The organism is Streptomyces sp. NPDC006326 (assembly GCF_040612915.1).
Taxonomy (GTDB): domain Bacteria; phylum Actinomycetota; class Actinomycetes; order Streptomycetales; family Streptomycetaceae; genus Streptomyces.
The window spans coordinates 1-54,954 of sequence record NZ_JBEXRC010000041.1; the positions used below are offsets into that span (position 1 = coordinate 1).

Annotated in this window: 56 protein-coding genes (1 of these 56 only partly in view); 25 read left to right on the plus strand and 31 right to left on the minus strand. The window is 73.1% G+C overall.

Annotation, left to right across the window (positions count from 1 at the left end):
• Positions 1-150: 150 nt before the first annotated feature.
• The 3 genes from ABZ128_RS26800 (at position 151) to ABZ128_RS26810 (ending at position 3,685) form a co-directional block, all read left to right on the plus strand.
• The gene (locus ABZ128_RS26800; RefSeq protein WP_356851373.1) at positions 151-363 is read left to right on the plus strand and encodes a DUF2191 domain-containing protein; all 213 of its coding nucleotides are present in this window, start codon (positions 151-153) and stop codon (positions 361-363) included.
• Between the two features lie 127 nt (positions 364-490).
• Complete coding sequence (locus ABZ128_RS26805; protein WP_356851374.1) at positions 491-2,983, plus strand: glycoside hydrolase family 3 C-terminal domain-containing protein; 2,493 nt, start codon at positions 491-493, stop codon at positions 2,981-2,983.
• 57 nt (positions 2,984-3,040) lie between these two features.
• A complete protein-coding gene (locus tag ABZ128_RS26810) occupies positions 3,041-3,685 on the plus strand; it encodes a DedA family protein (RefSeq protein WP_356851375.1) in 645 nt (214 codons plus the stop codon).
• A 139-nt stretch (positions 3,686-3,824) separates the two neighbouring features.
• On the opposite strand, the gene ABZ128_RS26815 is transcribed toward ABZ128_RS26810, so the two are convergent.
• Positions 3,825-4,376 carry a gamma carbonic anhydrase family protein gene (locus tag ABZ128_RS26815; RefSeq protein WP_356851376.1) on the minus strand — a complete coding sequence of 184 codons (552 nt, stop codon included), beginning with the start codon at positions 4,374-4,376 and terminating at the stop codon, positions 3,825-3,827.
• Between the two features lie 155 nt (positions 4,377-4,531).
• Between ABZ128_RS26815 and ABZ128_RS26820 the strand changes: the two genes are divergently transcribed.
• A complete protein-coding gene (locus tag ABZ128_RS26820; protein ID WP_356851377.1) occupies positions 4,532-5,305 on the plus strand; it encodes an acyltransferase in 774 nt (257 codons plus the stop codon).
• A gap of 11 nt (positions 5,306-5,316) precedes the next feature.
• On the opposite strand, the gene ABZ128_RS26825 is transcribed toward ABZ128_RS26820, so the two are convergent.
• A complete protein-coding gene (locus ABZ128_RS26825) occupies positions 5,317-6,183 on the minus strand; it encodes a DMT family transporter (protein WP_356851378.1) in 867 nt (288 codons plus the stop codon).
• A gap of 117 nt (positions 6,184-6,300) precedes the next feature.
• Between ABZ128_RS26825 and ABZ128_RS26830 the strand changes: the two genes are divergently transcribed.
• Positions 6,301-6,879, plus strand: a complete 579-nt coding sequence (locus tag ABZ128_RS26830; RefSeq protein WP_356851379.1) for an XRE family transcriptional regulator — start codon at positions 6,301-6,303, stop codon at positions 6,877-6,879.
• 7 nt (positions 6,880-6,886) lie between these two features.
• On the opposite strand, the gene ABZ128_RS26835 is transcribed toward ABZ128_RS26830, so the two are convergent.
• The gene (locus ABZ128_RS26835) at positions 6,887-7,291 is read right to left on the minus strand and encodes a CoA-binding protein (RefSeq protein WP_356851380.1); all 405 of its coding nucleotides are present in this window, start codon (positions 7,289-7,291) and stop codon (positions 6,887-6,889) included.
• Between the two features lie 111 nt (positions 7,292-7,402).
• On the opposite strand from ABZ128_RS26835, the gene ABZ128_RS26840 reads away from it, so the two are divergent.
• The 3 genes from ABZ128_RS26840 (at position 7,403) to ABZ128_RS26850 (ending at position 12,304) form a co-directional block, all read left to right on the plus strand.
• Positions 7,403-8,029 (plus strand): YigZ family protein, encoded by a 627-nt coding sequence (locus ABZ128_RS26840; protein ID WP_356851381.1) that lies wholly within the window; start codon positions 7,403-7,405, stop codon positions 8,027-8,029.
• Positions 8,030-8,129: 100 nt separating this feature from the next.
• The gene (locus ABZ128_RS26845; protein WP_356851382.1) at positions 8,130-9,293 is read left to right on the plus strand and encodes an exonuclease SbcCD subunit D; all 1,164 of its coding nucleotides are present in this window, start codon (positions 8,130-8,132) and stop codon (positions 9,291-9,293) included.
• On the plus strand, positions 9,293-12,304 hold the full coding sequence (locus ABZ128_RS26850; protein ID WP_356851383.1) for an SMC family ATPase: 3,012 nt from the start codon (positions 9,293-9,295) through the stop codon (positions 12,302-12,304). The genes ABZ128_RS26845 and ABZ128_RS26850 overlap by 1 nt, the downstream gene beginning before the upstream one ends.
• On the opposite strand, the gene ABZ128_RS26855 is transcribed toward ABZ128_RS26850, so the two are convergent.
• The gene (locus tag ABZ128_RS26855; protein WP_053789735.1) at positions 12,294-12,740 is read right to left on the minus strand and encodes an Lrp/AsnC family transcriptional regulator; all 447 of its coding nucleotides are present in this window, start codon (positions 12,738-12,740) and stop codon (positions 12,294-12,296) included. The genes ABZ128_RS26850 and ABZ128_RS26855 overlap by 11 nt on opposite strands.
• 94 nt (positions 12,741-12,834) lie before the next feature.
• Between ABZ128_RS26855 and ABZ128_RS26860 the strand changes: the two genes are divergently transcribed.
• A complete protein-coding gene (locus ABZ128_RS26860; RefSeq protein WP_356851384.1) occupies positions 12,835-13,350 on the plus strand; it encodes a rhodanese-like domain-containing protein in 516 nt (171 codons plus the stop codon).
• A 90-nt stretch (positions 13,351-13,440) separates the two neighbouring features.
• Here the strand turns inward: ABZ128_RS26860 and ABZ128_RS26865 are convergent, their stop codons facing one another.
• From ABZ128_RS26865 to ABZ128_RS26880, 4 genes are all read right to left on the minus strand, one after another.
• Positions 13,441-15,171 carry a DUF885 domain-containing protein gene (locus ABZ128_RS26865; protein ID WP_356851385.1) on the minus strand — a complete coding sequence of 577 codons (1,731 nt, stop codon included), beginning with the start codon at positions 15,169-15,171 and terminating at the stop codon, positions 13,441-13,443.
• 204 nt (positions 15,172-15,375) lie between these two features.
• Positions 15,376-16,899, minus strand: a complete 1,524-nt coding sequence (locus ABZ128_RS26870; RefSeq protein WP_356851386.1) for a GNAT family N-acetyltransferase — start codon at positions 16,897-16,899, stop codon at positions 15,376-15,378.
• A gap of 127 nt (positions 16,900-17,026) precedes the next feature.
• Positions 17,027-18,643 carry an alkaline phosphatase D family protein gene (locus ABZ128_RS26875; protein ID WP_356851484.1) on the minus strand — a complete coding sequence of 539 codons (1,617 nt, stop codon included), beginning with the start codon at positions 18,641-18,643 and terminating at the stop codon, positions 17,027-17,029.
• A 132-nt stretch (positions 18,644-18,775) separates the two neighbouring features.
• On the minus strand, positions 18,776-19,627 hold the full coding sequence (locus ABZ128_RS26880) for an alpha/beta fold hydrolase (RefSeq protein WP_356851387.1): 852 nt from the start codon (positions 19,625-19,627) through the stop codon (positions 18,776-18,778).
• 297 nt (positions 19,628-19,924) lie between these two features.
• Between ABZ128_RS26880 and ABZ128_RS26885 the strand changes: the two genes are divergently transcribed.
• Positions 19,925-20,683 carry a GntR family transcriptional regulator gene (locus ABZ128_RS26885; RefSeq protein ID WP_356851389.1) on the plus strand — a complete coding sequence of 253 codons (759 nt, stop codon included), beginning with the start codon at positions 19,925-19,927 and terminating at the stop codon, positions 20,681-20,683.
• A gap of 141 nt (positions 20,684-20,824) precedes the next feature.
• Here ABZ128_RS26885 and ABZ128_RS26890 read toward each other — a convergent pair whose 3' ends face one another.
• From ABZ128_RS26890 to ABZ128_RS26900, 3 genes are all read right to left on the minus strand, one after another.
• Positions 20,825-21,982: an ROK family transcriptional regulator gene (locus ABZ128_RS26890; protein ID WP_356851391.1), complete on the minus strand. Its 1,158-nt coding sequence runs from the start codon at positions 21,980-21,982 to the stop codon at positions 20,825-20,827.
• 112 nt (positions 21,983-22,094) lie between these two features.
• Complete coding sequence (locus ABZ128_RS26895; protein ID WP_356851392.1) at positions 22,095-22,745, minus strand: response regulator transcription factor; 651 nt, start codon at positions 22,743-22,745, stop codon at positions 22,095-22,097.
• A gap of 4 nt (positions 22,746-22,749) precedes the next feature.
• The gene (locus ABZ128_RS26900; protein WP_356851394.1) at positions 22,750-23,925 is read right to left on the minus strand and encodes a histidine kinase; all 1,176 of its coding nucleotides are present in this window, start codon (positions 23,923-23,925) and stop codon (positions 22,750-22,752) included.
• Positions 23,926-24,033: 108 nt separating this feature from the next.
• Between ABZ128_RS26900 and ABZ128_RS26905 the strand changes: the two genes are divergently transcribed.
• The 3 genes from ABZ128_RS26905 to ABZ128_RS26915 are packed head-to-tail and all read left to right on the plus strand — an operon-like array spanning position 24,034 to position 26,195.
• Complete coding sequence (locus tag ABZ128_RS26905) at positions 24,034-24,945, plus strand: ATP-binding cassette domain-containing protein (RefSeq protein ID WP_356851396.1); 912 nt, start codon at positions 24,034-24,036, stop codon at positions 24,943-24,945.
• Between the two features lie 28 nt (positions 24,946-24,973).
• Positions 24,974-25,723, plus strand: a complete 750-nt coding sequence (locus tag ABZ128_RS26910; protein WP_356851398.1) for an ABC transporter permease subunit — start codon at positions 24,974-24,976, stop codon at positions 25,721-25,723.
• Between the two features lie 40 nt (positions 25,724-25,763).
• Complete coding sequence (locus tag ABZ128_RS26915) at positions 25,764-26,195, plus strand: hypothetical protein (protein ID WP_356851400.1); 432 nt, start codon at positions 25,764-25,766, stop codon at positions 26,193-26,195.
• 3 nt (positions 26,196-26,198) lie between these two features.
• Here the strand turns inward: ABZ128_RS26915 and mug are convergent, their stop codons facing one another.
• The 5 genes from mug to ABZ128_RS26940 all read right to left on the minus strand — a co-directional run bounded on the left by mug (position 26,199) and on the right by ABZ128_RS26940 (position 31,472).
• The gene (gene mug / locus ABZ128_RS26920) at positions 26,199-26,747 is read right to left on the minus strand and encodes a G/U mismatch-specific DNA glycosylase (protein ID WP_356851486.1); all 549 of its coding nucleotides are present in this window, start codon (positions 26,745-26,747) and stop codon (positions 26,199-26,201) included.
• On the minus strand, positions 26,744-28,177 hold the full coding sequence (gene purB / locus ABZ128_RS26925; RefSeq protein ID WP_356851401.1) for an adenylosuccinate lyase: 1,434 nt from the start codon (positions 28,175-28,177) through the stop codon (positions 26,744-26,746). Before purB ends, mug begins: the two co-directional genes overlap by 4 nt.
• 71 nt (positions 28,178-28,248) lie before the next feature.
• Positions 28,249-29,040: an SGNH/GDSL hydrolase family protein gene (locus tag ABZ128_RS26930; RefSeq protein WP_356851402.1), complete on the minus strand. Its 792-nt coding sequence runs from the start codon at positions 29,038-29,040 to the stop codon at positions 28,249-28,251.
• A 69-nt stretch (positions 29,041-29,109) separates the two neighbouring features.
• Positions 29,110-30,135 (minus strand): hemolysin family protein, encoded by a 1,026-nt coding sequence (locus ABZ128_RS26935; RefSeq protein ID WP_356851403.1) that lies wholly within the window; start codon positions 30,133-30,135, stop codon positions 29,110-29,112.
• The gene (locus tag ABZ128_RS26940; RefSeq protein ID WP_356851405.1) at positions 30,132-31,472 is read right to left on the minus strand and encodes a hemolysin family protein; all 1,341 of its coding nucleotides are present in this window, start codon (positions 31,470-31,472) and stop codon (positions 30,132-30,134) included. The genes ABZ128_RS26935 and ABZ128_RS26940 overlap by 4 nt, the downstream gene beginning before the upstream one ends.
• Positions 31,473-31,713: 241 nt before the next feature.
• On the opposite strand from ABZ128_RS26940, the gene ABZ128_RS26945 reads away from it, so the two are divergent.
• On the plus strand, positions 31,714-32,148 hold the full coding sequence (locus tag ABZ128_RS26945) for a GNAT family N-acetyltransferase (RefSeq protein WP_356851407.1): 435 nt from the start codon (positions 31,714-31,716) through the stop codon (positions 32,146-32,148).
• Here the strand turns inward: ABZ128_RS26945 and ABZ128_RS26950 are convergent.
• The 4 genes from ABZ128_RS26950 to bioB form a co-directional block, all read right to left on the minus strand.
• Positions 32,138-32,788: a class I SAM-dependent methyltransferase gene (locus ABZ128_RS26950; RefSeq protein ID WP_356851408.1), complete on the minus strand. Its 651-nt coding sequence runs from the start codon at positions 32,786-32,788 to the stop codon at positions 32,138-32,140. The two genes, ABZ128_RS26945 and ABZ128_RS26950, sit on opposite strands and share 11 nt — an antisense overlap.
• 159 nt (positions 32,789-32,947) lie before the next feature.
• Positions 32,948-33,667 (minus strand): dethiobiotin synthase, encoded by a 720-nt coding sequence (bioD, locus tag ABZ128_RS26955; protein ID WP_356851410.1) that lies wholly within the window; start codon positions 33,665-33,667, stop codon positions 32,948-32,950.
• A 1-nt stretch (position 33,668) separates the two neighbouring features.
• Entirely contained in the window at positions 33,669-35,009 is a 1,341-nt protein-coding gene (locus ABZ128_RS26960; protein ID WP_356851411.1) for an adenosylmethionine--8-amino-7-oxononanoate transaminase, read from the minus strand.
• The gene (gene bioB / locus ABZ128_RS26965) at positions 35,002-36,213 is read right to left on the minus strand and encodes a biotin synthase BioB (protein WP_356851413.1); all 1,212 of its coding nucleotides are present in this window, start codon (positions 36,211-36,213) and stop codon (positions 35,002-35,004) included. Before bioB ends, ABZ128_RS26960 begins: the two co-directional genes overlap by 8 nt.
• A 156-nt stretch (positions 36,214-36,369) precedes the next feature.
• Here bioB and ABZ128_RS26970 point away from each other — a divergent pair, with 156 nt between their 5' ends.
• Positions 36,370-37,542 (plus strand): 8-amino-7-oxononanoate synthase, encoded by a 1,173-nt coding sequence (locus tag ABZ128_RS26970; RefSeq protein WP_356851415.1) that lies wholly within the window; start codon positions 36,370-36,372, stop codon positions 37,540-37,542.
• 4 nt (positions 37,543-37,546) lie between these two features.
• Here ABZ128_RS26970 and ABZ128_RS26975 read toward each other — a convergent pair whose 3' ends face one another.
• Together ABZ128_RS26975 and ABZ128_RS26980 are read right to left on the minus strand one after the other, a co-directional pair.
• Positions 37,547-37,768, minus strand: coding sequence for a DUF397 domain-containing protein (locus ABZ128_RS26975; RefSeq protein WP_356851416.1), 222 nt, complete (start codon positions 37,766-37,768; stop codon positions 37,547-37,549).
• 12 nt (positions 37,769-37,780) lie between these two features.
• Positions 37,781-38,665 (minus strand): helix-turn-helix transcriptional regulator, encoded by an 885-nt coding sequence (locus tag ABZ128_RS26980; protein ID WP_356851418.1) that lies wholly within the window; start codon positions 38,663-38,665, stop codon positions 37,781-37,783.
• Between the two features lie 197 nt (positions 38,666-38,862).
• Here ABZ128_RS26980 and ABZ128_RS26985 point away from each other — a divergent pair, with 197 nt between their 5' ends.
• Entirely contained in the window at positions 38,863-39,318 is a 456-nt protein-coding gene (locus ABZ128_RS26985; protein ID WP_356851419.1) for an ATP-binding protein, read from the plus strand.
• Positions 39,319-39,342: 24 nt separating this feature from the next.
• Here the strand turns inward: ABZ128_RS26985 and ABZ128_RS26990 are convergent, their stop codons facing one another.
• A complete protein-coding gene (locus tag ABZ128_RS26990) occupies positions 39,343-39,732 on the minus strand; it encodes a VOC family protein (protein ID WP_356851421.1) in 390 nt (129 codons plus the stop codon).
• Positions 39,733-40,043: 311 nt separating this feature from the next.
• Between ABZ128_RS26990 and ABZ128_RS26995 the strand changes: the two genes are divergently transcribed.
• The 7 genes from ABZ128_RS26995 (at position 40,044) to ABZ128_RS27025 (ending at position 46,482) form a co-directional block, all read left to right on the plus strand.
• Positions 40,044-40,346 (plus strand): urease subunit gamma, encoded by a 303-nt coding sequence (locus ABZ128_RS26995; protein ID WP_356851422.1) that lies wholly within the window; start codon positions 40,044-40,046, stop codon positions 40,344-40,346.
• A gap of 15 nt (positions 40,347-40,361) precedes the next feature.
• Positions 40,362-40,673 carry an urease subunit beta gene (locus tag ABZ128_RS27000; protein WP_356851424.1) on the plus strand — a complete coding sequence of 104 codons (312 nt, stop codon included), beginning with the start codon at positions 40,362-40,364 and terminating at the stop codon, positions 40,671-40,673.
• On the plus strand, positions 40,666-42,387 hold the full coding sequence (locus ABZ128_RS27005) for an urease subunit alpha (protein WP_356851426.1): 1,722 nt from the start codon (positions 40,666-40,668) through the stop codon (positions 42,385-42,387). Before ABZ128_RS27000 ends, ABZ128_RS27005 begins: the two co-directional genes overlap by 8 nt.
• Positions 42,388-42,400: 13 nt before the next feature.
• On the plus strand, positions 42,401-43,075 hold the full coding sequence (locus ABZ128_RS27010; protein ID WP_356851428.1) for an urease accessory UreF family protein: 675 nt from the start codon (positions 42,401-42,403) through the stop codon (positions 43,073-43,075).
• A gap of 18 nt (positions 43,076-43,093) precedes the next feature.
• A complete protein-coding gene (gene ureG, locus ABZ128_RS27015) occupies positions 43,094-43,789 on the plus strand; it encodes an urease accessory protein UreG (protein WP_356851430.1) in 696 nt (231 codons plus the stop codon).
• 92 nt (positions 43,790-43,881) lie between these two features.
• Complete coding sequence (locus ABZ128_RS27020) at positions 43,882-44,628, plus strand: urease accessory protein UreD (protein ID WP_356851432.1); 747 nt, start codon at positions 43,882-43,884, stop codon at positions 44,626-44,628.
• 192 nt (positions 44,629-44,820) lie between these two features.
• Positions 44,821-46,482 carry an alpha/beta hydrolase gene (locus tag ABZ128_RS27025; protein WP_356851433.1) on the plus strand — a complete coding sequence of 554 codons (1,662 nt, stop codon included), beginning with the start codon at positions 44,821-44,823 and terminating at the stop codon, positions 46,480-46,482.
• A 30-nt stretch (positions 46,483-46,512) separates the two neighbouring features.
• Here the strand turns inward: ABZ128_RS27025 and ABZ128_RS27030 are convergent, their stop codons facing one another.
• From ABZ128_RS27030 to ABZ128_RS27055, 6 genes are all read right to left on the minus strand, one after another.
• The gene (locus ABZ128_RS27030) at positions 46,513-47,223 is read right to left on the minus strand and encodes a lysophospholipid acyltransferase family protein (RefSeq protein ID WP_356851435.1); all 711 of its coding nucleotides are present in this window, start codon (positions 47,221-47,223) and stop codon (positions 46,513-46,515) included.
• Positions 47,224-47,402: 179 nt separating this feature from the next.
• Complete coding sequence (locus ABZ128_RS27035; protein WP_356851437.1) at positions 47,403-47,561, minus strand: hypothetical protein; 159 nt, start codon at positions 47,559-47,561, stop codon at positions 47,403-47,405.
• 32 nt (positions 47,562-47,593) lie between these two features.
• The gene (locus ABZ128_RS27040) at positions 47,594-48,556 is read right to left on the minus strand and encodes a cytochrome c oxidase assembly protein (protein ID WP_356851438.1); all 963 of its coding nucleotides are present in this window, start codon (positions 48,554-48,556) and stop codon (positions 47,594-47,596) included.
• A 105-nt stretch (positions 48,557-48,661) separates the two neighbouring features.
• Positions 48,662-49,687, minus strand: a complete 1,026-nt coding sequence (locus ABZ128_RS27045) for a 6-phosphofructokinase (RefSeq protein WP_356851440.1) — start codon at positions 49,685-49,687, stop codon at positions 48,662-48,664.
• Between the two features lie 192 nt (positions 49,688-49,879).
• Entirely contained in the window at positions 49,880-50,608 is a 729-nt protein-coding gene (locus tag ABZ128_RS27050; RefSeq protein ID WP_356851442.1) for a glutamine amidotransferase, read from the minus strand.
• A gap of 28 nt (positions 50,609-50,636) precedes the next feature.
• Positions 50,637-51,875 (minus strand): MurT ligase domain-containing protein, encoded by a 1,239-nt coding sequence (locus tag ABZ128_RS27055; RefSeq protein ID WP_266631479.1) that lies wholly within the window; start codon positions 51,873-51,875, stop codon positions 50,637-50,639.
• Positions 51,876-51,998: 123 nt separating this feature from the next.
• Between ABZ128_RS27055 and def the strand changes: the two genes are divergently transcribed.
• Positions 51,999-52,550, plus strand: a complete 552-nt coding sequence (gene def / locus ABZ128_RS27060; RefSeq protein ID WP_356851444.1) for a peptide deformylase — start codon at positions 51,999-52,001, stop codon at positions 52,548-52,550.
• Positions 52,551-52,581: 31 nt separating this feature from the next.
• On the opposite strand, the gene ABZ128_RS27065 is transcribed toward def, so the two are convergent.
• A complete protein-coding gene (locus tag ABZ128_RS27065; protein WP_356851445.1) occupies positions 52,582-53,226 on the minus strand; it encodes a TetR family transcriptional regulator in 645 nt (214 codons plus the stop codon).
• Between the two features lie 192 nt (positions 53,227-53,418).
• Between ABZ128_RS27065 and ABZ128_RS27070 the strand changes: the two genes are divergently transcribed.
• Positions 53,419-54,648: an acyl-CoA dehydrogenase family protein gene (locus ABZ128_RS27070; protein ID WP_356851447.1), complete on the plus strand. Its 1,230-nt coding sequence runs from the start codon at positions 53,419-53,421 to the stop codon at positions 54,646-54,648.
• 35 nt (positions 54,649-54,683) lie between these two features.
• On the opposite strand, the gene ABZ128_RS27075 is transcribed toward ABZ128_RS27070, so the two are convergent.
• On the minus strand, positions 54,684-54,954 hold the 3' end of the coding sequence (locus tag ABZ128_RS27075; RefSeq protein WP_356851449.1) for a hypothetical protein. 506 nt of this gene lie beyond the right edge of the window; the window shows 271 of its 777 coding nt (coding positions 507-777); the start codon falls outside the window, past its right edge; it ends in the stop codon at positions 54,684-54,686.

The following is a 54,954-nucleotide window of genomic DNA, read 5'->3' on the forward strand; positions in this document are numbered from 1 at the left end:
ATAGTTTATATCATACATGGCCCGGGGGGGGGGCCCCCCCCGCGGGGGCGCGGCCCCCACACGTCCGTCCGCTGCCGTGGAACGCGGCCCGCTGCGGCCCGTCCGCGACTAGAGTCCCCCGCAGTCGCAGCACCAGAGGGAGGACCGCTCATGGCCGGCAGAGCCAAGGTCGACATCAGCCTCGACGCCGAGCTCGTCGTGGAGGTGATGGTCCTCGCCGGGATCGGTTCGCCCCAGGACGCGGTGGAGGCCGTCGTACGCGACTACATCGCGCGCGGCCACCGCACCGAGGCCCGCGTGCAGGTGCAGGACGAGCCGCGGCGACGCGAGCCCGACCCCGTGCAGCAGCCGCCGCAGGGCTGAACTCGCCGCCGCGCCTGGCGCGTCTGAGCCGCACCGGGCGCGGCGGCGGAGCACAGTGGGCCCCGGGAGCGGTCCGGCGCGGGCCGCTCCCGTCGACCGCCGTCAGGGAGCGCCGATGAGCCGGGCCGTGTCCAGACGTTCCGTGATGCGGCTGCTCGGAGCAGTGGGCGCGGGGCTCGGAGCCGGCGGCTGTGTGCACCACGTACCCCCAGGCGTGGGCCCCCGCAACGGACCGCCCGCTGCCGCCGCCACCCTCCGGGGCGGCGCTCCCCGGATCGACGCCCTGCTGGACGAGCTCACCCTGGAGGAGAAGACCTCCCTGCTGCACGGCGCCCGGGACCCGGCCCCCCTCGGCCAGGCGGGCTACGTGCCCGGCGTACCGCGCCTCGGCATTCCGGCGCTGCGCCTCGCCGACGGGCCCGCCGGGGTACGGGTCGCCCGCACCGCCACCGCCCTGCCCGCGCCGGTCCTGCTGGCCTCCGCCTTCGACCCGGGGCTGGCCCGCGAGTACGGCAGGGTCCTCGGCCGCGAGGGCCGCGCCCTGGGCCAGGACGTACTGCTCGCGCCCAGGGCCAACCTCATCCGCACCCCGTACGCGGGACGGAACTTCGAGACCTTCTCCGAGGACCCGCGCCTGACGGCGGACCTCGTCGCCGAAGTCGTCCGCGGCATCCAGGACGAGGGGCTCATCGCCACCGTCAAGCACTTCGCGCTCAACAACCAGGAGCGGGGCCGCGACACCGTCGACGTCGTGGTGGCCGAGCAGGCCCTGCACGAGACGGAACTGCGCGGCTTCGAGGCGGCCGTCGCCGCCGGGGCGGGCTGCGTGCTGGCCGCGTACAACAAGGTCGACGGCACCTACGCGGGCGAGAGCAGGCCGCTGCTCACCGAACTGCTGCGGGAAGGCTGGGGATTCGAGGGCTGGGTGATGTCCGACCGGGACGCCGCGCACAGCACGGTCGCCTCCATCGGAGCCGGACTCGACATGGAGATGCCCGGCGGCACCCATTTCGGAGCCCCGCTCCAGCAGGCCGTACGCGGCGGCTCAGTCCCCGGGAGCACCGTGGACCTCGCCGTACGCCGGATCCTGGCCACCCTGGACCGTTTCGGGCTGCTCGGGGGGAGCCGCCCGGCGCCCCGTCCCGGCCGGGATCCCGCCGCCGGGGCGCGGGTCGCCCGCCGGATCGCCACCGCCGGCGCCGTGCTGCTGCGCAACGAGCACGCCACCCTGCCCCTGACCGGTGCGGCCGCCCGCTCGATCGCGGTCATCGGACCCACCGGCCAGGTCCCCTTCGTCAGCGGCGGCGGCAGCGCCCACGTGGTGCCCGACCGGGCCGCGGCCCCGCTCGCCGCCATCCGTGACCGCGCGGGCAACGGCGGCGCCGGCGTGCGCCACGCGCTCGGCGAGGACCTGTACGGTCGCCCGCTGCCCGCGGGGCTGTTGGCCCCGGCGGTGGCCCTGGCCGACCGGGCGGTCGAGGCCCGGCGGAGCTGGCGGTACGAGGGCGGGTTCACCCTCCCCGCGGCCGACGAGTGGACCCTGCTCGTCCACTACACCGGCAAGCGGCCGAGCGTACGCCTCGACGGCGAGGAGCTGTTCCCGGTCCGGCACGGGGTGGCCGAGCACTTCGCGGGCGGGCTGCTGGGCTCCGCGCCCGACGGGTTCACCGTGCGCCGCCGCACCCTGGCACTCACGGCGGGCGCCCACCGGCTCGCCGTCGCGGCGGAGGGCGGGGACAAGGGGCAGCGCTTCCGGCTGCTGCACACCTCGGGGGCGACGCGGGCGGCCGACCTCGCCGAGGCCGTGAAGACGGCCGGGGAGGCCCACGGCGTGGTGCTGTTCGCCTACCAGGACGCCACCGAGGGCGGCGACCGGACCTCGCTCGGCCTGCCCGGCGGGCAGGAGCGCCTGATCGAGGCGGTCACCGCGGCGAACCCGCGCACCGCGGTCGTGCTGAACACCTCCTCCAGTACGACCATGCCGTGGCTCTCCCGTACCGGAGCCGTCCTCCAGATGTACTACCCCGGTGAGGAAGGTGCGGCGGCCACGGCCGACGTCCTCTTCGGGGACGCGGACCCGGGGGGCCGGCTGACCCAGACCTTCCCGGCCGACGAGCGGGCCACCCCGGTCGCCGGGGACCCGCTGCGCTACCCCGGGGCGGCGGGCCGGCTGGAGTACGCCGAGGGAGTCCACGTCGGCCACCGCTGGTACGACGCGGAGCGGGTGACCCCGCTGTTCCCCTTCGGGCACGGGCTCTCGTACACGACCTGGGCGTACGAGCGGCTGGCGGTGCGGCCCGAACGCGACGGACTCCGGGTGGAGTTCACCGTCCGCAACACGGGCCGCCGCAAGGGCACCGAGGTGGCGCAGGTGTACGTCGGCCCCTCACCGGAGCTGAAGCTCGACCAGCCGGTCCGCGCCCTGGCCGGCTACCGGCGGCTCACCCTGGAGCCGGGCGGGGAACAGCGGGTCACCCTCGACCTCGACGCCCGTGCGCTGTCGTCCTGGGATCCGCAGCAGCGCGGGTGGGTGGTGGGATCCGGCCGTCGCGAGGTGTTCGTGGGCCGTTCCTCCCGTGACCTCCCGCTGAGGGCAAAGGCTGTGGTGAGGAGCAGATAGGCTGCCCGTTCGGCGTGTCACAGGGGACGCGCCGGGACGAATCGGGAGGACGTACCGGTGCACATCCAGGAATGGCTGGAGACGATTCCGGCGGTCAGCATCTATCTCCTGGTGGGTCTGGTCATCGGGCTGGAGAGCCTCGGCATCCCGCTGCCGGGAGAAATCATCCTGGTCAGCTCGGCGCTGCTGGCCTCGCAGAACGGGGAGATCGACCCCGTGGTGCTGGGTGTCTGCGCGTCCGCGGGGGCGATCGTGGGCGACTCGATCGGCTACGCGATCGGGCGCAGGGGCGGCAAGCCGCTGCTGGAACGGCTGGGGCGGCGCTTCCCCAGGCACTTCGGGCCGGACCACGTGGCCCAGGCGGAACGGTCCTTCGAGAAGTGGGGGATGTGGGCCGTCTTCTTCGGGCGTTTCGTGGCGCTCCTGCGGATCTTCGCGGGGCCGCTGGCGGGTGTGCTGCACATGCCGTACTGGCGGTTCCTGACCGCCAACATCCTCGGCGGCATCGTGTGGGCGGGCGGCACCACCGCCGTCATCTACTCGATCGGGATCGTCGCCGAGCCGTGGCTGAAGGGCTTCTCGTGGGTGGCGCTGGTGGTGGCCCTCCTGATCGGGCTCACCGTCACGCTGGTGCTGCGCACGCGGATGAAGAAGGCGGCCGCGGGCGCCACCGCCGCCAAGGAGCCGGCCGGCGCGGAATGACGCGGAACGCCCCGCGCGGCCGGGCCCGTACGCCGCTGCCGCGGACGGCCGGGCGCGGCAGCGGCGTGCGGCCCGCCGCTGGGGGCGCCTCCGCTGCCGGGCCCGCCGCCGTGGGGCTCGGCGCCGGCGGCCCCGGCGGTCAGCTGCCGGACAGGGCCGCGCGGTGCTGCTCGGCCAGGTCCGCGTACATCAGGGCGTTCACCCTGATGCCCTCGCGCTCCTCCTCCGTCAGCTCGCGCCGCACCTTGGCCGGGACGCCCGCGACCAGCGACCCCGGCGGGACCACCATCCCCTGGGGGACCAGCGCCTGCGCGGCCACCAGTGAGCCGGCGCCGATCACCGCGCCGTTGAGGACCGTCGCGCCCATGCCGATCAGGCAGTCGTCCTCCACGGTGCAGCCGTGCACCACCGCGTTGTGGCCGATGGAGACGCGCTCGCCGATGGAGACCGGGAAGCCGGGGTCCACGTGGAGCGTGCAGTTGTCCTGCACGTTGCTGTCCGCTCCGAGCATGATCGGACCGCAGTCGGCGCGCAGCACCGCCGAGTACCAGATGCTCGTTCCCGCGGCCAGGCTCACGTCGCCGACCACGACGGAGGTCGGCGCGGTGAAGGCGGTGGGGTCGATCCTCGGGGACTTGCCGCCCACTGCGGCGACGAGTGCCCGGCTGTCCTGCTCGGCCTGATGCGTCATGCTTCTCTTCCTCGGTGCTCGGTGCTCGGTGCTCGGTGCTCGGTGCTGGTCCGCCCTGTCGCGCTACCGGCACGGTAGGGCACGGACCCCACCCGGCCCGTGATGGGGTGAAGATCACGGCGCGGTCCGGGCCCCCGGCGCGCTACGGTGGCCCGGTGCCGAAGAACCAGAACACGTTCTCATCCCTGACGGACCTGCGCCGCAGGCTCAGCAGCCGCGCCGCCCACGCCGCCTGGCGCTGGATGCAGCGGGCGGGAGCCGTGACCGCGCAGACCCCGGGCCGGCTGCGCTTCGGTGCGATCGGGCACGGCACCCGGCTCGCCTTCCCCCAGGGCACGGTCTTCGGCGAGCCGTGGATCCGGCTCGGCGAGCACTGCATCATCGCCGAACAGGTCACGCTGACCGCCGGGATGATGCCGGACCTCGACCTCGGGGCCGAGCCGATGCTGGTCCTCGGCAACGGCGTGGTCCTCGGCCGCGACACCCACGTCATAGCGGACGCGCCGATCACCATCGGGAACGACACCTTCTGCGGGCCCGGGGTCTACATCACCTCCACGAACCACAGCTACGACGATCCGCACGAGCCGGTCGGCAAGCAGTGGCCGCGCAGCGCGCCCGTCGAGATCGGACCCGGCTGCTGGCTCGGCACGGGCGCGGTGATCCTGCCGGGGGCGCGGCTCGGCCGCAACGTGGTGGTGGCCGCGGGGGCCGTCGTACGGGGTGAGGTGCCCGACCATGCGGTGGTGGCGGGCGCGCCGGCGCGGATCGTACGCAGGTGGCAGCCGGACACGGGCTGGCAGCCGCCGCTGCGCACTCCGGCTCCCGTGCCGATCCCGGACGGGGTGACCCCGCAGCAGCTGCGCGCCCTGGCCGAGCTGGCGGAAGCCGATGCCGGAGATCGGCAGGAGGCGACCGAGCCGGCGTGAGGCCGAGCGGTCTAGCCGGCGGCCAGCAGCACCGTGCCCGCGAGGGCCAGGCCGGCGCCGGCCGCCTGGACCGCGCGCAGGCGTTCCTTGAGCACGGCGAAGGCCGCGAGCGCGGTGATCACTGGGTAGAGCGAGGAGAGCACGGCGGCCACGGTGACGGGACCGTGCTGGGCCGCGACGGAGTACGTGCCGTTCGCCGCGACGTCCGCGAGGCCGGTGAAGGCGAGTGCGGGCAGCAGGACCCACAGCGCGCCGAGGCCGCTGCCCTCGGGGAGCGCCGGAGTGCCGCGCCGGGCCTGGACCCACAGGGCGGTGCCGCCCGCCACCACGTTGGTGACGCGCTGGACGAACAGGGCGAGGAAGAGCCCGGTGACGGTGGTGGAGGCCTGCGCGATCAGGGCCATCACCGCGCCGAAGCCGAAGGCCGCGACCAAGGTGAGCACCACCGCCCGGCGCTGTACGGGCGCCCCGCGCAGCTCCGGACCGCCCGCGAGGACGATGCCCACGACCGCCACCGCGATGCCCGCGAACTGGCCGGGCCCGGGCCGCTCGCCCAGGGCGAGCCCCGCCGCGACGGGCACCACCACACCGAGCGAGCCGAGCGGGGAGACGACGCCCATCGGGCCGAGGGCCAGCGCCTTGTAGAAGCTGAGCATGGCGACCGGGCCCACCAGGCCCGCCGCCACCGCGAACCACAGCTGGGGCCCGGCCTCCCGCCAGGCCCCGGTGCCGAGCACGACGGCGCCGAGCGCGATCACCGCGAGGACCTGGGAGGTCACCACCACGGTGAGCGCCGGTATCCGGCGCGTCAGGAGCCCGCCTCCGAAGTCGGCGAGCCCCCACAGCACGGCGGTGGCCAGGGCGAAGAGGGCGGTCATGCGGGGCCTCGCAGTACAGTGCGGTGAACGGTGGAGTGCAGTCTGGAACACGGCGCACGATAGTTCATTCCATTGGACTGCCGCATCCAACATATTGGACGGAAGGGTGCCCGCACGGTGTCGGACCTCGAAGAGCTCACCCAGGCGCTCGCCCGCAACCTCAGGCACTGGCGCGGTGAGCGGGGCTTCACCCTGGACGCACTGGCCGCCCGCGCCGGAGTGAGCCGCGGCATGATCATCCAGATAGAGCAGGCCCGTACGAACCCCAGCGTCGGCACCACCGTCAAACTGGCCGACGCCCTCGGGGTGAGCATCACCACCCTGCTCGACCACGACCGCACCCCGCAGGTCCACGTGGTGCTGCCGGGGCAGGGCGTACGGATGTGGTCCACCGAGGCGGGCAGTGGCGCCAGCATGCTGCTCGGCGACGACCGGCGCGGGCCGGTGGAGATGTGGGCCTACCGCCTGGAGCCGGGGGAGAGCACGGTCTCCGACCCGCACCCGGCCGGAACCTTCGAGATGCTGCACGTCACAGCCGGGGAGCTGACCCTCGTCGTCGCCGACGAGCGGTACGCGGTGCCCGCGGGCGGGGCGGTGTCCTTCGAGGCCGACCGCGCGCACGCCTACCGCAACGAGGGCCCCGCCCCCATGGAGATGACCCTGGCCGTCTCCATCCCGCCCGTCGGCGCGCCGTAGGACCGCGCTACAGCGCCGGGATCTCGATCGCCGGGCAGCGGTCCATGACCATGTCCAGGCCCGCGGCACGGGTGCGGGCGAAGGCGGCCTCGTCGACCACGCCCAGCTGGAACCAGACGGCTTTCGCCCCCGCCGCCACGGCCTCGTCGGCGACCGCCCCCGCCAGGGCGCTGTTCACGAAGACGTCCACCACGTCCACCTCGAAGGGGATCTCCCCCAGCGAGGCGTAGCCCTGCTCGCCGTGCACCGTCTCCGCCTTCGGGTGGACGGGGACGATGCGCTTGCCGAACTGCTGGAGCACGCGTGCCACCGCGTACGCCGCCCGGTCCCGGTTGTTGGACAGGCCCACCACGGCCCAGGTGTCGCCGAGTTCGGTGAGGATCTTGCGAATGGTTGCCGGGTCGCCGTGCACGAGTGACGCCTCCTGTTGCCTTCCGGTCGCGGACCGCATCCGGCCCGTCTCCGGGGACAACTGGAAGAACGCGTGTCGGATTCCCCTGCCGCCCCTGATTAGGGTGGTGTGGTGAAGTCAGACCAGTACGCGACGGTGGCCCGCGAGGGCGTGCACGAGTCCGAGATCAACCGCTCGCGGTTCCTGTGCTCGCTCGCGCCCGCCGCGACCGAGCATGAGGCGCAGGAGTTCGTCGCGCGCATCCGCAAGGAGCACCCCGCCGCCACGCACAACTGCTTCGCGTACGTCATCGGCGCCGACGCCTCCGTCCAGAAGGCCAGCGACGACGGCGAGCCCGGCGGCACCGCCGGCGTGCCCATGCTGCAGATGCTGATGCGGCGCGACATCCGGTACGCGGTGGCCGTGGTCACCCGGTACTACGGCGGCGTGAAGCTGGGCGCCGGCGGCCTGATCAGGGCCTACGGCGGCGTCGTCGGCGAGGCCCTCGACGCGCTCGGCACCGTCACCCGCCACCGCTACCGGCTGGCCACCGTCACCGTCGACCACCAGCGGGCCGGCAAGACCCAGAACGACCTGCGCTCCACCGGCCGCACGGTGGTGGACCTCCGCTACGGGGCCGCGGTCGAGATCGAGGTCGCCCTCCCCGAAGCCGACCTGCCCGCCTTCGAGGCCTGGCTCGCCGACAGCACCGCGGGCACGGCCACCCTCACGCTCGGCGGCGAGACGTATGCGGCGTAGCGGACCCCGGTGACGGGTTAGCGTAGAGGGGTTCAGAGCAGGAGACGGGCAGGGGGCGGACGGGCATGTGCGCGCAGACGGCCGGCGGGGCGGCCGGCGAGTGAGGCTCCTGCACACCTCCGACTGGCACCTCGGCCGGTCCTTCCACCGCGTGAACCTGCTCCGGGCCCAGGCCGCCTTCATCGACCACCTGGTCGAGACCGTCCGCGAGCACCGGGTCGACGCCGTCCTCGTCGCCGGGGACGTTTACGACCGGGCCGTGCCCCCGCTGCCCGCCGTCGAGCTGTACGACCGGGCCCTGCACCGGCTCGCCGACCTCGGCGTCCCCACCGTGATGATCTCCGGCAACCACGACTCCGCCCGCCGGCTCGGGGTCGGGGCCGGGCTGATCGGCCGGGCCGGGATCCACCTGCGCACCGACCCCGAGGGCTGCGCCGACCCGGTGGTGCTGGCCGACGCACACGGGGACGTGGCGCTCTACGGGCTGCCGTACCTGGAGCCGGCCCTGGTCAAGGACTGCCTCGGTGCCGACAAGCCGAGCCACGAGGCGGTCCTCGGCGCGGCCATGGACCAGGTCCGCGCCGACCTCGCGGCCCGCGCCCCCGGCACCCGCTCGGTCGTCCTCGCCCACGCCTTCGTCACCGGCGGGCAGGCCAGCGACAGCGAGCGCGACATCGCCGTCGGCGGGGTCGAGGCCGTGCCCGCCTCCGTCTTCGACGGGGTGGACTACGCCGCCCTCGGGCACCTCCACGGCTGCCAGACCATCAACGAACGCGTCCGGTACTCCGGTTCCCCGCTCGCCTACTCCTTCTCCGAGGCCGACCACCGCAAGTCCATGTGGCTGATCGACCTCGGCGCCGACGGGGAGATCACTGCCGAGCGGATCGACACCCCCGTGCCGCGCCGCCTCGCGCGGCTCCGGGGTCGGCTCGACGCGCTGCTGGAGGAGCCCGCGTACGCCGCGTACGAGGACTCCTGGATCGAGGCCACCCTCACCGACCCGGTCCGCCCCGAGGACCCCATGGCCCGGCTCGCCGCCCGCTTCCCGCACACCCTGAGCCTCGCCTTCGACCCCGAGGGCCGCGAGGAGTCCGGAGCGGCCTCGTACGCCCAGCGCCTCAAGGGCCGCAGCGACCAGGAGATCGCCGAGGACTTCGTCGCCCACGTCCGCGGCGGGGGCGTCGCCGACGAGGCCGAACGGGCCGTCCTCCAAGGCGCGTTCGAGGACGTCCGCGCGAACGACAGCCGGCAGGAGACCCGCTGATGAGGCTGCACCGGCTCCGGATCACCGCCTTCGGCCCCTTCGCCCAGCCCCAGGAGATCGACTTCGACGCACTGTCCGGCGCCGGGATCTTCCTGCTCCACGGGCCCACCGGCGCCGGCAAGACCTCCGTCCTGGACGCCGTCTGCTACGCGCTGTACGGGTCGGTCCCCGGCGCCCGCCAGAGCCCCGGCACCAGCCTGCGCAGCGACCACGCCGACCCCGCCACCCCGACCGAGGTCACCCTCGAACTCACCGCGGGCGGACGGCGCCTGGAGATCACCCGCCGCCCCGAACAGGACCGGCCGAAGAAGCGCGGCACCGGCACCACCCGCGACAAGGCCCAGAGCCGGCTGCGCGAGTACGACGGGGAGCAGTGGCTCGCGCTCAGCCGTTCCCACCAGGAGATCGGTGAGGAGGTCGAGCAGCTGCTCGGCATGAGCCGCGAGCAGTTCTGCCAGGTGGTGCTCCTGCCGCAGGGCGAGTTCGCCAAGTTCCTGCGGGCCGACGAGGCGGCGCGCGGGCGACTGCTGGGCCGGCTCTTCGACACCCGCCGCTTCGCCGCCGTCGAGGCGCTGCTCGCCGAGCGCCGCCGGGCCGCCGAGGCCAAGGTGCGGGCCGGCGACGAGAAGGTGCTCGCCGCCGCCCAGCGGCTCGCCCAGGCCGCGGGCGACAGCGCCGACCTGCGCGCCTGGCCCCTGCCCGCCCACCAGCCCGGCGACCCCGGCCTCGCCGGGGCCGTCCGCGCCTGGGCCGCCGTCGCCCGGTGCTCGGCCCGGGAGCGCCTGACCGTCGCCGAGTACGCGCTGGCCGCCGTCGAGGGCCGCCACGCCGCCGCGCGCCGGGCCGCCGAGGAGGCACGCGAGCTCGACCGGCTCCAGCGCCGGCATGCCGAGACCGTCCGCCGGGCCGAGCTGCTCGCCGGGGCGGCCCCCGAGCGGGAGCGGGTGCGCGAGCTGCTCGACCGGGCCCGCCGGGGCGCCCTGGTGGCCCCCGCCCTCGAACTGCGCGGAGCCGCCTCGGCCGCCCACCTGGCCGCCGCCCACGCGGAGGCCGAGGCCCGCGCGCAGCTCCCGCCGCCGCTCGCCGAGGCGGGCGCCGACCAGCTGGCCGCCGTCGAGCAGCGGCTGCGCGAGGACCTGGGGGCGCTGGGCGCGGCCCGGCGCGACGAGCAGCGCAGCGCGGAGATCGGCCGCGAGCGGGCCACCCTGGAACGGGAGGCCCGCGACGCCGAGGAGCAGCTGCGGGAGTCCGCCGACTGGCTCGACCGCTGGGAGGCCACCCGGACCGCCCTGGCCCGGCGGGTGGACGCAGCCCAGCAGGCCGCGACCCGGGCCGAGCAGCTGGCGGGCCGGCTGGAACCCGCCCGGCTGCGCCTGCACTCCGCCCAGCGGCGCGATGCACTGGACGCCGACGCGCAGCGCACCGAGGGCGAACTGCTGCGCGTACGCGAGGAGTCCGCGGCCGCCCGGGAGCGCTGGCTGGAGCTCAAGGAGGCCCGGCTGCGCGGGATCGCCGCCGAACTCGCCGAGGCGCTGGCGCCGGGCGAGCCGTGCACGGTGTGCGGATCGGCCGAGCACCCCGCTCCGGCCCGGCCGGCACCCGGGCACGTGGACCGGGCCGCCGAGGACGCCGCCCACGCCCGCTTCGAGCAGGCCGAGGAGCGCCGGGCCGCCGTCGAGCGGAGCCTCGCCGCACTGCGGGAGGCCCGGGCCGAGGCCGCGGCCGCCGCCGGGGACGCCACCACCGCCGAGCTCCTCGCGCTGACCTCCGACCTGAGTGCCCGGCACGCCGCCGCCCACGCCCTGGCCGCCGGACTCCACGGCGCCCGCGAGCAGCTGGACCGCGCCGAGCGCGAGCACGCCGTCCGCAGCGCCGAGCGCCTCGACGCCGAACGCCGGTCCGCTGCAAGGGCCTCCCGGCGCGAGGCCCTCGACCGGGAACAGGCCGCGCTGGAGGCGGAGCTCGCGCGCGTACGGGGCGACGCGCCCACCGTCGCGGCCCGCGCCCGCATCCTGGAGGACCGGGTCCGGATGGTGACCGCCGCCGCCACCGCCCTGCGCCGGGCCGAGACCGGCGCCGCCCGGCTGAAGGAGGCCGACGACCAGCTCGCCGACGCCGCGTTCAAGGCGGGCTTCGACACCGTCGAGGCCGCCGCCGAGGCGGTCCTGCCGGACTACGAACGCACCGCCCTGCAGCACCGGCTGGACGCCTGGCAGGCCGAGGAGGCCATGCTGGCCGACCGCCGCGGCGAACGCGACACCGCCGCGGCCGCCGCCCTGCCCCCGGCGGACCCGGACACCGCCGAGCGGTACGCCGAGCAGGCCGCGGCCCGGCTGCGGACGGCCGGCTCGGCGGTCGACGCCGCCCGGGTGCGCTGCGCCGAGCTGGACCGGCTGTCCCGGCAGGCGGAGCAGGAGCTGCGCGCCCTGGGCCCGCTGCGCGAGGCGTACGAGCGGGTGGCCCGCCTCGCCGGGCTCACGGCGGGCACCTCGGCGGACAACGAGCGCAAGATGCGGCTGGAGGCGTACGTCCTGGCCGCCCGCCTGGAGCAGGTCGCCGCGGCGGCGACGCTGCGGCTCCAGCGGATGTCCGGCGGCCGCTACACGCTCGTGCACTCCGACGCCAAAGCCGGCGGACGCGGCCGGTCCGGCCTCGGGCTGCACGTGGTGGACGCGTGGACCGGCAGCGAGCGGGACACCGCCACCTTGTCGGGCGGCGAGACCTTCTTCGCCTCGCTCGCCCTCGCGCTCGGGCTGGCCGACGTGGTCACCGACGAGGCGGGCGGCATGCGGCTCGACACCCTCTTCATCGACGAGGGCTTCGGCAGCCTCGACGACCAGACGCTCGACGAGGTGCTCGACGTCCTGGACTCGCTGCGCGAACGGGACCGCAGCGTGGGCATCGTGAGCCACGTCGCCGATCTGCGCACCCGCGTCCAGGCCCAGTTGGAGGTCGTCAAGCACCGCGGCGGCTCGGTGGTCCGCCACCGCACCGCGGACCTCACGGACTGAGCGGGCGGCGGGACAGCGGCGAGGAGTAGACGATGCTGGTGGTGACCGCGCCGAGTCCGGCGATCCGCCCGGCGACCTCCTCCAGATGCCCCATCGAGCGGGCGGCGACCTTGAGGACGAAGCAGTCGTCCCCGGTGACGTGGTGCGCCTCCAGGATCTCCGGCGTGGCCTCCAACAGGTCGTGGAACGGCTTGTAGTTGCCGTGCGGATAGCGCAGCCGCACCAGCGCCAGGATGGACTTGCCCAGCTTCTCCGGGTCCACCACCGCGGTGTAGCCGGTGATCACGCCGGCCTCCTCCAGCCGGCGCACGCGCTCGGTGACCGCGCTCGCGGACATGGACACGGCGCGGGCGAGCTCCGCGAAGCTGGCGCGGCCGTCCTCCTGGAGGGCCGTCAGGATGCGCCAGTCGGTGGCGTCAGGGGAATAGTCGGTCATGGACCAGATGTAGCAGGGGAATCCCCGGCTGAACAAGGAGAAGGCCGGGGAAAGCCACTTCCACCGGTGATCATTCGCTCGTAGATTCTGAGCCATGACGACGACACAGCACACCACCGCCCCCGCTCCCGCCGACAACCCCGTACTCCGGGTGCCGCCGGCCGCCCCGGACGCGGCGGCCGCGTACTTCGCCGCGAGCCTCGCCTTCCACGCGGACGTGTCCGATGTCGCCGCCGCCTTCAAGGCCCACCGCGAGCAGGGCGCGGAGCTCGGCTTCCAGCTCGTCGACTCCCGCTCCACCCCCGCCTGGGACCAGGCCCACGTCCCCGGTGCCGTCCACCTGCCCACCGCGCTCATCCCCGAGCAGGCCGAGCAGCTCCTCGACAAGAGCATCCCCGTGGTCACGTACTGCTGGGGCCCCGGCTGCAACGGCGGCGCCCGCTCCGCCCTCGCCCTCGCCCGGCTCGGCTTCCAGGTCAAGGAGATGCTCGGCGGGATCGAGTACTGGATCCGCGAGGGCTTCGAGGTCGAGACCTGGCAGGGCCGGCAGCAGCGCACGGAGGCCGACCCGCTGACGGCGCCGACCGACTCCGAGGACTGCGGCTGCTGAAGCGCCGCACCCGGCCGGGCCCGTCCGCCCGCGACAGCCGTACGGGCCGCCCGCTCCCCCGGGGAGACGGGCGGCCCGTACGCAATGCCGTCAGAGCTTCGACAGCTCGTCCACCAGGTCGTCCAGGCCCAGCGAACCCTGCGACAGGGCAGCCATGTGCCAGGCCTTCAGGTCGAAGGACTCCCCGTGCGCGGCGCGGGCGTTGTCCCGGCCCAGCAGCCAGGCCCGCTCACCCAGCTTGTAGCCGATGGCCTGGCCCGGCATCGACAGGTACCGGGTCACCTCGCTCTCGATGAAGTCCGCGGGCCTGCCGCTGTGCAGCGCGAAGAACTCCTGCGCCAGCTCGACCGTCCACCGCTCGCCCGGATGGAACGGGGAGTCCGCCGGGATCTCCAGCTCCAGGTGCATGCCGAGGTCCACGATGACCCGCGCGGCCCGCATCATCTGGCAGTCGAGGTAACCCAGGCGCTGCTCCGCGTCCTTGAGGTAGCCGAGCTCGTCCATCAGGCGCTCCGCGTACAGCGCCCACCCCTCCACGTTGGCGCTCACCAGGCCGATGCTCGCCTGGTAGCGGGAGAGCTGGTCGGCGACGTGCGTCCACTGGGCCAGCTGCAGGTGGTGGCCCGGAACGCCCTCGTGGTACCAGGTGCTGACCAGGTCGTACACGGGGAACCGGGTCTGGCCCATCGTCGGCAGCCAGGTGCGCCCCGGCCGGGAGAAGTCCTCCGAGGGGTTGGTGTAGTACGGGGCCGCCGCGCCGCCGGGCGGGGCGATCATCGATTCCACCCGCTTCACCCGTTCGGCGAGCTCGAAGTGGGTGCCGTCGAGGTTCTCGATGGCCTCGTCCATGAGGCCCTGGAGCCAGGCCCGCACCTCGTCGACGCCCTCGATGTGGGTGCCGTGCTCGTCCAGGTGCTTCAGCGCCTCCCAGGGGCCCGCCCCCGGCAGGATCCTGGCAGCCTCGGCCTTCATCTCGGACAGCAGCCGGTGGTACTCGGACCAGCCGTACGCGTACGCCTCGTCCAGGTCCAGGTCCGTGCCGTTGAAGTACCGCGACCAGCGGGCGTAGCGCTCGCGGCCCACCGGGTCGGGGGCTCCGGCGACGGCCGGGGCGTACACCGAGCGCATCCAGTCGCGGAGCCCGACGAGGGCCGCGGTGGCTCCGGCGGCCGCCTCGTCCAGCTCGGAGCGCAGCGCCTTCGGCCCGCGGGCCGCGAATTCGCCGAAGAAGCCGCCCGTGGCCGGGGCCCGCGTGCCCTCGGTGCCCTCCGTGTCCTCGCCCGCCCAGGTCCCGAGCTGGTCGATGAAGGTGGCGGTGGCGCGCGGGCCGCCGTACAGACCGCGGTCCAGGCCGAGTTGGAGGCTCTCGCGGTAGCCGGCCAGGGCGGCCGGGACCGCGCGCATCCGCTCGGCGACGGCCGCCCAGTCCTCGTCCGTCTCGGCCGGGGTGATGGTGAACACGTCGCGGACGGAGTGTGCGGGGGAGTGGATGTTGCTGACCGCGCGCAGGTCCTCGTCCGCTTCGTACACCGCGAGTTCGGCGTTCAGACGCTCGCGCAGCAGGCGGGCGCAACGGCGCTCGGCGTCACTGTCCGCTCCGGGCAGCTGCTCCGCGGCGGCGAGGCGGGCGAGGGTGGAGCGGGCCAGGTCGGCGACGGCCGCGCGGCCGGCGGGGGAGAAGTCCGGGAGCCGGCCGGAGCACGCGGCGACACCGAGGTAGGTGCCCGCGATCGGGTCGATGGCGATGAGGTCGTCGACGTATGCGTCGGCGACCTGACGGGGCAGCCGGGACGCACTGTCGCTGCGAAGGGTCTCTGACATGCGGCCATCTTCGTACGGGGGACCGCCCCGCGTCATCACCGTTCCGGGTCAGCCTGCTGACGGCGAGGGGGAGCGCGCACCCCGGCCTGCTGCCGCACCGGCAAGCGCCGTCGGACGTGGGCCACTTCACACCACGGCTCGACGGGCGCCGTCGCCGTCCCCGGGGGCGCAGCGGGCGGGCCGGTCCGTCCCCGGGGGCGGCGCTCAGCGCCGGTGGTGCTGCTGCTCGGGCTGCACGTGGTGGTCGTGCCGGCCGTGCTGCTCCCGCTGCTCCCACGGCTCCCGGTGCTCCCGCTGCTCCTGCGCGAGCCGCGGGCCGGCCGTGGCGGCGTCCAGCCGGGCCGTGATCACCAGGGTGCCCTCCTCGATCTGGTAGTCGAGGGGCAGGCCGAGGCCGCGCATGGCGGCGACCATGCCGGTGTTGGCGGCCCGCGTGACGGCGTACACGCTGTCGCAGCCGGCCTCGACGGCCATCGCGAGCAGGCGGCGCAGCAGTTCGGAGCCGATTCCACGCCGCTGCCAGTCGTCCTCGATCAGCAGCGCGACCTCGGTCTCGTCCCCGTCCCACAGCAGGTGTCCGAGCGCGACCAGCTTGCCGGACGCGGTGGTGGCGGCGAGCGTGCGGCCGAAGCGGGGGCTCAGCAGATGGCCGAGGTAGCGGTCGGCGTCGGCCACCGGGCCGTGGTAGCGCAGGCCCAGGGTGCGCTCGGAGCAGCGGTCGTGCATCGCGCGGGCGGCGGCGAGGTCGGAGCCGTCGGCGCGGCGCACGGTGACCTCGTTGCCCTCGGGCAGGGTCAGCACGTCCTGGCTGCGCGGGACGCGCGGGCCGAGCCGGGCGTCGAGCTCGACCAGGGCGCGGGCGCGGGCGAACTCCGTGGGCGTGAAGGGCAGGTAAGGGCGCTCGACGGTGATCGCACCGCCCGAGGGGTCGCGCAGCCGCATCACCGTAGCCTCCAGGACACCCTCGACCGGGGCGTCGGCGCCCGCGTTCGGGCGGCCGGAGAGGGTGGTCGCCGGGATCGACTGGATGGTGCAGCGGCCGAGCAGCTGGCGCAGGGCGAGCGGCAGTTCGGCGGCGTCCAGGGCCGTGCGGGTGGCCAGGCCCAGCACCCGGGTGGGGGTGTCGACCAGGTCGTGGGCGTCGGCCCGCTCGATCCAGGTGCTGTGGCCGCCCGCGTCGGCGATGGCGCGGCCGAGGTCGGCGGAGGGCAGCTGCTGGGGGGAGCGCAGCAGGAACTCGTCCACCGTTCCGCCTTCCGGGAGCGGGTGGGTCTGGAGGGTCAGGATGTCCACGCCGTTGCGGGCGAGCGCGGTGCAGAGCGCGGCCAGGCTGCCGGGCTCGTCCCGTACGGTCGTCCGCATCCGCCACAGGATGGTGGTGGGGGCGGTCGTCGACGGGCTCACCTCCGCGGCCGCCGCCGGCCCGGTCGCGGCGGCTGCGGATTCCGCGGCCGGAGCCGGGGCCGCGCCCGGACCGGAGGGCCCTGTGGCCCTGGGCGGCGGCGCATGGCTGTGGCGGCGTGCCCACCAGGTGTGGAACGCGGCGGTGACCAGGAGCGCGACGGCCGAGGCGACCAGCAGGGCGGGGCCGCTCGGACCGTGCGCGACGAGGTTGGCGATGCCGTCGGCGACCGCGACGGCGCAGAACAGGGCCGCGAGTTCGACGAGATCGCGGCGCCAGTGGTGGCGGTGGGAACGCTGGGCAGGGGCAGCAGTACGTTCAGTCATGCATGCCACTGTGGCGCAGGGGTGTTGCGTGATCACGAACGGTCTGTGACCGATGGGTTAAGTATCCATCTGGCCGATTTCGCCCTGTTTTCCTGCCCTTTCCCCGGGCCTAGCCTGAGCGCGGGGGCTACTGGCCCACGCGTCCCGGCTGGAGCGTCGTGGAAAAGAGTACGCCGCCTCCCTGGCGCCGCAAGCGCACGGTGAGCTCCCCGCTCCCGCCGTCGATCTCGACCTCGCCGTAGTACGGGGGGTTCTCGGACGGCGACATGTTGGCGAGCGGCGCCGACTGGACGTACGCGGTCTGCGGGCCGAAGGTCGCGTCGAGCTTTCCGGCCGGGAAACCGCCGGCGCCGACGGGGCCGGAGACGAACTCCCAGAACGGCGCGAAGTCGGTGAACGCCGCCCGCTCGGGGGCGTAGTGGTTCGCGGCCGTGTAGTGCACGTCGGTGGTGAGCCAGAGGGTGCCGGTGATGCGCTGGTGCTTGACGTGGCGCAGGAGTTCGGCGATCTGGAGCTCGCGGCCGAGCGGGGCTCCCGGGTCCCCCTGGGCCACGGCCTCGAAGTTGGCGGCGCCGTCGGGGACGACGATGCCCAGCGGCATGTCGGAGGCGATGACCTTCCAGGTGGCGCGGGAGCGCGACAGCTCGCGCTTGAGCCACCCCAGCTGTTCGCCGCCGAGGATGCCGACGGGGTCCTCGCTCTGGCGGCCCGGGGAGTTGGCGTTGCGGTGGGTGCGCATGTCGAGCACGAAGACGTCGAGCAGCGGGCCGTACCGCATCACGCGGTACATCCGGCCTTCGGCGCGGCCACCGCGCAGGTCGGTGACGGGGAAGTACTCGCCGAAGGCCTGGCGGGCGCGGGCCGCGAGGGTGTCGACGTCCTTGACGGTGTAGCGGGGATCCTCGATGAGCTGGCCGGGGTACCAGTTGTTGCGCACCTCGTGGTCGTCCCACTGGGCGAGGACCGGCACCTGGGCGTTGAAGTCGCGGAGGTTGCGATCCAGCAGGTTGTAGCGGAAGTTCCCGCGGAACTCGGCGAGGGTCTCGGCGACCTTCGCCTTCTCCTCCGTGGTGATGTTGCGCCAGATGCTGCCGTCACGCAGGGGTACGGACGCCTGGATCGGGCCGTCCGCGTAGATCGTGTCCCCGCTGAAGAGGAAGAAGTCGGGGTCCCGCAGCCGCATTTCCTCGAAGACCCGGTAGCCGCCGAGATCCGGGTTGATGCCCCAGCCCTGGCCCGCCAGGTCGCCCGACCAGACGAAGCGCACGTCGTGGCGGCGGGAGGCGGGCGTGGTGCGGAAGGTCCCGCGCACAGGCTCGCCGGCGCGGCGCGGATCGTCGGGGTCGGTGAGGACGATCCGGTAGTGGACCTGCTGCCCGGGCGGCAGGTCGCGCAGGGTGGTGGTGCCGGTGAAGTCGGAGGCCGGGCCGAGGAACGGGCCCCGGTGGCGCCGGACACCGTAGCGGAACGACTCGCTCGGCGAGGTCTCGACGTACATCCGTGCCGGCCGGTCGGACCGGGTCCACACGGTGGCCGAGTGGGGGGTGATCTCCCCGGACTGGACGCCCCAGGGAGCACCGGGGCGGCCGGAGCGGACGAACGCCGCGGCGGCGGACGGCGCGGTGGGCCCGGACGCGGATCCCAGGGGCGCGGCGAACGCGGGTGGGGTGGTCGCGCTGGACAGGGCGAGGCTCACCGGAACGGCGAGGGAACCGCCGAGCAGGGAACGTCGGGTGCGGGGCATCGGTGCCATCGGGGCGTCTCCAGGGCCGGCGGGGACGGGTCGGACCAGTGTGCCGCCGCACACCGGCCCGCCCGCGTCGGGCGCGCGAACCGTGGATGAACGATCGTCAGTGGATGAACGATCGTCAGCGGCTCAGTTCCTCGCTTGGGTTGTGGCCCGTACGGTGTCCATGACCACCCGCGAGACCAGTGCGGGGTCGTCGTTCATCGGGACGTGTCCGCATCCGGGGAGCCGGACCAGCCGGGCGCCCGGCAGGGTGTGCTTGGCGCGCACGCCCTGGCGCGGCAGGAGGAGCCGGTCCCGGGCACCCCAGGCGATGGTCACCGGCAGTCCCGGTACGTCCGCGGTGAACCGCACGGAACGGCCCGCGGCCAGCGTCTGCTCGAAGCCGGGCGCCTCGCGCAGGGCGAGGGTCTCGGCGACCACGGCCTCGGGCGAACGGCGCGCGGGCCGGGCGTAGATGGTGCCGGTGAGCGCGGCGCGGCCGGTGGCGCTGCGGGCGAGCCGCTCCAGGGTGGGGCGGGGCAGCGTCAGGGCGCCGAGGCGCATGGCCCGCAGGGTGGCGAAGGCGTAGCGCCGCTCGGCCTCCGTCCAGAAGCCGGCCGGTGACAGCGCGGTGACCGAGCGGACGAGGTTGCTGCGGCCCATCTCCAGGGCGAGCAGCCCGCCCAGGGAGTTGCCGACCACGTGCGGGCGCTCGACGCCGAGGGCCGAGCAGAGCGCACCCAGGGCCGGGACGACGGTGCCCAGGTCGTACGGAACCCCCTCGGGCAGCGGCTCCGAGACACCGAAGCCGGGCAGGTCGACGGCGATGACCTCGTACTCGGCGGCCAGGATGTCGGTCACGGGGTGCCAGGCCTGGAGGTGGTGGCCGATGCCGTGCAGGAGGAGCAGGGGTTCGCCGTCTCCCTTGCGCTCGTAGGCGACGGATGCGGTGCGGGGGCCCAGCGGCGAATCGATCGTGAAGGAGACCGTGGCGGTCATGCTGCTCCTCGTCGGGTGGACGCGTATGAGACAGGCCGTCAGCACTGCCCAGGACCATGATTACCGCCCGGTAGCCCCCGACTACAAGCCTCGCGGGCGTGTCGGGGCGGGCACGAACATCGCGTGAACGGCTTGATACGTATGCCCGATCTGCCCGGTAAAGGGGTGAGCATTGGTCTTGACCAAGGGTGGGTGCCGTCCTATGGTCGGCAGGGATAGTGCAGGAACCTTTAATAAACAAAGGCGCGGAACTGCCGCTGGAACACGGCGATTGCAGCGATGGCAGGAGGAGTCAGGGTGGGGACCACGCAGCTCGAAACGGTGCCGGAGCCGAAGTACTGGCACCTGAAGACCGTCCTCAGCGAGGCGCTCGACCAGGACTTCGCCGTGGGGGAGGTCCTGCCCAACGAGCGGGAGCTCGCCGCCCGCTTCGGCGTCGCCCGCGCGACCCTCCGGCAGGCCCTGGAGCAGCTGGAACTCGAAGGCCGGCTGCAGCGCCGCCGCGGGGTCGGCACCACCGTCGCCCCGCCGCGCGTCGGCGTCGCGGTCGGGGGCGCACAGCACGGCTGGGCCGGGGAGGGCATCGACGGGTGGGAGTCCGTGGACGCCGCCCAAACCCTGCCGTCCGCCGCCGTCCTTGCTCTCCTCGGCACGTCCGCCGACCAGCCGGTGCACGCGGTGCGCCGGACCCGGTTCAGCCACGGCCAGGCCGTTGCCGCCGAGCTGCTGTACGTGCCCGCCGCCTCGATCCCCGGGCTCTCCGCCATCGACGCCCCGGCCGGCCCGGCCCGCGCCCGCGCCGTCCTGCGCGAACTGCAGCGGCTCGTCCTGGAGGGGCAGGACCGCTCGGTGGAGCTCGGCTCGGCCCGCGCCGACGACGCCAAGGACCTGGACCGGCTCCCCGGTGCCCCGGTGCTCGTGGTCACCACCCGCTACTTCACCGCTGCGGGCACGGCGGCCGTGTCCGTCGCGACGTACCGTGCGGACACCTGCCGGCTGACCTTCGGCGACACCGGCGAAGTGGAAGTCACCCCCGCCCACCGCGCTGCCTCCTGACCGCGCCCGTGCAGTGAAGGCCGCCCCGCGTACGTTCCCGACGCGGGCGGCCTCCCGCCGTGCGAGGCGCCGACGGTGCCGGGCACGGCCGGGGCCTCGCCCCGGCCGCAGGCCTCGCAGACCCGGGAGCCGGGCGCAGGGTCAGCGGCGGCGGGCCGTGACCGTCTTCTCCACCGCGAAGAGCTCCTCTTCCACATGGTCCATCGCCAGCCGGAGCGCCCCGGTGGCCACCGCCGCCTCGCCGAGCAGCGACTGCGCCACCCGCGGCGGACGCAGGCAGTAGCGCTCCAGCTCCCGGCGCAGGGGGTCCAGGACACCGTCGAGGCCGGCGGCCCAGCCGCCCACCACGACCAGCTCCGGATCCATCGCCAGGACCAGCGCCGCCACGTCGTGCACCAGCCGCTGGATGAACCGCTGCACCGCGGCCACCGCCCGCTCGTCGCCCCGCCTGGCCATCGCGAAGACCTCCGCCACCGCCTGCTCGTCGAGCGGGTGCAGGGGTTCCCCGGTGGTCGACAGCAGCCTCTCGGGCGTGACCTCGCGGCCGAGCAGGTGCAGCGCACCGATCTCACCGGCGGCTCCGCCGAAGCCGCGGTGCAGCCGGCCCCCGATGAGCGAGCCGGCGCCGGGACTGAGACCCGCCATCACGAACACCACGTCGTCGGTGTCCTGCGCGGCGCCCTTCCAGTGCTCGGCGACCGCCGCCGCATTGGCGTCGTTCTCCACCTGCACCGGACAACGGAACGAACGCCGCAGCCGCTCGCCGAGCGGCAGACCCGTCCACCCGGGCAGGGCGGTGCCGAGGCGCACGGTGCCGTCCGCCTCCACGATCCCGGGACTCGCGACCCCGACGGCGCGCAGCGAATCCCGCGGAACCCCGGCCCTCCGCAGCAGGTCGGCCACCGCCGCCCGAACCCGCTCCAGCCGTTCGTCGGCCGAGGCGGTCTCGGACACGTCCTTGGTGCCGGCGCCGATCACCCGGCCGTCCAGGCCGGACAGCAGGACCGCCACCCGGCGCGAGCCGATCTCGATCCCCAGCAGGTGCCCGGCCTCGGCCCGGAACCGGTAGCGCCTGGCCGGCCGCCCCTGCCGGCGCGTGCCTTCCTCCACAGCGGCCTCGACGACGAGCCCGGTCCCGATCAGTCCCTCGACCACGCCCTCCACGGTCGGCCGGGACAGCCCGGTCACCCGGGTCAGGTCGGTGAGGGTCGGCGCATCCGCCGCCCGCAGTGCGCGCAGCACCACGGCCGAATTGATCCGCCGGAGCAGAGAGGGATCCCCGCCGGTCAGCTGCCCCAACGTGTGTCCTCCCAGATGGCGAGCCTGTCTGCCGGATCGTACTGCCCACCCGGTGCGGCGGCGATAACCAGCCCCCCATCGGCCGGAACCGCTCGCTCTCCTCTCGCTCCCCTCAGGCCGGCGCGACGAAGCCCGACTCGTACGCCGTGATGACCGCCTGCGTCCGGTCGCGCGCCCCGAGCTTGCCCAGGATCGCACTCACGTGGGACTTGACCGTCTCCGTCCCGACGATCAGCTCGCGGGCGATCTCCACATTCGTCAGCCCCTTCGCCATCAGCCGCAGCACCGCCTCCTCCCGCTCGGTCAGCGCGGCCCGCTCCAGCACCGCCCGTGCCTGCCGGTTTCCGTACTCGGCGGCGAGGGCCCGCACCGCCGCCGGGAACAGCAGGGTCTCGCCCTCCGCCACCAGCCGTACCGCGTGGACGATCTCCGACGGCCGGGCCCGCTTCAGCAGGAACCCGTCCGCCCCGGCCCGCAGTGCCTGGTAGACGTACTCGTCGTTCTCGAAGGTCGTCACCACGAGGATCTTCGGCGGGCAGTCCACCGTCCGCAGGACCGCCCGGGTCGCCTCGATCCCGTCGAGCAGCGGCATCCGCACGTCCATGGCCACCACGTCCGGCCGCAGTTGCCGCACCAGCGGGACCACGGACGCGCCGTCGGCGGCCTCACCCACCACCTCGATGTCGGGCTGGGCATCCAGAACGGCACGCAGACCCGCGCGCACCAGGGGTTCGTCATCGACGAGCAGTACGGTAACCGGCATCCGGTCAGCGTATTCGCTCCAGCGGAAGCCGCGCGCGCACCCTCCAACTGCCCTCGAACGGGCCGGTGTCGGCCTCCCCGCCGAGCAGCGCGGCGCGCTCGCGCATCCCCCGCAGTCCGCTGCCGGTGCCGGTCACCAGGACGGGCTGTTTCGGCAGCGGGTTCGTCACCTCCAGGTCCAGCCTGCCGACCGCCATCTCCACCCGCACTCGGACCGGAACCGGGCCGCAGTGGCGCAGCACGTTCGTGAGCGCCTCCTGCAGGATCCGGTAACCCTCCCGGGTGACCGGGCCGGGCAACTGCTCCAGCGGCCCCGTCAACTCGGCGTCGACCGTCGCCCCGGAGGCCCGCGCCGACTCCAGCAGGCGGTCGGCCTCCGCGAGCGTCGGCCGCTGCGAAGGCGGCTGTGCGGACTCGCGCAGCACCAGCAGGACCCGCTCCAGATCCTCCAGAGCGGCCCGTCCGGTCTCCTCGATCGCCGCCAGGGCCCGGTCGGTGAACGCGGGATCGGCCGCCGCCCGCGCGGCACCCGCCTGCACCACCGCCACCGTCAGGGCGTGCCCGATGGAGTCGTGGAGCTCGCGCGCAATACGGGTCCGCTCAAGCAACTGCTCGGTCCGCGCCTCCAGAGCGGTGAGCCGCTCGGCCGCCGAAGGCCCCAGCAGCCGGCGGGCAATCAAGGTCATCAGCTCGCCGAGCAGAACGACGGTGACGATCAGCAGGACCAACGGCACCGGCGCCAGCAGAGCGGCCGCCCAGGGCGACGGGGTGAAGGGCAGCCGAACGTCCGTGACGAGCGTCTTGCCGAAGGACGCCCCGACCAGATCTACGGTGAACATCGGCAGCCAGACCGTCGCGAGCGTCACCACGAGCGAGACGACGAGCCGCATCTCCAGCCACAGGAGGGTCCGCCACCGGTCGCTCCAGCGCGCGGACTTGGCCGCGCTGATACCGCTGTCCGCGGAGTCCCGGTCGTGCGGCGTGAGCAGGAACCGTGCCTGCAGCCCCTCGGCCAGGCGCATCCAGGGCATCAGTCCCAGAGGTATGACGATCAGCAGGGGAAACCACGGAGCCTCGGGCTCTATGAACATCCAGACGGCCAGCATCAGGATGGGCACGCACAGGTGTACCCAGCGCGAGTACGTCACCGGTTGGAGCGGGGCACGGAGCAGTCGGTACATGCCCTCATCGTGTCAGCGCGGGCCTGACCGGCGTCTCCCCCGTGTGGGGGAGACGGCACCCTCGCATGGGGGAGGAAGGGGGGTGGGGCCGGCGGCGAGCCTTGAGGCATGAACAGCATCGAGATCCGAGAACTGACCAAGGAATACGGCCGTGTCAGGGCCGTCGACCGCCTCACCTTCGATGTACTGCCCGGGCGGGTCACCGGATTCCTCGGCCCCAACGGGGCGGGGAAGTCGACCACGATGCGCCTGCTGCTGGGCCTGGACCGGATCACCTCCGGTACCGCGACCATCGGCGGGCAGCGGTTCACGGACTTCTCCGACCCGCTCCACCGGGTCGGCGCGCTCCTGGACGCCCAGTCGGCTCACGGCGGCCGGACCGCGCTGGACCACCTCCGCTTCCTCGCGGCCGCGAACCGCATACCGGTGCGGCGGGTGGAGGAGGTCCTGGAGCGGGCCGGGATCGCCTCGGCCGCCAAGAAGCGGATCAAGACCTTCTCCCTCGGGATGCGCCAGCGCCTCGGCATAGCGGCAGCCCTGCTGGGGGACCCCGCGGTGCTGCTGCTGGACGAGCCGACCAACGGGCTCGACCCCGAGGGCATCATCTGGATCCGCGAGCTGATGCGCGCACTGGCCGCGGAAGGGCGCACGGTCCTGGTCTCCAGCCACCTGATGTCCGAGACCGCGGCGTTCGCCGACCACCTGGTCGTGCTGGGGCGAGGGAAGCTGCTGGCCGACACCTCGATGGAGGAGTTCATCCACGCCCGCAGCACTCCGCGGGTGAGGCTGCGCACCTCGGACCCCGTCCGGCTCCGGGCGGCCCTCGCACGGGACGGCTTCGAGATGGTCACCACCGACGGCGGGAGGTGGACCGTGGACGGCATACGGGCTGAGCAGCTCGGCGGCATGGCCGCCCGGGAAGGCATCCCCGTGCTGGAACTCGCCGACGAGCGCGCCTCCCTGGAGCAGGCCTATCTCGATCTCACCGCCGACCACGCCCAGTTCGCCGCAACCCCCTGACTCTCACCCCCCTCAAGGAGGCTTCGCCATGAGCGCCGCTCTGCCCACCGTCCCCGTCCTGCACTCCGAATGGATCAAGATACGGTCCCTGCGCGGCACCTTCGGCGCACTCTTGGCGATCTTCGTCGCCACTGCCGGAATCCAGGCCCTGACGGCCGCGGCGATAGGCCAGGCCGAGGCCGGCAGCATGGGGGACGACCCTCTCCTCGCGTCCTACTACGGCATCAACTTCGGCCAGATCGCAGCCTTCGCCTTCGGCGCGACCGCGCTGTCCTCGGAGTTCCACAACGGCGCGCTGTGCACGTCGTTGACCGCGGTGCCGCATCGCACCCGCTTCTACCTCTCGAAGATGGCCGTGGTCGGCGGACTCGCCTTCCTGGTGGGCCAGGTCACCGGACTTGCAACGTTCGTCGGGGGCCAGGCGTTCATGGGCCCGTACGCCCTCGAACTCGGCAGCGCGGGCACCTACCGTGCCGTCTTCGGGAGCGGTGTGTACCTGACGCTCATGGCCCTCTTCGCCGCCGGGCTGACGGCCGTCCTGCGCAGCGCTGCGGCCGTGTTGAGCCTGCTCATACCGTTCGTGCTGATGGTGTCCTTCGTCGTCGGTGCGACGGCGGGCGGCGTGGCCCAGTACCTGCCGGACCGTGCGGGGCAGGTGGTGATGCGCGCGGAAACGGTGGGCGACCTCGGCCCCTGGAGCGGCCTCGGGGTACTGGCGCTGTGGACGGCGGCCGCCCTGCTCGGCGGCTGGGTGGCGGTGCGGCGGCGCAACGTGTGACGCACGGCCAGTTGTCAGTGGTGGCCGGGATACTGACGCCATGACCACGGCAGAGCATCTCGACACGATCGACCGGCTCCGGACGCGAGAGTTCCCCGATGTCCGGGGCAGGTCCGACGTGGGTGTCAGCGGGCCCGGCTACCACCTCGCCGAGCTGGGCGGGAGCCGGTGGTACGGGGACGAGGACCCCGCCGACCGGGTGGTCCACGAGGAGCAGGTGTCCGCCGAGTACGACGCGCTCACCCACCGGCTGGAGGAGCGCTGGGGAGAACCCCACCGGTTCAGCCTCGCCTCTCTGAGGCTGAGGGTGCAACAGGAGGTGGTACAGCCCTGGCAGGAGATCGCGGACACCAGCGAGCACCTGCACCTGTGGCGGGTCGGTGACCGCTGGATCGCGGTCTACGAGGCCCGCTGGGGGGCCGACCACTCGCCGCAGCTGATGGCCGCGGTCACGGTGATCGACCCGCCGTAGGCCCTACGGCTCGGGGGACGACTCCGCCGCGGCGCGGAGGCGGGCGTACTCCTGGGCCATGGTCTCCGCGGTCCAGTGGGCGTTGAGCCCACTGGGGTTGGGCAGGGCCCAGATGCGGGTGGAGCCGATCGTGCGCTCCTGGGGGCCGATCTGCGCCCGGCGTTCGCCGAAGGCGGTGCGGTAGGCGGTGACCCCGACCACGGCCAGCCACTGGGGGCGCAGGAGTTCCACCTTGGCCGTCAGGATGCGGCCGCCCTCGCGGAACTCCTCCGGGCTCAGCTCATCGGCGCGGGCCGTGGCACGGGCGACGACGTTGGTGATGCCGAGCCGGTAGGTGAGCAGTTCTTCCTGTTCCGCGGGGGCGAGGCGGCGCGGGGTGAAACCGGAGAGGTGCAGGACGGGCCAGAAGCGGTTGCCGGGGCGGGCGAAATGGTGGCCCGTCGCGGCGGAGAGGAGACCCGGGTTGATCCCGCAGAACAGCACGCGCAGACCGCCCGCGACCACATCCGGGACGACGCGATCACGGGCGGCGGCAAGCTCCTCGGGGGTCAGAGGATCGACCCCGGCGTGTACCCGGCGGCCTCCGGGTGCTGCTTGGCGATGGCCTCGATACGGGCGACCACCGCGGTGACCTGGTCACCCGCCGCGCCCGTGAAGGACAGCTTGTCGGCCATCAGGGCGTCGAGCTGACCCCGGTCCAGGGGCATCCGCTCGTCGGCGGCCAGCTTGTCCAGGAGCTCGTTGCGCTCGACACCCAGCTCGCGCATGGCGAGAGCCGAGGCCACGGCGTGCTCCTTGATGACCTCGTGGGCGGCCTCGCGGCCGACACCCGCACGCACCGCACCCATCAGCACCTTGGTGGTGGCGAGGAAGGGGAGGTAACGGTCCAGCTCGCGGGTCACGACCGCCGGGAAGGCGCCGAATTCGTCGAGGACCGTCAGGAAGGTCTCCAGCAGGCCGTCGAAGGCGAAGAAGGCGTCCGGCAGGGCCACCCGGCGGACCACGGAGCAGGACACGTCGCCCTCGTTCCACTGGTCGCCGGCCAGTTCGCCGGTCATCGAGGCGTAGCCGCGCAGGATGACCATCAGGCCGTTCACACGCTCGCAGGAGCGGGTGTTCATCTTGTGCGGCATCGCGGAGGAGCCGACCTGGCCGGGCTTGAAGCCCTCGGTGACCAGCTCGTGGCCGGCCATCAGGCGGATGGTCTTCGCGATCGAGGACGGGGCGGCGGCCAGCTGCACCAGGGCGGTGACCACGTCGTAGTCGAGGGAGCGCGGGTAGACCTGGCCGACCGAGGTGAAGGCCTGGGCGAAGCCGAGGTGGGCGGCGATGCGCTGCTCCAGCTCGGCGAGCTTCGAGGCGTCGCCGCCCAGCAGGTCGAGCATGTCCTGGGCGGTGCCGACCGGGCCCTTGATGCCGCGCAGCGGGTAGCGGCCGAGCAGGTCCTCCAGGCGGTCGTAGGCGACCAGCAGCTCGTCGGCCGCGGTGGCGAAGCGCTTGCCCAGGGTGGTCGCCTGCGCGGCGACGTTGTGGGAGCGGCCGGCCATGACCAGCTCGGCGTGCTCGCCGGCCAGCTTGCCCAGACGGGCGAGGACGGCGACGGTGCGGTCGCGGGCCAGCTCCAGCGAGAGCCGGATCTGCAGCTGCTCGACGTTCTCGGTGAGGTCGCGCGAGGTCATGCCCTTGTGGACGTGCTCGTGGCCGGCGAGGGCGTTGAATTCCTCGATGCGGGCCTTCACGTCGTGCCGGGTGACCTTCTCGCGCTCGGCGATGGAGGCGAGGTCGACCGTCTCCAGGACGCGCTCGTAGTCGGCGAGGGCGTCGTCCGGGACCTCGATGCCGAGGTCCTTCTGGGCGCGCAGGACGGCGAGCCACAGCCGCCGCTCCAGCGTCACCTTGTACTCGGGGGACCACAGGACGGCGAGCTCCGCAGAGGCGTAGCGGCCGGCCAGGACATTGGGGATGCGGGGCTTGGCTGTCACGTGTAGGGATTCTACTTGGGCCGCCGCTGTGTGTTTACGCAGGTAGCGGCCCCGGCTCCGATTGTGCCTTGCTACGAGAGCGGCTCGCCCGCGGTCGCCTCGTACGGCAGCAGCTCCGGGCGCTTGGCCGGACGGCCGTCCCCCGAGGAGCGGCCGGTCAGCCGGCGGCCGACCCAGGGCAGCAGGTGCTGCCGCGCGAAACTCAGGTCCTGGGAGCGGCGCACCGCCCAGCCGGGCGCGACCGCGGGCGCAAGCGGGGCCCGCCAGTCCTCCCCGGCCGGCAGGCCCAGCGTCTGCCAGACCGCCTCCGCCACCCGCCGGTGACCCTCGGCCGTCAGGTGCAGCCGGTCGACGTCCCAGAGGCGGGGATCGCCGAGTACCTCGGCACCGTACAGGTCCACCACCCGCGCCCCGTGCCGCGCGGCGAGCTCCTCGACCACGGCGAAGAGTTCTTCCATGCGCGGCCGGAAACGTTCCATCACCGGCCCGTTGCGTCCCGGCGACCGCATCAGCACGAGCGTCCCGCAGGAGGGGGCGAGCAGGCTGACGGCCTTCTCCAGGTGCCCGCGGACCCGTCCCATGTCGACCTTCGGCCGCAGGGCGTCGTTCAGCCCGCCCACCAGAGTGACCACATCGGCCCGCATCTCCGCCGCCAGTGGGGCCTGCTCCTCGGCGATCTGGCCGATCAGCTTGCCGCGGACGGCGAGGTTCGCGTAGCGAAAACCCGGCTCGCGCGCGGCCAGGCGGGCGGCCAGCAGATCGGCCCAGCCCCGGTAGGAGCCGTCGGGCAGCAGGTCGGACATGCCCTCGGTGAAGGAGTCGCCGACCGCGACGAAACTGGTGTAGGAGGCATTCATGTCCATGGGGGAGCGATGTTACCGCGTGGTACTCCGGCCCCGGCAGACCGGGGCCGGAGTACCCGGCGAGGAGGCTCAGGCCGAGGCGGGCCTGCCGAACAGCTCGCGCAGCACGTCCTCCATCGTCACCAGGCCCGTCATCACACCGGCCGGCCCGAGGACGGCCGCCAGGTGCGTCCGGCTGCGCCGCATCGCGGTCAGCACGTCGTCCAGCGGGGTCTCCGCCCGCACCTGGGCGATCTGGCGCAGCGCGGACACCGGGAACGCCTGGTCGCGCTCCGGCCCGTTCGCGTCCAGGGCGTCCTTGATGTGCAGGTACCCGAGGATCCGGTGCTGCCCGTCGATCACGGGGAAGCGGGAGTAGCCGGACTCCGCCGACAGGCGCTCCAGTCCGGCCGGCGTGATTCCCTCCCGCGCCACGACGACCCGTACCGAGGGCAGCACCACGTCCTTGACCGGCCGCCGCCCCAGCTCCAGGGCGTCGTGCAGCCGCTCGCTCGCCCGGCCGTCGATGAGCCCCGCTTCGCTGGAGTCCTTCACGATGCGGGCCAGCTCGTCGTCCGAGAAGGTCGCCGACACCTCCCCCTTCGCCTCGACCCGCAGCAGCCGCAGCAGGGTGTTGGCGAAGGCGTTGACCGCGAAGATCACCGGGCGCAGCGCCCGGGCCAGGGCCACCAGCGGCGGTCCCAGCAGCAGCGCGGTGCGCACCGGCTCGGACAGGGCCACGTTCTTCGGCAGCATCTCGCCGAACAGCATGTGCAGGTACGTCGCGAGCGCCAGCGCCACCACGAAGGAAATCGCGTGCGTGACCCCGGAGGGCACGCCGACGAGGTCGAACAGCGGGGTGAGCAGATGCGCGATGGCCGGTTCCGCCACGACGCCGAGCACCAGGGTGCACAGGGTGATGCCCAGCTGCGCGGCCGCCATCAGCGCCGACACGTGCTCCAGTCCCCACAGCACGGAGCGCGCCCGCCGGTCGCCGTGCTCGGCGTAGGGCTCGATCTGGCTGCGCCGGACCGAGATCAAGGCGAATTCGGCGCCGACGAAGAAGGCGTTGACGACCAGGGTCGCCAGGCCGATCAGCAGTTGCAGGACCGTCATCGGGCCCCCTCCTCGTCCACGGGGTGCGGGGGCTCGGCCGGCATGTGGAGCAGTACCCGGGCGGCCCTGCGCCCGGTGGCGTCCACCACGTCCAGCTGCCAGCCGTCCAGCTCCAGGCTGTCGCCGACGGCCGGGATCCGGCCCAGCTCGGTCGCCATCAGCCCGGCGAGGGTCTCGTACGGTCCGTCCGGCACGCGCAGCCCGATCTGCCGCAGCTGATCGGTGCGGGCGGCGCCGTCGGCGGAGTAGAGCGTCCGGCCGGCCGCGTCGGTACCGGCCGGGGCCAGGTCCGGGGTCTCGTGCGGGTCGTGCTCGTCGCGCACCTCGCCGACGACCTCCTCCACGATGTCCTCCAGGGTGGCCACGCCGGCCGTGCCCCCGTACTCGTCGATGACCACGGCCATCGTCTGCCTGCCGGACAACCGGTCCAGCAGCCGGTCCACGGTCAGGGACTCCGGCACGAGGAGCGGCGGGCGCAGCAGCCGGGAGACCGGGTGGAGGCGCCGCTCCTCGGCGGGCAGGGCGAGGACGTCCTTGATGTGGACGGTGCCGACGACCTCGTCGAGAGTGCCGCGGTAGACGGGGAAGCGCGACAGTCCGGTCGCGAGGGTCGCGTTCGCCACGTCCTCGGCGGTGGTCTGTACGTCCAGCGCGGTGACCTGGACGCGCGGGGTCATCACGTTCTCCGCGGTCAGGTCGGCCAGGTTCAGGGTCCGCACGAACAGCTCGGCGGTGTCCTTCTCCAGTGCGCCCGCCTTCGCGGAGTGGCGGGCCAGGGCCACCAGCTCCTGCGGGGTGCGGGCGGAGGCCAGCTCCTCGGCCGGCTCCATGCCGAACCGGCGGACCATGTGGTTCGCGGTGGTGTTCAGATGGCTGATGAACGGCTTGAAGGCCCGGCTGAAGACCCGCTGCATCGTCGCCACCCGCTTGGCGACGGCGAGCGGGGAGGAGATCGCCCAGTTCTTGGGCACCAGCTCGCCGACGACCATCAGGACCACGGTCGACAGCACCGTGCCCAGGATCAGGGCGGTGGAGGAGGCGGCGGCCGCCGACAGGCCCATGGCCTCGAACGGGCCCTGGAGCAGGGCCGCGATCGAGGGCTTGGAGATCATTCCGATGACCAGGCCGGTCACGGTGATGCCGAGCTGGGCCCCGGACAGCTGGAACGTCAGGCTGCGGACGGCGGCCAGGGCGCTCTCGGCCCCGCGCTCACCGCGCTCGACGGCTCTCTCCAGCTCGCTGCGCTCGACGGTGGTCAGCGAGAACTCGGCCGCCACGAAGGCGCCGCAGGCAAGGCACAGCAGCAGCGCCACGGCGAGCAGGAGCACTTCGGTCATCGTCCGGTCACCTCCGTCCCATGATCTGACCGGCGGCGGGCTGCCGCGCGGTGTCGGATGCCGGATCGGTGGTCGGGGGTACCGGGAGGCTCGCCCATGGGCGGAGGCTCACACCTTTCGTCGGAGGTCTCGGCTCGGCCCGGGAAGGGATCCGGGAAGCCGCTTCCTCTCAGGGTAAAGGACGGGCAAAGAGAGCGGATCATTCTTTTGGCGCAGCGCCCGCCGATGGTGGGATCCGGACATGAGCGATCTCCACATCGGGCCTGCGTCGGCCGCCGACCTCACCGCCGTGCTGGACTTCTGGAAGACCTCGGCCGAGGGGACGAGTATCAGCGACGACCTCCCCGGGGTCGAGCGGTTGTACGCCCGCGACCCCGAGGCCCTCCTGCTCGCCCGGCGCGACGGAGAACTGGTCGGCACCGTGATCGCCGGGTTCGACGGATGGCGCTGCCACCTCTACCGGCTCGCCGTGCACCCGGACCACCGGCGCCGCGGCATCGGCACGGCGCTGCTCGCCGCCGCTGAGGAGCGGTTCGCGGCGCTGGGCGGCCGCCGCGCGGACGCGATGGTGCTCGACCGGAACGAACGGGCCCACGGAGCGTGGAGCGCGGGCGGCTACCACCCCGAGGACCACTGGACGCGGTGGGTCAAGCCGCTGGAGGCGTTCAGGGCCTGAAGGGGCGGCGGGCCGAGCCGATGACGCAGTACGAGGTGGGGAAGGCCGGTCCGCGGGCCGGCAGCCGGAAGCTGCGGCAGGAGACGATTCGGAATCCGGCCGCCTCGATCGCGGCGAGCGGCTCGCGCGCGGTGTGGCACCCGCCGAAGAGGTGGGGCCACACGGTCCGGTCCAGTGCGCGCTGGACCGCGGCCATCCCACGGGTCGGGGCGCGGCCGTGCTCGAAGAAACGCAGCTCGGCGTCGGGCCGGAGCACCCGGTGGAGCTCCGAGAGGGAGCGGCGCAGGTCCCGTACGGAGCAGAGCACCAGCGAGGCCACGGCGGTGTCGAAGGCCTCGCTCTTGACGGGGAGGGCCTCGGCGGAGCCGGGCACGATGTCGACGGGGACCTCGGTGTGCAGGGCGGCGTCGGCCGCGAGCCGGCGCAGCAGGGGCTCCGGTTCGACCGCGACCACCTCGGAGACCGCGCGCGGGTAGTGGGCGAAGCTGAGGCCGTTGCCCGCGCCGATCTCGATGACGCGGCCGGTCACTCCGTGGAGAAGCTCCTCGCGGAGGGCGGGGAGGGTGGCGTGCCGTTCGGCTGCGGAGCTCGCTCGGGCGTAGAGGCGGGCGAAGACGGGGTGTTGGGTGCGCGGCGGCATGAGGGCTCCCGGGGGACGACTACGTTGAGTCTCCCCGCGCGGAGCACGTGCATCCCCGGAAGCCGCGAGCCGGTGCCACCCCCGGGCCGGTTTCCGCGGGCCGGTTTCCGCGGGTCGGCTCCGGAGGGGCCGGGAGCGGCCCCTCCGGAGCCGAACGGGTCAGGGCCGCCAGGCGGTCTGGAAGGCGGACGCCGACCACGTGCCCGACAGGGGCGGGGCCAGCCAGCCCGGGGCCGCCGTGCGGAAGGCAGCCGGCGCCAGGCCGCCAGAGGACTCCGGGACCGCACCCAGGAGCGGGACTCCCGCGCTGGACGGGAGGTCCGCCAGGTTGCAGCGGCAGGCCAGGTCCGGCTCCGCCGGCCAGCTGCCGATCACCACGCCCAGCGGTTCCAGGCCGCGGGCGCGCAGGGCCTCGGTGGTCAGGGTGGTGGAGTTGAGGGTTCCGAGGGCCGCCGGGGCGACCACCAGGACCGGGGCGTCCAGGAGCCGGGCCGCGTCCGCCAGGGTGTGGCCCTCCTCGTCGAAGCGGACCAGGAGGCCCCCGGCGCCCTCCACCAGGACCAGGTCGTGCGTGGCGGCGAGCCGGTCCGCCGCCTCGGCGACGGCGGCCGGGGACACCGTGGGCAGGCCGGAGCGGCGGGCCGCCGTGTCCGGGGCCAACGGCTCCGGGTAGCGGGCGAGTTCCAGGGCGGTCACCGAAGGACCCGCCAGACGGACCGCTTCGGCCGCGTCGCCCGGTTCCGTCGGGCCCACACCCGTCTGGGCGGGTTTGAGCACCGCCACCGACCGGCCCGCGGCCACCGCGGCCGCGGCGACGGCCGAGGTGACCACCGTCTTGCCGATCTCCGTGCCGGTGCCCGAGACCATCAGTACGGCCATGTCAGCCCTCCTCCGCCGCCGCGCACACCGCACGGCAGATCCGGGCCACGTCGGCGTCACCCGTGACGAACGGCGGCATCGTGTAGATCAGGTCCCGGAAGGGGCGCAGCCAGACGCCCTCCCGGACCGCCGCCCGGGTGGCCGCGGCCATGTCGACCTCGTGCGTCAGCTGGACCACGCCGATCGCACCCAGGACCCGGACGTCCCGGACACCGGGCAGCTCCCGGGCCGGGGCCAGGCCCTCCAGCAGGCCCGCCTCGATGCGCTTGATCTCGCGCGGCCAGTCCTGGCCGAGCAGCAGGTCGATCGAGGCCAGCGCCACGGCCGTGGCCAGCGGGTTGCCCATGAAGGTCGGCCCGTGGGCCAGGACCGGGACCTCTCCCCGGGAGATGCCGTTCGCCACCCGCTCCGTGCAGAGGGTGGCCGCCAGGGTGAGGTAGCCGCCCGTCAGGGACTTGCCCAGGCACATCACGTCCGGGGTGATCCCCGCGTGGTCCGCCGCGAACAGCGCGCCGGTGCGTCCGAAGCCGGTCGCGATCTCGTCCAGGACGAGCAGCACGTCGAACTCGTCGCACAGCTCGCGCAGGACGCGCAGGTACCCGGGGTTGTGGAAGCGCATGCCGCCCGCGCCCTGGACCACCGGTTCCACGATGACCGCGGCCACCTCGTCGGCGTGCGAGGCCAGCAGGGAGCGCAGGTGGGCGACGTACGCCGGGTCCACCGGCGCATCGAAGCCGCTCGGCGGCGCGTCGGCGAACAGCTGGCGGGGCAGGACGCCCGACCACAGCTCGTGCATACCGCCCTGGGGGTCGCACACGGCCATCGGCTGCCAGGTGTCCCCGTGGTACCCGCCGCGCCAGGTCATCAGGCGGGTCTTGGCCGGGCGGCCGATGGAGCGCCAGTACTGCAGGCACATCTTGACGGCGACCTCGACCGAGACCGAACCCGAGTCGGCGAGGAAGACGTGCTCCAGGCCGGGCGGGGTGATCTCGACCAGCTTCGCGGCCAGCCGGACGGCGGGCTCATGGGTGAGCCCGCCGAACATCACGTGTGACATGCGCCCGAGCTGGTCGGTCGCCGCCTCGTTCAAGGCCGGGTGGTTGTAGCCGTGGATCGCCGACCACCAGGACGACATGCCGTCGACCAGCTCGTCCTGACCCTGCGAAGGCTCCGCGAGCCGGAGCCGGACGCCCGAGGCGGAGGAGACGACCAGCGGCTCCTGCCGCCCAGGCATCGGCCCGTACGGGTGCCAGACGTGCTGCCGGTCCAGCGCGAGCAGTTCGGCGGCCGGCAGCGGGGGGTGGTGCGGCCCGGGCGAGAAGGAGTGGTGCGGGTCAGGCATTGGGTGCGAGATCCGTTCCCGCGCCGCGGCGGCGTACGGCCACCAGGTCGGGGCGGACCTCGCCCGCCGGGGCCTGACCCTGCGCCGCCGGGGCGGCCGCGGGCTCGTGGTCGTGGCCCGAGCAGCCGCCGCAGGCCGAGCCGCAGCCGGCTTCCGCCGCCGAGGAGCCGCACGGCCCGTGGGCCGGGGCGGCCACGTCGGAGCGGTGCGCGGGCAGGGTCGTCGTACCGGCGCCCTCCACCTCGAAACCGGCGTCCGCGATCATGTCGAGGTCGGCCTGGCCCGCCTGGCCCTCACTGGTGAGGTAGTCGCCGAGGAAGATGGAGTTGGCCACGTGCAGCGCGAGCGGCTGCATCGAGCGCAGGTGCACCTCGCGGCCGCCGGCGATCCGGACCTCCACGTCGGGGCAGACGAACCGGACCATCGCGAGGATCCGCAGGCAGCGCTGGGGGGTGAGGTTCCACTCCTTGGCCAGCGGGGTGCCCTCGAAGGGGATCAGGAAGTTGACCGGCACCGAGTCCGAGTCCAGCTCGCGCAGCGAGTAGACGACGTCGACCAGGTCCTCGTCGCTCTCGCCCATGCCCGCGATGAGGCCGGAGCAGGCGGACAGGCCGGCGGCGTGCGCCTTCTGGACGGTGTCGACGCGGTCGGCGTAGGTGTGGGTCTTGGTGATCTGACCGTACGTCGCCTCGGACGTGTTGAGGTTGTGGTTGTAGGCGTCGGCGCCCGCGTCCTTCAGGCGCTCGGCCTGGCCGTCGGAGAGCAGGCCGAGGCACGCGCAGACCTCGACGCCCTCGTTCTGCTCCTTGATCGCCTCGATGGTCTTGCCGACCCGTTCCACGTCCCGGTCCGTCGGGCCGCGCCCGCTCGCCACCAGGCACACGCGCTTGGCGCCGCCCGCGACCCCGGCCGCGGCGGCCTGGGAGGCCTCCTCCGGCTTGAGCCACGTGTACTTGAGGATCTCGGCCTTCGAGCCCAGCCGCTGGGAACAGTAGGAGCAGTCCTCCGGGCACAGCCCGGACTTCAGGTTGACCAGGTAGTTCAACTTGACCCGACGCCCGAACCACTGGCGGCGCACCTTGCCGGCCGCGGCCACCACGTCGAGCAGTTCATCGTCAGAGGTCGCCAGAACGGCGAGCGCCTCTTCGCGGGTCGGCAGCTCGCGCCGCAGCCCCTTGTCCACCAGGGTGTTCAGCAGGTCCATGACGCCGATCCTGGACCACACGACCACTCCCGGCCAAGGAGAGATCGCACAACATGGCCGGAACGGAGTGTGTGGATCGCCACATCTGACACTCAAGTCCCGCCCACTAGGGTCAGGCAGGTCTGTGGACAGCCGACAAAACGCGAGGACCCGCCGATGCCCCAGCCCCACCCCGAACCCGCCGACGTCTTCGCCTGGATCGACGACGCGGAGCGGGCCCGTGAGCAGGCCGGACTGGTCCGGACCCTGCGTCCGCGCCCGGCTTCCTCACCGCTCCTGGACCTGGCGAGCAACGACTACCTCGGGCTCTCCCGGCACCCCGAGACCGTCCGCGGAGCCCGGGACGCGGCGGAGCGCTGGGGCGCCGGGGCCACCGGATCGCGTCTGGTCACGGGTACGACCGAGCTTCATGCGGAGCTTGAGCGCGAGCTCGCCGCCTTCTGCGGTTTCGAGGCCGCGCTCGTGCTGTCGTCCGGGTACGCGGCGAACCTCGCCGCCGTCACCGCGCTCAGCGACCGGGGCACGCTCGTGGTCTCCGACGCCGGGAACCACGCCTCGATCGTCGACGGCTGCCGGCTGTCCCGGGCCGGGACAGCCGTGATCCCGCACGCCGATCCGGAGGCCGCACGCAAGACGCTCGGCACGTACGACGGCCGGGCGCTGCTGGTCAGCGACTCGGTCTTCTCCGTGGACGGGGACGCCGCCCCGCTCGCCGCCTATGCGGCGGCCTGCCGGGACGAGGGCGCGGCCCTGGTCGTCGACGACGCCCACGGGCTCGGCGTCCTCGGCGAGGGCGGGCGGGGCGCCCTGCACGCGGCCGGGCTCGCGGGCGCGCCCGGAGTGGTCGCCACGCTGACGCTCTCGAAGTCCCTGGGCAGCCAGGGCGGAGCCGTCCTCGGTCCGGCCAAGGTGATCCGCCACCTGGTCAACACGGCCCGGACCTTCATCTTCGACACCGGGCTGGCCCCGGCCGCGGCGGGCGCGGCGCTGGCGAGCCTGCGCCTGCTCGCGCGCGAACCGGAGCGGGCCGGACGGGCCCGCGAGGTGGCCGGCCGGCTCTACGGGCGGCTCACCGCGTCCGGCCTGACCGCGGCCAGGCCGGACGCGGCCGTGGTGTCGGTACGGGCCCCGTCGGCTTCGGCGGCACTGCGCTGGGCCGCCGACTGCCGCGAGGCAGGTCTGTCCGTGGGATGCTTCCGTCCGCCGTCGGTGCCGGACGGCATCTCCCGGCTGCGGCTGACCGCTCGGGCCGATCTCACGGGGGACGAGATCAGCCGGGCCGTCGAGACGATCCTCGCGACCGCCCCGGCCGCAGCCGTGGACCTCTAGGGCATCAGGCGGGCACGTCCGCCCGTAAGGATGCGAGGAAGCCGTCCCAGGCCGGCCCGGTGAAGAGCACGGCCGGGCCGTCCGCCCGCTTGGAGTCGCGGACGGCCAGCAGGCCGCCGCCGAGGACGGCCGCTTCCACGCAGTTGTTCATTCCGGTACTGCGGCTGCTTCGCCGCCACCGCGCGCTGATCAGAAGTCCGCTCGTGGAGAGGGGGGTTGCGGACACGGGAGTGCCTCCTTACGCGTCGTCAGCGAGTGCGCTGATGAGATCCGACGAGTCCTGGGGCGGGAGGGCGTGCGCCTGGATGGTGCGGAACGCGGCGCTGTACGCCTCAAGGTCTTCCTTCCGCTCCAGATAGAGGCTACTCGTCAAATGGTCGAGTACCACCACATCCAGATCGGCGATGTTCGGAAATGAGAAAATAACGAACGGTCCGGTCAGGCCGAGATGACCCCCCACGCTGAACGGCAGCACCTGGAGCCGCACTTGGGGCAGCCGCCCCACCTGCACCAGATGCCGCAGCTGCGCCGCCATCACCCCCGGCCCGCCGATCTGCCGGCGCAGCACCGCCTCGTCCAGGACGGCGCTCAGCTCCAGCGGGGGATCGGCCCGCAGCACCGACTGCCGCGCCATCCGTACGTCGACCAGCGCGTCCACCTTCGGCTCCGGCAGCCCGCCCAGGGCGGCCCGGGTCACCGCCCGCGCGTACTCGGCGGTCTGCAACAGGCCCGGGACCACGGAGAGTTCCACCGTGCGCGCGGAGCGGGCACCCGCCTCCAGGCTGATGAAGTCCCGGTACTCCTGGGGCAGCAGGCCACGGTAGTCGTGCCACCACTGGCGTCCGCGCCCGGCCTCGCCGCCCGGCCCGGGACCGGCGGCCGAGGCCGACAGGGCTTCCAGCAGCGCCCGCTGCTCGGGGCTCACCACCTCCGCGTACACGTCGAGGAGCAGCCGGATGTCCTCCGGTTTGACGCCACTGCGCCCCGTTTCGATGCGGCTGATTTTCGACTGGTGCCACCCGACGATCCGGGCCGCCTCACCACTGGTGAGTCCGGTACGGTCGCGCAGGGCGCGCAGTTCCTCGCCGAGCTTGCGCCGACGCACCGCGGGACCGTGCTGCATACCCGCCTCCTTCCACCGGCACAGACCGCACCAGTCTGCCGCCCAAATACGCTCTTCCGTAGCAGAGTTCACCGCATTGAGCGACAGATATATGCATATCTTGGGGTAACGGCAGCCTGGACGGGACGATGGGTGGCACTCTGGCGTCCAGCACAGATCCGGGGCGGTTTCGCCGCGGTGGGAAAGGGACCGTCTCCATGGCAGATCACCAGGAAGCATCCGTCACTCTGCCGAGCGATCCCGCCTCGGTCGCCGCCGCCCGCCGCTACGTCGCGGACGTACTGGGCGAATGGGGGCTGCCCGACGAGGCCGAAACCGCCGACAGCGTCCGGCTGATCGTCTCCGAGCTCGCCACCAACGCCGTGCAGCACACCTTCGGCCAGTCCCCGACCTTCACCGTGGACGTCCGGCTGGAGCGCGGGGAATGGCTGCGCGTCGGCGTGACCGACAGCCACCCCCGCTGGCCCAGGCGGCTGCCGGCCGCCGTGCAGCAGGACAACGGCCGGGGCATGGTCATCATCCGCTGGCTCACCGCCGAGGCGGGCGGCCGGCTCTCCGTCAGTCCGACCGAGGACGGCGGAAAGACGGTGTGGATCGCCCTGCCGTGGCCGGTCGGCGTCGACGCCCCGGCGCCGAGCGCCACCGGCTGTTGAGCCCGGCCGGCCGTTGAGCGCCGCTCAGACCAGGCCGCGTTCCGCCGCGCTGCGCTCGATGCACAGTTCGTTGCCCTCGGGGTCGGCCAGTACCGCCCACCCGGTGCCGTCCTCGTTGCGCCGGTCGTCCACGAGCCGCGCGCCGAGCCCGATCAGCCGCTCCACGGTCTCGTCGCGGGTCCCGGCGGGCGGCTGGATGTCCAAGTGGACCCGGTTCTTCACCGTCTTGCCGTCCGGCACCCGGATGAACAGCAGGCCGGGCACCCCGGGCTGCCCCGGTTCCAGCAGGATCTCGTCGTCGTCCGCCAGGTCGTCCGGGTGGATCGGGAAGCCCGTCACCGCGGACCAGAAGGTCGCGATCTTGTACGGCTCCAGGGCGTCGAACGTGATGTGCCGGACGGGGTTGAGAAACATGCGTCTCCTCTGAAGGGGCCGGCGCCGTATACGGAACCGGCTGCGGAGGCGGCCCGGAAGCCGAACCGGGTGCCCCGACGAAACGTGGGTTAACGCGACGGAAAAGCGCGGGCCGTACCGTGTCCGCCACGGCCTTCCGTCAATGATCACCCATCTGCCGGCAAAGCGGCGGTGCTCGGAACGGAAAGCCTTCCCCTGCGTTGGGCAAGACACGCTTGGCTCGGATACGTGCAGGTCAACAAAGTGTTGAAGGCCGCTAGTGTCGGCTCGGCGCGCAGAGTTGATCTTGTCCTGGAAGCTTGGTGATACGAGTGCAACTGACACCGCACGAGCAGGAGAGACTGCTCATCCACGTCGCCGCCGACGTGGCGGAGCGGCGCAAGGCGCGCGGGGTCCTCCTCAACCACCCCGAGGCGATCGCCCTGATCACGTCGCACATCCTCGAAGGGGCCCGCGACGGACGGACGGTGACCGAGCTCATGGCCTCCGGCCGCACGGTCCTCGGCCGGGCCGAGGTGATGGAGGGGGTTCCCGAGATGATCCACGACGTCCAGGTCGAGGCGACCTTCCCCGACGGCACCAAGCTCGTCACCGTCCACGACCCGATCGTCTGAAGAGGAGCACCTCCCATGATCCCCGGCGAAATCGCCTACGGGGACGGCCCGGTGCACCTCAACGAGGGCCGCCCCGTCACCCGCCTCACCGTGCTCAACGCCGCCGACCGGCCCGTCCAGGTCGGCTCCCACTACCACTTCGCCGAGGCCAACCCCGGTCTCGACTTCGACCGCTCCGCCGCGCGCGGGCTCCGGCTCAACATCGCCGCCGGGACCGCCGTCCGCTTCGAGCCCGGCATTCCGGTCGCCGTGGAACTCGTACCCCTGGCAGGGCTGCGCACCGTACCCGGACTGCGCGGGGAGACCGGAGGGCCGCTCGATGGCTGAGCTGAACAGGCAGGCCTACGCCGACCTCTTCGGGCCCACCACGGGCGACCGGATCAGGCTGGCCGACACCGACCTCTTCGTCGAGATCGAGGAGGACCTCAGCGGCGGACCCGGACGCTCCGGCGACGAAGCCGTCTTCGGCGGCGGCAAGGTGATCCGGGAGTCCATGGGCCAGGCCCGCACCACCCGCGCCGAGGGCGCACCCGACACGGTGATCACCGGAGTCGTCGTGCTCGACCACTGGGGCATCGTCAAGGCCGACATCGGGATCCGGGACGGCCGCATCTGCGGGATCGGCAAGGCAGGCAACCCCGACACGATGGACGGGGTGGACCCGGCCCTCGTCATCGGCCCCGAGACCGAGATCATCGCGGGCAACGGGAAGCTCCTCACGGCGGGCGCCATCGACGCCCACGTGCACTTCATCTCCCCGACCGTGATCGAAGAAGCCCTGGCCAGCGGAATCACCACCCTCGTCGGCGGCGGCACCGGCCCCGCCGAGGGCACCAAGGCCACCACCGTCACCCCCGGACCCTGGCACCTGGCCCGGATGTTCGCCGCCCTGGAGGCCTACCCGGTCAACATCGGGCTCCTCGGCAAGGGCAACACCATGTCCCGCGAGGCCATGCACTCCCAGCTGCGCGGCGGGGCACTCGGCTTCAAGATCCACGAGGACTGGGGGGCCACCCCCGCCGTCATCGACGCCTGCCTCGACGTCTGCGAGGAGACCGGTGCGCAGGTCGCCATCCACACCGACACCCTCAACGAGGCCGGGTTCGTGGGCGACACCCTCGCCGCGATCGGCGGCCGGACCATCCACTCGTACCACACCGAGGGCGCGGGCGGCGGACACGCCCCCGACATCATCACCGTGGTCTCCGAGCCGAACATCCTGCCCAGTTCGACCAACCCGACCCGCCCGCACACCGTCAACACCATCGAGGAACACCTCGACATGCTGATGGTCTGCCACCACCTCAACCCGGCCGTCCCCGAGGACCTCGCCTTCGCCGAGTCGCGGATCCGGCCCTCCACCATCGCCGCCGAGGACGTCCTGCACGACCTCGGGGCCATCTCCATCATCTCCTCCGACGCCCAGGCCATGGGGCGCGTCGGCGAGGTCGTGCTGCGCACCTGGCAGACGGCGCACGTGATGAAGAAGCGGCGCGGCTTCCTGCCCGGCGACGGACCCGCGGACAACCACCGCGCCCGCCGCTACGTCGCCAAGTACACGATCAACCCGGCCGTGGCCCAGGGACTCGCCCGGGAGATCGGCTCGGTCGAGACCGGCAAGCTCGCCGATCTCGTGCTCTGGACGCCGGCCTTCTTCGGGGTCAAGCCCGAGGCCGTCATCAAGGGCGGCCAGATCGCCTACGCGCAGATGGGCGACGCCAACGCCTCCATCCCCACCCCGCAGCCGGTACTGCCCCGGCCGATGTTCGGCAGCCGCGGCCGGGCCCCCGGGCTGAACTCGGTCAACTTCACCGCACAGGCCGCACTCGACGACCACCTCCCGGAACGGCTCGGACTCGGAAAGGAGTTCGTGGCCATTGAAAACACCCGCAAGGTGGGCAAGACCGACATGCGGAACAACGATGCCATGCCGAGGGTCGAGGTCGACGCCGACACCTTCACCGTCACCATCGACGGGGAGGCCGTCGAGCCGGCGCCCGCGGTGGAACTGCCCATGGCGCAGAGATACTTCCTCTTCTGATGAGGACCGCCCGATGAGCCTCGCCACGCTGCTCGTCCTCGCGGACGGCCGCTTCCCCGCCGGCGGCCACGCCCACTCCGGCGGGGCGGAGGCCGCCTGCAGGGCGGGACGGATCCGGGACGCCGCCACACTCGCCGCGTTCTGCCGCGGCCGCCTGCACACCGCGGGACTGGTCGCCGCCGGTCTCGCCGCGGCCGCGGCCCACGGCCTCGACCCGGCGGAGCTCGACGCCGCCGCCGACGCCCGCACCCCTTCGCCCGCACTGCGCACCGCCGCGCGGCGGCTGGGCCGGCAGCTGCTGCGGGCCGCCCGGGCCACCTGGCCCGCCGCCGAACTCGACGCGCTGGCCGCGGCCTTCCCGCGCGGAGCCCACCAGCCCGTGGTCCTCGGCGTCACGGCCCGGGCCGCGGGGCTCGGACCGCTGGACGCCGCGCACGTCGCGGCGTACGAGAGCGTCAGCGGTCCGGCCACCGCGACCGTCCGGTTGCTGGGCCTGGACCCGTTCGAGGCCAGCGCGGTCCTGGCGGGCCTCGCCCCCGAGCTCGACGCCGTGTCCGGTCAGGCCGCGAGCGCCGCACTGCTGGCCCGCCACGAGGGCCTGGACGCCCTGCCCGCCGCCTCCTCGCCGCTGCTGGACATCTCGGCGCAGGCCCATGCCGAGTGGCCCGTACGGCTCTTCGCCTCCTGACCCCACCCAAGGAGAACCATGCACCTCGACCACGGCGTGACCTATCCCCAGCGCCACACCCACAGCGCCGCGCCGGTACGGGCCGACGGCTCGCGCCGCGCCCTGCGCATCGGACTCGGCGGCCCCGTCGGCTCCGGCAAGACGGCCACCGTCGCGGCACTCTGCCGTACCCTGCGCACCGAACTGTCGATGGCCGTCGTCACCAACGACATCTACACCCGCGAGGACGCCGAGTTCCTGCTGCGCGAGGCGGTGCTGCCGCCCGAGCGGATCTCCGCCGTGGAGACCGGGGCCTGCCCGCACACGGCCATCCGCGACGACATCTCCGCCAACCTGGAAGCGGTGGAGGAGCTGGAGGACGCCTTCCGGGAGCACAGCCCGCTCGACCTGGTCCTCGTCGAGTCCGGCGGGGACAACCTCACCGCCACCTTCTCCCGCGGGCTCGTCGACGCCCAGATCTTCGTCATCGACGTGGCCGGCGGGGACGACATCCCGCGCAAGGGCGGCCCCGGCGTCACCACCGCCGACCTGCTGGTCGTCAACAAGACGGACCTCGCCCCCTACGTGGGCTCCGACCTGGACCGGATGGCGCGCGACGCGGCCGAGCAGCGCCGTGAACTGCCCGTCGTCTTCCAGTCCCTGCGCGGCGCCGAGGGGGTGGCCCCGGTCGCCGCCTGGGTGCGCGAGCGGATCGCCGCCTGGGCCGTACGGTGACCAGCGCGCCCCCGGCAGCAGCTCCGGCAGCAGCCCCGGTCGCAACCCCCGCTGTCCTCCCGGCCGCGCCCCCCGCCCCGGCCCCGCGCGGCGTGCGGGCCACGGCCCGGATCGGCGCCGTCGCCGACGGCCGGGGCGGCACCGCGCTGCCGGTGCTGGCCGGGGAAGGACCCCTCGCACTGCGCCGCACCCGCGGCGCGGCCGCAGAGGCCGACGTGATGCTGGTCGGCGCGATGAGCGCGCCCCTCGGCGGGGACCACCTCCGCGTCGAGGCCACCGCCGGTCCGGGGGCCCGGCTCGCCCTGGCCTCCGCGGCGGCGACCCTGGCGCTGCCCGGCAGCGGGGGTGAGCCCGCGCGGTACGACGTACACCTGAGCCTGGCCGAGGACGCGATGGTGCGGTGGCTGCCGGAACCGCTCGTCTCCGTCCGCGGCAGCGACCTGCGGGTCCGCACCCGCGCTGAACTCGCCCCCACCGCCCGGCTGCTGCTGCGCGAGGAGCAGGTGCTGGGGCGCACCGGGGAGGGCCCGGGCCTGCTGCGCAGCCGGCTCACCGTCACCCGGGGCGGGCGTCCGCTGCTGGACCAGGAGCTCGCCTGCGGGCCGGGTGCGCCCGGAGGCTGGGACGGTCCGGCGGGGCTGGCCGGCCACCGGGCGCTCGGTCAGCTCCTGGTCGTGGACCCGCGGTTCAGGGAGGCTCCGCCCCCGGCCGCCGTGCTCGGGGAGTTCGCCGCCGTCACTCCGTTGGCCGGTCCCGCGGTGCTGGTGACGGCGCTGGCCCCGGACGCCCTTCGGCTACGGGAACTGCTCGACGCGGCGTGTCGCACGTACGTCGGGTGATCGACGAGTAAACCTGGGACGAATCCGACACCGCTCAGCGGTACACGCGTTTCCGGTTATCGGGTTGGCAAAGAACACGACCGAGCTCTGTTGTCAGGTGTAGGTCAGACGGAAGGATCCACCTGCACCAACGACCGAACCCGACTGAACTCGGCCGCTGCTGGCCGGGTCTGATGCAGGGGGAACAACCACGTGATACGCAAAGCAGCGCTGGGGAGCGCTGCCACTCTGATCACCGGCGCGCTGTCCGCTGGTCTGCTGCTGGCCCCGCCGGCCGCTGCGGCGACCACCCGCGACAACGGGGTTCCGGAGGCGCTGGGCGTCCAGCTCGCCGCCGCCCGGGCCGCGCGCACCGGGATCGAGTGGAAGGACTGTCCCGCCGACTGGGGCTTCGCGGCCCCGATCCAGTGCGGCTGGGTGAAGGTCCCGCTCGACTACGCCAAGCCGTTCGGCAAGACCATCGAACTCGCGCTCGACCGTGCGGTCAGCACCGGTACCAAGGAGGAGCGCCAGGGCGCGCTGCTCTACAACCCGGGCGGTCCGGGCGGCTCCGGCATGCGCTTCCCGCGCCGGGTCACCACCAAGTCCCCGCTCTGGGTCAACACCTCCAAGGCGTACGACTTCGTGGGCTTCGACCCCCGCGGTGTCGGCCACTCGGCGCCCATCTCCTGCATCGACCCGCAGGAGTTCGTCAAGGCTCCGAAGGCCGACCCGGTCCCGGACACCGAGGCCGACAAGAGCGCCCAGCGCAAGCTCGCCGCGGAGTACGCGGACGGCTGCAAGGAGCGCAGCGGCGAGATGCTGCCGTACATGACCACGCCGAACATCGCGCGTGACCTGGACGTCATCCGCGCCGCCCTCGGCGAGAAGAAGCTGAACTACCTCGGTGTCTCCTACGGCACCTACCTGGGCGGCGTCTACGCCACCCTGTTCCCGACCCACGTGCGCCGCATGATCGTGGACAGCGTGGTCAACCCGGAGCAGGACAACATCTGGTACCAGGCCAACCTGGAGCAGGACGTCGCCTTCCAGAAGCGCTGGAACGACTGGCAGGACTGGGTCGCCAAGAACGACGCCTCCTTCCACCTCGGCGGCACCCGTGCCGAGGTCGAGGCGAAGTGGCAGCAGCTGCGCGCCCAGGCCAAGGCCAAGCCGCTCGGCGGGGTCGCGGGTCCGGCGGAGCTGATCGGCTTCTTCCAGGGCGCCCCGTACTACGACTCCTCGTGGGTCCCGGTCGCCACGGCGTTCAGCGCCTGGGCCGCCGGTGACGAGAAGCCGCTGATCGAGGCGACCTCCCCGGACATGTCCGACATCGCGGGCAACATCGCCTCCGAGAACGGCAACGCGGTGTACACCGCGGTCGAGTGCGCCGACGCCAAGTGGCCGACCAGCTGGACCAAGTGGGACCGGGACAACAGCAAGCTGCACGAGCAGTACCCGTTCCTGACCTGGTCCAACGCCTGGATGAACCTGCCCTGCGCGACCTGGAAGTCCAAGCAGAGCAGGCCCATCGAGGTCGGCGCCCAGCGCGGTCTGCCGCCGGTCCTCATCGTCCAGTCCGAGCGTGACGCCGCCACGCCGTACGAGGGTGGCGTCGAGCTGCACCGCCGCCTCGCCGGCTCGCGTCTGATCACCGAGCAGAACGCGGGCTCGCACGGTGTCACCAGCCTGGTGAACCCCTGCATCAACACGCGCGTGGACAGCTACCTGCTGACCGGCAAGGTCGATGCGAAGGACGTGACGTGCGGCCCGCACGCCGCTCCGGTCGCCCCGGCCCCGACCGCCGCGAAGGCGCTCGCCGAGGCTCCGGCGTCCGTGTTCCCGGCGCAGGAGGAGCTGCCGGCCGCGCGCTAGGCAACCGCACGCAGCAGTAGGGGAGAAGGCTCAGCGCGTCCGGCGCCGGGCCTTCTTCCGCGCTTGCTCCTCCTCGGCCTTCACCTCGGCGGCGTACCGGTCGACGTACTCCTGGCCGGAGAGTTCGAGGACCGCGTACATGATCTCGTCGGTCACGGCCCGCAGGACCGCCCGCTCGCCCTCCAGCCCGGAGTACCGCGAGAAGTCCAGCGGCCGGCCGAAGCGGATCGTCACCCGCCTGATGTTGGGGATCTTCTGCCCGGGCGGCTGGATCTCGAAGGTGCCGACCATCGCGCACGGGATGACGGGCACCCCGGCCCCGAGCGCCATCGCGGCCACGCCCACCTTGCCCTTGTAGAGCCGCCCGTCGTGCGAGCGGGTGCCCTCCGGGTAGATGCCCAGCAGCTCGCCCTTGGCCAGTACCCCGAGTCCCTCGCGGAGCGCGGCCTGTCCTGCGTCCCGCCCGGAGCGGTCCACCGGGATCTGCCCGGCGCTGCGGAAGAAGAAGGCGGTCAGCCTCCCCTTCAGCCCGGGGCCGGTGAAGTACTCGGCCTTCGCGAGGAAGGTGATCCGCCGCTTGAGGATCGCGGGCATCAGGAAGTGGTCGGAGAACGACAGGTGGTTCCCCGCGACGATCGCGGCACCCTCGGACGGGATGTTCTCCAGCCCCTCGATCCTGGGCCGGAACAGCAGCCGCAGCAGCGGGCCGAGCAGCACGTGCTTGAGCAAGTGGTAGAACACCTGGGCACGGTCCTTTCACCTCGCGGATCAGGTCAGTGTGGCGCACCCGGTGCCGGATGGTCAGGGAGAAGCCGGAAGCGGCCGGCCGGGGCCCGCACGGGCAGGCCCGAAGAGGACACGGGAGGACGACAGGACGCGTCGCCCCTCGCGGAGGTGTGCGGGCGCGCGGGGGCCGCAGGTCAGGTGTTGCGGGAGGCCGCCATCCCGGCGGTCAGGAGCCCCAGCACCACCCAGCCGAACCACAGCCAGCCGTTGCTGCCGAGGACCACCGAGTACGTGGCGACGGCCACCAGGGCGGCGAAGGTCATCACGGCCATCGCCTTAACGGATCCGGTCATGCCCCATGGTGGCGCGCGAAGGTGCTCCCGCGCTACTGGCCACGCGCCCGGAGCGAGGCCAGATACGCGTTGTACGCCTCCAGCTCCTGGTCCCCGTCGCGGTCCGCGGCCCGGTCGGCGCGCTTCGCCGCCCGCTGCTCCGAGTGGTACCACTGGTAGACCAGGGCGATCAGCACCAGCACCGAGGGGATCTCGCTGAAGGCCCAGGCGATGCCGCCGCCCCACTGCTGGTCGAGCAGCGGGTCGACCCCGAGCGAGGCCGGCGGGTTCGCGTACGTCTTGACCATCGGCTGGCTCGCCATCATCAGGGCGATGCCGAAGAAGGCGTGGAAGGGCATCCCGGCGAACAGCTCCAGCATCCGCATCACGTAGCCGGGGCGGTGCGGACCCGGGTCCACGCCCATGATCGGCCAGAAGAAGACCAGGCCGACCGCCAGGAAGTGCACCATCATCCCGATGTGCCCGACCTTGCTCTCCATCAGGAAGTCGAAGATCGGTGTGAAGTACAGGGCGTACAGGCTGGCGATGAACAGCGGGATCGTGAAGACCGGGTGCGTGACCACCTTCATGTAGCGGCTGTGCAGCAGCATCAGCAGCAGCTCGCGCGGCCCCTTCACCCCGCGCGCGGCGGGCGGCAGGGCCCGAAGCGCCAGCGTGACCGGTGCGCCGAGCAGCAGCAGGATGGGGGAGAGCATGCTGATCACCATGTGCTGGACCATGTGCACGCTGAACATGACCATGCCGTAGTCGTTCAGCTTGGTGCACATCACCAGGGCCACGCTCAGCACGCCCGAGGTGAAGGCGATGGTCCGGCCCAGCGGCCAGGCGTCCCCGCGCCGGCGCAGCCGCACCACACCCCACAGGTACAGGCCGAGGCCCACCAGCGAACCGATCAGGAAGAACGCGTCGAAGGAGAACTCCAGCCCGCGCCCGAGAGTGAACGGCGGCAGGTCCATGTCCATGTGCATGTCCATGCCGTGACCGCTGTGATCCATCTGTCCACTCCCTTGACCTGTGGTGCCCCACCACAGTAGTGCCGCCCCCGGACGCGAACTCGTCCGGGGGCGCCCCTCACGGTGTGACGGAGAAGGGGGGAAACATCACAGGACGTTCTGCGCCTCGTCGTAGCGCTCCGACGGGACCGTCTTCAGCGTCTGTACGGCATCGGCCAGCGGCACCATCTCGATGTCGGTGCCGCGCAGGGCGGTCAGCATGCCGAACTCACCGCGGTGGGCGGCCTCGACGGCGTGCCAGCCGAAGCGGGTGGCGAGCACCCGGTCGTACGCGGTCGGGGTGCCGCCGCGCTGCACGTGGCCCAGGATGACCGGACGGGCCTCCTTGCCCAGGCGCCGCTCCAGCTCGACCGCGAGCAGGTTGCCGATGCCGGCGAAGCGCTCGTGCCCGTACTGGTCGGTGCCGCCCTCCTGGAAGTCCATCGAGCCGGCCCGGGGCTTGGCGCCCTCGGCCACCACGACGATCGCGAACCGCTTGCCGGCGGAGAAGCGCTCGCCGACGATCGCCGTCAGCTCCTCGATGTCGAAGGGGCGCTCCGGCACGACGATGGCGTGCGCGCCGGCCGCCATGCCCGAGTGCAGGGCGATCCAGCCGGTGTGGCGGCCCATGACCTCGACGACCATGACCCGCTGGTGGGACTCGGCGGTGGTCTTCAGCCGGTCCAGGGCCTCGGTGGCCACCCCGACGGCCGTGTCGAAGCCGAAGGTCACATCCGTCGAGGCGATGTCGTTGTCGATGGTCTTCGGGACGCCGACGATCGGCAGACCGGCCTGCGAGAGCAGGTTCGCGGCCTTCAGGGTGCCCTCGCCGCCGATCGGGATGATGGCGTCCAGACCGAGGTCGGCGACGTGGCCGCGGGCCCGCTCCACGCCGTCGCGCAGGTGGGCGGGCTGGACCCGGGAGGAGCCGAGGATGGTGCCGCCGCGCGCCAGGATGCCGCTCACGGCGTCCAGGTCGAGCTTGCGGTAGTCGCACTCCAGCAGGCCCCGCCAGCCGTCGTGGAAGCCGATGACCTCGTCGCCGTGGTCGACGACGGAGCGGTGCACGACCGAGCGGATGACGGCATTGAGGCCGGGGCAGTCGCCGCCGGAAGTGAGCACACCAATGCGCATGGCAGGAAGAAACCTTTGCAACGTGGGCCGACGACCGGACCACGTCGTCCGGTTGGAACTACCCGTCACCCTACAAGCGGATCCGCACCGGACTGAACCATCCTCCACATGCTGGTCGCATCCCTTGGTGCGAACGCACGTCGGCCCGGATCCCCTCGGGGAATCCGGGCCGGACGCAGGGCTGCGCGGAGGTTACGCCGGCTGGGTCGCCGCCGAGATGCGCTCGGCGCGCAGCGCCTCGTACCAGCGGTCGTCGATGGGCGGCAGCGCGTTCACGTCGAGGGCCAGCTTCAGCAGCAGGTCCGCGATCTGCGGGTTGCGGGCCATCACGGGTCCGTGCATGTAGGTGCCGAAGACCGTGTCGTTGTACGCGCCCTCGGTGCCGTCGCCGGTGCCGTTGCCGCGGCCCAGCCGGGTGCGGGCGAACGGCTTCGCGGTCGGGCCGAGGTGCGTGACGCCCTGGTGGTTCTCGAAGCCCGTCAGCTGCGGCAGGCCCAGCTGCGGGTCGATGTCGGCGAGGACGTCGCCGACGCACCGCTCGCCCTCGCCGCGCACGGTGACGACGTCCAGCAGACCCAGGCCCTGCTGGCGCTCGCCCACGTCGTTGACGAACTCGTTGCCGAGGATCTGGTAGCCGGCGCAGACGGAGAAGACGATCGCCCCGTTCGAGACGGCCCGCTCCAGACCGCCGTCGCGCAGCAGGCGCTCCGCGGCGAGCCGCTGCGGCCGGTCCTCGCCGCCGCCGATCAGGTAGATGTCGCCCGAGGTGGGGATGGGCTGGTCGCTGCGCACGTCCACGCGCTGCACGTCCAGGCCGCGCTGACGCGCCCGGCGCTCCACCACGAGGGCGTTGCCCTGGTCTCCGTACGTGCTCAGCAGGTCGGGGTAGACCCACACCAGACGCAGGCTGTTGTCGCTCATGCTCTTGTGTCCTTAGAGGGTATGAGTACTAGTTTCCGACGCGGCGGCGCACGTCCTGGAAGGCGGTGTAGTTGGCGATCAGCTCGATCTGCCCGGGCGGCGCCAGCTGCACGGCCTCGTCGAGGGTCTCGCAGACCCGGAAGTCCAGTCCGGCGACTTCCAGGCGGACGGCCAGGTCCAGCTTGCGGTCGCCGATCACGAAGATCGGGTGGCCGGCGAGGCGCGGGTAGTCCACGTCCCACAGCCAGGAGGTGTCGGTGCCGTCGGCTCCGCGGGCGTTCACCGACAGGATCACCGGGGTCGGCGGCGGGTCGATCAGCGAAAACGTTTCGAGCCAGCCCGCCGGGTTCTTCGCGAGCAGCAGGCGCAGCTCACGGCCCTGGAAGGTGACGACGTCGTAGCGGCCGGCGACGGCCTGCACCTGGTACATCCGCTCCAGCGCGACCTGCGGCGGGACGCCGAAGACGGCGGCGACGGCGGCCGAGGTCGCGGCGTTCGCCTTGTTGGCGCGGCCGGGCAGCTGCAGGTGGATCGGCCAGGCGCTGCCGTGCGGGTCCAGCACGTGGTCGCCGGAGAGGACCCAGCTCGGGGTCGGGCGCCGGAAACCGCACTCGCCGCAGAACCAGTCGTCGCCGGGGCGCTGCATGACACCGCCGCAGGAGGGGCACGACCAGGCGTCGTCCTTCCACTCCTGGCCGGCGGCGACCCACACCACGTTCTGCGAGGAGGAGGCCGACCACACGATCAGCGGGTCGTCGCAGTTCGCGACGATGACGGCCTTGGAGCCTTGGAGGCCCTCGCGCCACTTCTCCGCCAGCATGCGGGTCTCGGCGGCGCGGTCCAGCTGGTCGCGCGAGAGGTTCAGCAGCGCGATCACCTTGGGGGTGACGTCCCGGGCCACGCCGGCGAGGTACTTCTCGTCCACCTCGATGACGCCGTACTTGGCGTCCGAGCCGCCCGCGAGGGCGGAGGTGATGCCGGCCGGCATGTTGGCGCCGAGGGCGTTGGAGACGACGGGGCCGCTGGCCCGCAGGGCCTCCGCGATCAGGCGGGTCGTCGTGGTCTTGCCGTTCGTCGCGGAGACGAGGACGACGTCGAGATGCTGCGCCAGCGCGCCGAGGAGATCGGGGTCGAGTTTGAGTGCGACCTTGCCACCGATCACCGATCCGCTTCCGCGTCCCGCGGCCCGCGACACCGCCGCCGCGGCCTTGCCCGCCGTCACGGCCAGCTTGGCCCGCGGCGAAAGCGGCTCCGTGTTGCCTGCCATCGTCCCTTGTCCTCCTTGCGTCGGTCGGCCCCAGCCTATCCAGTACCGGCCGGGGCCTTGACCGCGGCGCCCCCGGGCCGCCGCAGATCTCCTCATATATTCGCCCGTCGTAGGCTTACGGCCATGCGACAGCGCCTCATTCCCGGTACCAACGGCCTCGTCCGCACCATGAGCCTCCTGGGCGATCCGGTGCTCCACTCGGCGTGCGCGGAGGTCACCGAGTTCGGCCCGGCCCTCGACCGGCTCATCGAGGACATGTTCGCCACGATGTACGCGGCCGAAGGCGTCGGCCTCGCGGCGAACCAGATCGGCGTGGGGCAGCGCGTGTTCGTCTACGACTGCCCCGACGACGAGGACGTCCGCCACGTCGGGCACGTCGTCAACCCGAGGCTCGTCTCGGCCGAGGGGGACGAGTTCCTGGGCCCCGAGGGCTGTCTGTCGCTGCCCGGCCTGGAGGCGGGCACGGTCCGCTTCGACCGCGCGGTCGTCGAGGGGGTCACCTCCGACGGCGCGCCCGTACGCATCACCGGCACCGGGTTCTTCGCCCGCTGCCTCCAGCACGAGTGCGACCACCTCGACGGCTCGGTCTACGCGGACCGGGTCACGGGGCTGCGGGCCCGGCGTCTGCGGCGGGCGATCCGCCGGGCTCCCTGGGGCGGGGCGCAGCACGGCTGAGCCGGCCGGGCCGCGGGCGCGGCCGCGGCCCTCAGAACCCCGGGCCGTCCACGCGGTTGCCGGCGGTGGCCAGGCGGCCCCACAGCAGGTCCGTGAGGCCTGCCACCAACTCCACGCGCTCGCAGGGTCGTTCACCGAGCCACCAGTCGCCGGCCGCATGCATCATGCCGACGATGCCGTGCCCCCAGACGCGGGCGAGGCGTTCTCCGCCGGGGCCCAGGTCCACCCGCTCGCTGATCACCTTCGCGAGTTCCTCGCCCAGCCTGCGCAGCAGCGGGGCCGAGTGCAGCCCGACGTCGAAGCCGCGCTCGGCGCTGTGCGAGTCCTCGGCCGGGTGCATGAGGAACCGGTAGACCTGCGGGCGGGCCTCGATGGCGGCGAGATAGGTGTCGAGGGTGGACTCCACCCGGCTGCGGCGTTCGGCCGGGGCGTCGAGCGCGGCGCGCAGCGAGTCGAGCAGGGCGTCGGTGTGCCGGACGGCGAGGGCCTGGTAGAGCCCCGCCTTGTCGCCGAAGTGCCGGTAGAGGATGGGCTTGGTGATGCCCGCCTCCGCCGCGATGGCGTTCATCGAGGCCTTGGGGCCGTCCCTGAGCACGACCCGGTCGGCCGCTTCGAGCAGCTCCCGCCGGCGGCGGTCGGCCGCTCCCGCTTCGCCGGCCTGCTGAGTGGTGTCCATGACGTGTTTCTCTCCCCGCCCTTGCGATGGTGCGTGACGCCCACGCAACGTAACACCCCGCACACCCGGCCGAACGAACCGGCTGCCCGCCGGACGCCTCGGCTTGACACTTCTTACTCACCGGTAACAGACTGTGGCCACCGTAGGGGTTACTGCTGGTAACGGGCCCTTGAATGCACAGCTGGAGGGGACATGGCGGAGTTCACCATGGAGCTCAATGACGACCAGAAGCAGGTCCGGGACTGGATCCACGGTTTCGCAGCCGACGTGATCCGCCCCGCGGCCGCGGAATGGGACGAGCGTGAGGAGACTCCGTGGCCCGTCATCCAGGAGGCCGCCAAGGTCGGCATCTACTCCCTCGACTTCTACGCGCAGCAGTTCTTCGACCCGACAGGCCTCGGCATCCCGATGGCGATGGAGGAGCTTTTCTGGGGTGACGCGGGCATCGCCCTGTCGATCGTCGGCACCGGGCTCGCCGCGATCGGCGTCGTCGCCAACGGCACCGAGGAGCAGATCGGCACCTGGATCCCGCAGATGTACGGCACGCCCGACGACGTGAAGGTCGCGGCCTTCTGCTCCTCCGAGCCCGACGCCGGCTCCGACGTGGGCTCGATGCGCACGCGTGCGGTCTACGACCAGGCCAAGGACGAATGGGTGCTGAACGGCACCAAGACCTGGGCGACCAACGGCGGCATCGCCAACGTCCACATCGTGGTCGCCGTCGTCGACCCCGAGCTCGGCACCAAGGGCCACGCCTCCTTCATCGTGCCCCCGAACACCCCGGGCCTGTCCCAGGGGCAGAAGTTCAAGAAGCACGGCATCCGCGCCTCGCACACCGCCGAGGTGGTCCTGGAGGACGTCCGCGTGCCCGGCTCCTGCCTGCTCGGCGGCAAGGACAAGCTGGACGAGCGGCTCGCCCGGGCCCGCGAGCGGGCGAAGGCGGGCGGCGGCGAGCGCGTGAAGAACGCGGCCATGGCCACCTTCGAGGCCTCCCGGCCCGCGGTCGGCGCCATGGCGGTCGGCACCGCCCGGGCGGCGTACGAGGTCGCCCTCGACTACGCCAAGACCCGGACCCAGTTCGGCCGGCCGATCATCGACAACCAGGGCGTGGCCTTCCAGCTCGCCGACATGCGCACCCAGATCGACGCAGCCCGGCTGCTGGTGTGGCGGGCGTCCTGGATGGCGGTCGCGGGCAAGCCGTTCACCTCGGCGGAGGGCTCGATGTCGAAGCTGTTCGCCAGCGAGGTGGCCAAGAAGGTCACCGCCCAGGCGGTCCAGATCCTCGGCGGCAACGGCTTCACCCGCGAATACCCGGTCGAGCGCATGCACCGCGACAGCGCCATTTACACCATCTTCGAGGGCACGAGCGAGATCCAGCGGCTGGTGATCGCGCGGACGATCTCCGACATGCCGATCCGCTAGCAGCGCCCCGGTGCGGGTCCGCGGACCCGGCCCGGTCAGTGCAGGGGGGTCAGGCAGTTCAGGGTGCCGTCGACGCTGTATTCCGGCCGGGCCAGGAAGTCGCCGGGGGCGCAGGTCCCGCCGGGGGCGGCCGACGGCCGGGTGACCCGGTACTGGGCCCTCACGGAGAGGCAGTCCGTGACGATGAGCTTCTGGTGGCTCCAGTCGCCCTCGTTGCGCACGCACTGCCCCGACGACAGCGGCCGCGGGGTGTCGTCCCCCGCCACCACCCCGATCACGATCAGCGTGAGCACGGCGAGCACGAAC

Excerpts from the sequence above, each read along its gene's own strand:
- ABZ128_RS26800 (WP_356851373.1), top strand. The coding sequence starts at position 151 with ATGGCCGGCAGAGCCAAGGTCGACATCAGCCTCGACGCCGAGCTCGTC.
- ABZ128_RS26815 (WP_356851376.1), bottom strand. The coding sequence starts at position 4,376 with ATGACGCATCAGGCCGAGCAGGACAGCCGGGCACTCGTCGCCGCAGTG.
- ABZ128_RS26825 (WP_356851378.1), bottom strand. The coding sequence starts at position 6,183 with ATGACCGCCCTCTTCGCCCTGGCCACCGCCGTGCTGTGGGGGCTCGCC.
- ABZ128_RS26850 (WP_356851383.1), top strand. The coding sequence starts at position 9,293 with ATGAGGCTGCACCGGCTCCGGATCACCGCCTTCGGCCCCTTCGCCCAG.
- ABZ128_RS26855 (WP_053789735.1), bottom strand. The coding sequence starts at position 12,740 with ATGACCGACTATTCCCCTGACGCCACCGACTGGCGCATCCTGACGGCC.
- ABZ128_RS26860 (WP_356851384.1), top strand. The coding sequence starts at position 12,835 with ATGACGACGACACAGCACACCACCGCCCCCGCTCCCGCCGACAACCCC.
- ABZ128_RS26865 (WP_356851385.1), bottom strand. The coding sequence starts at position 15,171 with ATGTCAGAGACCCTTCGCAGCGACAGTGCGTCCCGGCTGCCCCGTCAG.
- ABZ128_RS26870 (WP_356851386.1), bottom strand. The coding sequence starts at position 16,899 with ATGACTGAACGTACTGCTGCCCCTGCCCAGCGTTCCCACCGCCACCAC.
- ABZ128_RS26875 (WP_356851484.1), bottom strand. The coding sequence starts at position 18,643 with ATGCCCCGCACCCGACGTTCCCTGCTCGGCGGTTCCCTCGCCGTTCCG.
- ABZ128_RS26880 (WP_356851387.1), bottom strand. The coding sequence starts at position 19,627 with ATGACCGCCACGGTCTCCTTCACGATCGATTCGCCGCTGGGCCCCCGC.
- ABZ128_RS26895 (WP_356851392.1), bottom strand. The coding sequence starts at position 22,745 with ATGCCGGTTACCGTACTGCTCGTCGATGACGAACCCCTGGTGCGCGCG.
- ABZ128_RS26900 (WP_356851394.1), bottom strand. The coding sequence starts at position 23,925 with ATGTACCGACTGCTCCGTGCCCCGCTCCAACCGGTGACGTACTCGCGC.
- ABZ128_RS26905 (WP_356851396.1), top strand. The coding sequence starts at position 24,034 with ATGAACAGCATCGAGATCCGAGAACTGACCAAGGAATACGGCCGTGTC.
- ABZ128_RS26910 (WP_356851398.1), top strand. The coding sequence starts at position 24,974 with ATGAGCGCCGCTCTGCCCACCGTCCCCGTCCTGCACTCCGAATGGATC.
- ABZ128_RS26915 (WP_356851400.1), top strand. The coding sequence starts at position 25,764 with ATGACCACGGCAGAGCATCTCGACACGATCGACCGGCTCCGGACGCGA.
- ABZ128_RS26930 (WP_356851402.1), bottom strand. The coding sequence starts at position 29,040 with ATGGACATGAATGCCTCCTACACCAGTTTCGTCGCGGTCGGCGACTCC.
- ABZ128_RS26935 (WP_356851403.1), bottom strand. The coding sequence starts at position 30,135 with ATGACGGTCCTGCAACTGCTGATCGGCCTGGCGACCCTGGTCGTCAAC.
- ABZ128_RS26940 (WP_356851405.1), bottom strand. The coding sequence starts at position 31,472 with ATGACCGAAGTGCTCCTGCTCGCCGTGGCGCTGCTGCTGTGCCTTGCC.
- ABZ128_RS26945 (WP_356851407.1), top strand. The coding sequence starts at position 31,714 with ATGAGCGATCTCCACATCGGGCCTGCGTCGGCCGCCGACCTCACCGCC.
- ABZ128_RS26950 (WP_356851408.1), bottom strand. The coding sequence starts at position 32,788 with ATGCCGCCGCGCACCCAACACCCCGTCTTCGCCCGCCTCTACGCCCGA.
- bioD (WP_356851410.1), bottom strand. The coding sequence starts at position 33,667 with ATGGCCGTACTGATGGTCTCGGGCACCGGCACGGAGATCGGCAAGACG.
- ABZ128_RS26960 (WP_356851411.1), bottom strand. The coding sequence starts at position 35,009 with ATGCCTGACCCGCACCACTCCTTCTCGCCCGGGCCGCACCACCCCCCG.
- bioB (WP_356851413.1), bottom strand. The coding sequence starts at position 36,213 with ATGGACCTGCTGAACACCCTGGTGGACAAGGGGCTGCGGCGCGAGCTG.
- ABZ128_RS26970 (WP_356851415.1), top strand. The coding sequence starts at position 36,370 with ATGCCCCAGCCCCACCCCGAACCCGCCGACGTCTTCGCCTGGATCGAC.
- ABZ128_RS26980 (WP_356851418.1), bottom strand. The coding sequence starts at position 38,665 with ATGCAGCACGGTCCCGCGGTGCGTCGGCGCAAGCTCGGCGAGGAACTG.
- ABZ128_RS26985 (WP_356851419.1), top strand. The coding sequence starts at position 38,863 with ATGGCAGATCACCAGGAAGCATCCGTCACTCTGCCGAGCGATCCCGCC.
- ABZ128_RS26990 (WP_356851421.1), bottom strand. The coding sequence starts at position 39,732 with ATGTTTCTCAACCCCGTCCGGCACATCACGTTCGACGCCCTGGAGCCG.
- ABZ128_RS27000 (WP_356851424.1), top strand. The coding sequence starts at position 40,362 with ATGATCCCCGGCGAAATCGCCTACGGGGACGGCCCGGTGCACCTCAAC.
- ABZ128_RS27005 (WP_356851426.1), top strand. The coding sequence starts at position 40,666 with ATGGCTGAGCTGAACAGGCAGGCCTACGCCGACCTCTTCGGGCCCACC.
- ABZ128_RS27010 (WP_356851428.1), top strand. The coding sequence starts at position 42,401 with ATGAGCCTCGCCACGCTGCTCGTCCTCGCGGACGGCCGCTTCCCCGCC.
- ureG (WP_356851430.1), top strand. The coding sequence starts at position 43,094 with ATGCACCTCGACCACGGCGTGACCTATCCCCAGCGCCACACCCACAGC.
- ABZ128_RS27035 (WP_356851437.1), bottom strand. The coding sequence starts at position 47,561 with ATGACCGGATCCGTTAAGGCGATGGCCGTGATGACCTTCGCCGCCCTG.
- ABZ128_RS27040 (WP_356851438.1), bottom strand. The coding sequence starts at position 48,556 with ATGGATCACAGCGGTCACGGCATGGACATGCACATGGACATGGACCTG.
- ABZ128_RS27045 (WP_356851440.1), bottom strand. The coding sequence starts at position 49,687 with ATGCGCATTGGTGTGCTCACTTCCGGCGGCGACTGCCCCGGCCTCAAT.
- ABZ128_RS27050 (WP_356851442.1), bottom strand. The coding sequence starts at position 50,608 with ATGAGCGACAACAGCCTGCGTCTGGTGTGGGTCTACCCCGACCTGCTG.
- ABZ128_RS27055 (WP_266631479.1), bottom strand. The coding sequence starts at position 51,875 with ATGGCAGGCAACACGGAGCCGCTTTCGCCGCGGGCCAAGCTGGCCGTG.
- def (WP_356851444.1), top strand. The coding sequence starts at position 51,999 with ATGCGACAGCGCCTCATTCCCGGTACCAACGGCCTCGTCCGCACCATG.
- ABZ128_RS27065 (WP_356851445.1), bottom strand. The coding sequence starts at position 53,226 with ATGGACACCACTCAGCAGGCCGGCGAAGCGGGAGCGGCCGACCGCCGC.
- ABZ128_RS27070 (WP_356851447.1), top strand. The coding sequence starts at position 53,419 with ATGGCGGAGTTCACCATGGAGCTCAATGACGACCAGAAGCAGGTCCGG.